The sequence below is a fragment of the Nocardia sp. NPDC049149 genome (assembly GCF_043197455.1).
GTDB lineage: Bacteria > Actinomycetota > Actinomycetes > Mycobacteriales > Mycobacteriaceae > Nocardia.
The window spans coordinates 700,049-755,364 of record NZ_JBICTD010000002.1 but is presented as its reverse complement, the minus strand read 5'-3'; the positions used below and the strand labels follow the sequence as shown (position 1 = coordinate 755,364).

Annotated in this window: 58 protein-coding genes (2 of these 58 running past the window's edge); 30 read left to right on the top strand and 28 right to left on the bottom strand. The window is 67.9% G+C overall.

The genetic code is table 11. From position 1 onward, the window contains the following. Window positions 1-1,344: the 3' portion of an L-glutamate gamma-semialdehyde dehydrogenase gene (pruA, locus tag ACGFNJ_RS09200; RefSeq protein WP_393445197.1), read on the top strand. 297 nt of this gene lie to the left of the window's left edge; the window shows 1,344 of its 1,641 coding nt (coding positions 298-1,641); its start codon lies beyond the left edge, outside the window; its stop codon occupies window positions 1,342-1,344. A gap of 13 nt (window positions 1,345-1,357) precedes the next feature. Beyond that, on the top strand, window positions 1,358-2,314 hold the full coding sequence (locus ACGFNJ_RS09195; protein ID WP_393445919.1) for a proline dehydrogenase family protein: 957 nt from the start codon (window positions 1,358-1,360) through the stop codon (window positions 2,312-2,314). A 7-nt stretch (window positions 2,315-2,321) separates the two neighbouring features. Here ACGFNJ_RS09195 and ACGFNJ_RS09190 read toward each other — a convergent pair whose 3' ends face one another. Beyond that, window positions 2,322-3,203, bottom strand: a complete 882-nt coding sequence (locus ACGFNJ_RS09190) for an oxygenase MpaB family protein (RefSeq protein ID WP_393445195.1) — start codon at window positions 3,201-3,203, stop codon at window positions 2,322-2,324. 179 nt (window positions 3,204-3,382) lie between these two features. Here ACGFNJ_RS09190 and ACGFNJ_RS09185 point away from each other — a divergent pair, with 179 nt between their 5' ends. Then, window positions 3,383-4,033, top strand: a complete 651-nt coding sequence (locus tag ACGFNJ_RS09185; RefSeq protein ID WP_393445193.1) for a TetR/AcrR family transcriptional regulator — start codon at window positions 3,383-3,385, stop codon at window positions 4,031-4,033. 2 nt (window positions 4,034-4,035) lie between these two features. Here ACGFNJ_RS09185 and ACGFNJ_RS09180 read toward each other — a convergent pair whose 3' ends face one another. Beyond that, the gene (locus tag ACGFNJ_RS09180; RefSeq protein WP_393445191.1) at window positions 4,036-4,749 is read right to left on the bottom strand and encodes a hypothetical protein; all 714 of its coding nucleotides are present in this window, start codon (window positions 4,747-4,749) and stop codon (window positions 4,036-4,038) included. A gap of 142 nt (window positions 4,750-4,891) precedes the next feature. Then, entirely contained in the window at window positions 4,892-5,767 is an 876-nt protein-coding gene (locus tag ACGFNJ_RS09175; protein WP_393445189.1) for an oxygenase MpaB family protein, read from the bottom strand. A 147-nt stretch (window positions 5,768-5,914) separates the two neighbouring features. On the opposite strand from ACGFNJ_RS09175, the gene ACGFNJ_RS09170 reads away from it, so the two are divergent. Further along, window positions 5,915-7,342 (top strand): acyl-CoA synthetase, encoded by a 1,428-nt coding sequence (locus ACGFNJ_RS09170; protein WP_393445186.1) that lies wholly within the window; start codon window positions 5,915-5,917, stop codon window positions 7,340-7,342. Window positions 7,343-7,438: 96 nt separating this feature from the next. Here the strand turns inward: ACGFNJ_RS09170 and dapD are convergent, their stop codons facing one another. Then, a complete protein-coding gene (dapD, locus tag ACGFNJ_RS09165) occupies window positions 7,439-8,383 on the bottom strand; it encodes a 2,3,4,5-tetrahydropyridine-2,6-dicarboxylate N-succinyltransferase (protein WP_393445183.1) in 945 nt (314 codons plus the stop codon). Window positions 8,384-8,510: 127 nt separating this feature from the next. Between dapD and dapE the strand changes: the two genes are divergently transcribed. From dapE to ACGFNJ_RS09120, 9 genes are all read left to right on the top strand, one after another. After that, window positions 8,511-9,614 carry a succinyl-diaminopimelate desuccinylase gene (gene dapE, locus ACGFNJ_RS09160; protein WP_393445180.1) on the top strand — a complete coding sequence of 368 codons (1,104 nt, stop codon included), beginning with the start codon at window positions 8,511-8,513 and terminating at the stop codon, window positions 9,612-9,614. A gap of 144 nt (window positions 9,615-9,758) precedes the next feature. Next, window positions 9,759-10,568, top strand: coding sequence for a TIGR00730 family Rossman fold protein (locus tag ACGFNJ_RS09155; protein WP_069164281.1), 810 nt, complete (start codon window positions 9,759-9,761; stop codon window positions 10,566-10,568). A gap of 69 nt (window positions 10,569-10,637) precedes the next feature. Continuing rightward, a complete protein-coding gene (locus ACGFNJ_RS09150) occupies window positions 10,638-11,183 on the top strand; it encodes a TIGR00730 family Rossman fold protein (RefSeq protein ID WP_069164227.1) in 546 nt (181 codons plus the stop codon). A gap of 30 nt (window positions 11,184-11,213) precedes the next feature. Beyond that, a complete protein-coding gene (locus tag ACGFNJ_RS09145) occupies window positions 11,214-12,983 on the top strand; it encodes a long-chain-acyl-CoA synthetase (protein ID WP_393445177.1) in 1,770 nt (589 codons plus the stop codon). 135 nt (window positions 12,984-13,118) lie between these two features. After that, on the top strand, window positions 13,119-14,003 hold the full coding sequence (folP, locus tag ACGFNJ_RS09140) for a dihydropteroate synthase (protein WP_393445174.1): 885 nt from the start codon (window positions 13,119-13,121) through the stop codon (window positions 14,001-14,003). Further along, entirely contained in the window at window positions 14,000-14,953 is a 954-nt protein-coding gene (locus ACGFNJ_RS09135) for a glucosyl-3-phosphoglycerate synthase (protein ID WP_393445172.1), read from the top strand. Before folP ends, ACGFNJ_RS09135 begins: the two co-directional genes overlap by 4 nt. A gap of 213 nt (window positions 14,954-15,166) precedes the next feature. Continuing rightward, window positions 15,167-15,700, top strand: a complete 534-nt coding sequence (locus ACGFNJ_RS09130) for a (2Fe-2S)-binding protein (RefSeq protein WP_393445169.1) — start codon at window positions 15,167-15,169, stop codon at window positions 15,698-15,700. Continuing rightward, window positions 15,697-16,707 (top strand): FAD binding domain-containing protein, encoded by a 1,011-nt coding sequence (locus ACGFNJ_RS09125; protein WP_393445167.1) that lies wholly within the window; start codon window positions 15,697-15,699, stop codon window positions 16,705-16,707. Before ACGFNJ_RS09130 ends, ACGFNJ_RS09125 begins: the two co-directional genes overlap by 4 nt. Further along, window positions 16,704-18,947 carry a xanthine dehydrogenase family protein molybdopterin-binding subunit gene (locus ACGFNJ_RS09120; RefSeq protein WP_393445165.1) on the top strand — a complete coding sequence of 748 codons (2,244 nt, stop codon included), beginning with the start codon at window positions 16,704-16,706 and terminating at the stop codon, window positions 18,945-18,947. The genes ACGFNJ_RS09125 and ACGFNJ_RS09120 overlap by 4 nt, the downstream gene beginning before the upstream one ends. 3 nt (window positions 18,948-18,950) lie before the next feature. Here the strand turns inward: ACGFNJ_RS09120 and ACGFNJ_RS09115 are convergent, their stop codons facing one another. From ACGFNJ_RS09115 to sigE, 9 genes are all read right to left on the bottom strand, one after another. Next, window positions 18,951-20,027 (bottom strand): XdhC family protein, encoded by a 1,077-nt coding sequence (locus ACGFNJ_RS09115; RefSeq protein ID WP_393445163.1) that lies wholly within the window; start codon window positions 20,025-20,027, stop codon window positions 18,951-18,953. 99 nt (window positions 20,028-20,126) lie between these two features. Then, window positions 20,127-20,354, bottom strand: a complete 228-nt coding sequence (locus ACGFNJ_RS09110) for a hypothetical protein (protein ID WP_393445161.1) — start codon at window positions 20,352-20,354, stop codon at window positions 20,127-20,129. Window positions 20,355-20,373: 19 nt separating this feature from the next. Beyond that, window positions 20,374-20,940 (bottom strand): hypothetical protein, encoded by a 567-nt coding sequence (locus tag ACGFNJ_RS09105; RefSeq protein WP_393445159.1) that lies wholly within the window; start codon window positions 20,938-20,940, stop codon window positions 20,374-20,376. A gap of 149 nt (window positions 20,941-21,089) precedes the next feature. Then, window positions 21,090-21,947, bottom strand: a complete 858-nt coding sequence (locus ACGFNJ_RS09100) for a hypothetical protein (RefSeq protein ID WP_393445157.1) — start codon at window positions 21,945-21,947, stop codon at window positions 21,090-21,092. 166 nt (window positions 21,948-22,113) lie between these two features. Continuing rightward, window positions 22,114-22,530 (bottom strand): Sec-independent protein translocase protein TatB, encoded by a 417-nt coding sequence (gene tatB, locus ACGFNJ_RS09095; RefSeq protein ID WP_069164235.1) that lies wholly within the window; start codon window positions 22,528-22,530, stop codon window positions 22,114-22,116. A gap of 162 nt (window positions 22,531-22,692) precedes the next feature. After that, entirely contained in the window at window positions 22,693-22,911 is a 219-nt protein-coding gene (locus tag ACGFNJ_RS09090; protein ID WP_393445155.1) for a hypothetical protein, read from the bottom strand. Between the two features lie 135 nt (window positions 22,912-23,046). Next, a complete protein-coding gene (locus ACGFNJ_RS09085; protein ID WP_393445152.1) occupies window positions 23,047-24,603 on the bottom strand; it encodes a trypsin-like peptidase domain-containing protein in 1,557 nt (518 codons plus the stop codon). A gap of 10 nt (window positions 24,604-24,613) precedes the next feature. Next, complete coding sequence (locus ACGFNJ_RS09080; RefSeq protein ID WP_069164238.1) at window positions 24,614-25,003, bottom strand: hypothetical protein; 390 nt, start codon at window positions 25,001-25,003, stop codon at window positions 24,614-24,616. Between the two features lie 62 nt (window positions 25,004-25,065). Further along, window positions 25,066-25,713, bottom strand: coding sequence for an RNA polymerase sigma factor SigE (sigE, locus tag ACGFNJ_RS09075; RefSeq protein WP_393445149.1), 648 nt, complete (start codon window positions 25,711-25,713; stop codon window positions 25,066-25,068). A 299-nt stretch (window positions 25,714-26,012) separates the two neighbouring features. Between sigE and ACGFNJ_RS09070 the strand changes: the two genes are divergently transcribed. From ACGFNJ_RS09070 to ACGFNJ_RS09060, 3 genes are all read left to right on the top strand, one after another. Further along, window positions 26,013-26,645: an O-methyltransferase gene (locus ACGFNJ_RS09070; protein WP_393445147.1), complete on the top strand. Its 633-nt coding sequence runs from the start codon at window positions 26,013-26,015 to the stop codon at window positions 26,643-26,645. A gap of 158 nt (window positions 26,646-26,803) precedes the next feature. Continuing rightward, a complete protein-coding gene (locus ACGFNJ_RS09065; protein WP_393445145.1) occupies window positions 26,804-27,043 on the top strand; it encodes a hypothetical protein in 240 nt (79 codons plus the stop codon). Between the two features lie 410 nt (window positions 27,044-27,453). Beyond that, window positions 27,454-27,666, top strand: coding sequence for a hypothetical protein (locus ACGFNJ_RS09060; RefSeq protein WP_393445143.1), 213 nt, complete (start codon window positions 27,454-27,456; stop codon window positions 27,664-27,666). Here the strand turns inward: ACGFNJ_RS09060 and ACGFNJ_RS09055 are convergent. From ACGFNJ_RS09055 to glgC, 3 genes are all read right to left on the bottom strand, one after another. Further along, the gene (locus ACGFNJ_RS09055; RefSeq protein WP_393445140.1) at window positions 27,656-28,825 is read right to left on the bottom strand and encodes a DUF6545 domain-containing protein; all 1,170 of its coding nucleotides are present in this window, start codon (window positions 28,823-28,825) and stop codon (window positions 27,656-27,658) included. The genes ACGFNJ_RS09060 and ACGFNJ_RS09055 overlap by 11 nt on opposite strands. A gap of 16 nt (window positions 28,826-28,841) precedes the next feature. Further along, window positions 28,842-29,342 (bottom strand): hypothetical protein, encoded by a 501-nt coding sequence (locus ACGFNJ_RS09050; protein ID WP_393445137.1) that lies wholly within the window; start codon window positions 29,340-29,342, stop codon window positions 28,842-28,844. A gap of 141 nt (window positions 29,343-29,483) precedes the next feature. Further along, entirely contained in the window at window positions 29,484-30,698 is a 1,215-nt protein-coding gene (glgC, locus tag ACGFNJ_RS09045; RefSeq protein ID WP_393445135.1) for a glucose-1-phosphate adenylyltransferase, read from the bottom strand. A 138-nt stretch (window positions 30,699-30,836) separates the two neighbouring features. Here glgC and glgA point away from each other — a divergent pair, with 138 nt between their 5' ends. Then, window positions 30,837-31,994, top strand: coding sequence for a glycogen synthase (gene glgA, locus ACGFNJ_RS09040; RefSeq protein WP_393445917.1), 1,158 nt, complete (start codon window positions 30,837-30,839; stop codon window positions 31,992-31,994). A gap of 125 nt (window positions 31,995-32,119) precedes the next feature. On the opposite strand, the gene ACGFNJ_RS09035 is transcribed toward glgA, so the two are convergent. From ACGFNJ_RS09035 to ACGFNJ_RS08995, 9 genes are all read right to left on the bottom strand, one after another. Next, window positions 32,120-32,989 (bottom strand): putative RNA methyltransferase, encoded by an 870-nt coding sequence (locus ACGFNJ_RS09035; RefSeq protein WP_393445133.1) that lies wholly within the window; start codon window positions 32,987-32,989, stop codon window positions 32,120-32,122. Beyond that, the gene (locus tag ACGFNJ_RS09030) at window positions 32,976-33,143 is read right to left on the bottom strand and encodes a DUF3117 domain-containing protein (protein WP_011211259.1); all 168 of its coding nucleotides are present in this window, start codon (window positions 33,141-33,143) and stop codon (window positions 32,976-32,978) included. The genes ACGFNJ_RS09035 and ACGFNJ_RS09030 overlap by 14 nt, the downstream gene beginning before the upstream one ends. Before the next feature lie 141 nt (window positions 33,144-33,284). Continuing rightward, window positions 33,285-33,875: a DNA-3-methyladenine glycosylase I gene (locus tag ACGFNJ_RS09025; protein ID WP_393445131.1), complete on the bottom strand. Its 591-nt coding sequence runs from the start codon at window positions 33,873-33,875 to the stop codon at window positions 33,285-33,287. A 176-nt stretch (window positions 33,876-34,051) separates the two neighbouring features. Next, on the bottom strand, window positions 34,052-34,426 hold the full coding sequence (locus ACGFNJ_RS09020) for a DivIVA domain-containing protein (RefSeq protein ID WP_393445129.1): 375 nt from the start codon (window positions 34,424-34,426) through the stop codon (window positions 34,052-34,054). Between the two features lie 62 nt (window positions 34,427-34,488). Then, entirely contained in the window at window positions 34,489-35,625 is a 1,137-nt protein-coding gene (locus ACGFNJ_RS09015) for an Mrp/NBP35 family ATP-binding protein (protein WP_393445127.1), read from the bottom strand. 19 nt (window positions 35,626-35,644) lie between these two features. Continuing rightward, the gene (locus ACGFNJ_RS09010; protein WP_393445125.1) at window positions 35,645-36,514 is read right to left on the bottom strand and encodes a lytic transglycosylase domain-containing protein; all 870 of its coding nucleotides are present in this window, start codon (window positions 36,512-36,514) and stop codon (window positions 35,645-35,647) included. Between the two features lie 114 nt (window positions 36,515-36,628). Beyond that, complete coding sequence (locus tag ACGFNJ_RS09005; RefSeq protein WP_393445123.1) at window positions 36,629-38,086, bottom strand: lytic transglycosylase domain-containing protein; 1,458 nt, start codon at window positions 38,084-38,086, stop codon at window positions 36,629-36,631. A 120-nt stretch (window positions 38,087-38,206) separates the two neighbouring features. Continuing rightward, window positions 38,207-38,767, bottom strand: a complete 561-nt coding sequence (locus tag ACGFNJ_RS09000; protein ID WP_393445915.1) for a DUF1003 domain-containing protein — start codon at window positions 38,765-38,767, stop codon at window positions 38,207-38,209. Between the two features lie 48 nt (window positions 38,768-38,815). Next, on the bottom strand, window positions 38,816-40,102 hold the full coding sequence (locus ACGFNJ_RS08995; protein WP_393445121.1) for a magnesium transporter MgtE N-terminal domain-containing protein: 1,287 nt from the start codon (window positions 40,100-40,102) through the stop codon (window positions 38,816-38,818). Between the two features lie 55 nt (window positions 40,103-40,157). Here ACGFNJ_RS08995 and ACGFNJ_RS08990 point away from each other — a divergent pair, with 55 nt between their 5' ends. The 3 genes from ACGFNJ_RS08990 to ACGFNJ_RS08980 are packed head-to-tail and all read left to right on the top strand — an operon-like array spanning window position 40,158 to window position 42,209. Then, the gene (locus ACGFNJ_RS08990; RefSeq protein ID WP_393445119.1) at window positions 40,158-41,120 is read left to right on the top strand and encodes an HpcH/HpaI aldolase/citrate lyase family protein; all 963 of its coding nucleotides are present in this window, start codon (window positions 40,158-40,160) and stop codon (window positions 41,118-41,120) included. 12 nt (window positions 41,121-41,132) lie between these two features. Beyond that, window positions 41,133-41,624 (top strand): general stress protein, encoded by a 492-nt coding sequence (locus ACGFNJ_RS08985; RefSeq protein ID WP_393445117.1) that lies wholly within the window; start codon window positions 41,133-41,135, stop codon window positions 41,622-41,624. A gap of 3 nt (window positions 41,625-41,627) precedes the next feature. Next, on the top strand, window positions 41,628-42,209 hold the full coding sequence (locus tag ACGFNJ_RS08980) for a suppressor of fused domain protein (RefSeq protein WP_069164252.1): 582 nt from the start codon (window positions 41,628-41,630) through the stop codon (window positions 42,207-42,209). 7 nt (window positions 42,210-42,216) lie between these two features. Here the strand turns inward: ACGFNJ_RS08980 and ACGFNJ_RS08975 are convergent, their stop codons facing one another. Then, window positions 42,217-43,293 (bottom strand): magnesium and cobalt transport protein CorA, encoded by a 1,077-nt coding sequence (locus ACGFNJ_RS08975; RefSeq protein ID WP_393445114.1) that lies wholly within the window; start codon window positions 43,291-43,293, stop codon window positions 42,217-42,219. A 63-nt stretch (window positions 43,294-43,356) separates the two neighbouring features. Here ACGFNJ_RS08975 and ACGFNJ_RS08970 point away from each other — a divergent pair, with 63 nt between their 5' ends. The 4 genes from ACGFNJ_RS08970 (at window position 43,357) to ACGFNJ_RS08955 (ending at window position 48,087) form a co-directional block, all read left to right on the top strand. Then, the gene (locus ACGFNJ_RS08970) at window positions 43,357-44,211 is read left to right on the top strand and encodes a PHP domain-containing protein (RefSeq protein ID WP_393445112.1); all 855 of its coding nucleotides are present in this window, start codon (window positions 43,357-43,359) and stop codon (window positions 44,209-44,211) included. Window positions 44,212-44,261: 50 nt separating this feature from the next. Next, entirely contained in the window at window positions 44,262-44,474 is a 213-nt protein-coding gene (locus ACGFNJ_RS08965) for a hypothetical protein (RefSeq protein WP_393445110.1), read from the top strand. A 118-nt stretch (window positions 44,475-44,592) separates the two neighbouring features. Continuing rightward, window positions 44,593-46,395: an FAD-binding protein gene (locus ACGFNJ_RS08960; protein ID WP_393445108.1), complete on the top strand. Its 1,803-nt coding sequence runs from the start codon at window positions 44,593-44,595 to the stop codon at window positions 46,393-46,395. Between the two features lie 480 nt (window positions 46,396-46,875). After that, entirely contained in the window at window positions 46,876-48,087 is a 1,212-nt protein-coding gene (locus ACGFNJ_RS08955; protein ID WP_174567721.1) for an NADP-dependent malic enzyme, read from the top strand. Window positions 48,088-48,090: 3 nt separating this feature from the next. On the opposite strand, the gene ACGFNJ_RS08950 is transcribed toward ACGFNJ_RS08955, so the two are convergent. Both ACGFNJ_RS08950 and ACGFNJ_RS08945 read right to left on the bottom strand, forming a co-directional pair. After that, window positions 48,091-48,312: a hypothetical protein gene (locus ACGFNJ_RS08950; protein WP_393445105.1), complete on the bottom strand. Its 222-nt coding sequence runs from the start codon at window positions 48,310-48,312 to the stop codon at window positions 48,091-48,093. A gap of 40 nt (window positions 48,313-48,352) precedes the next feature. Further along, on the bottom strand, window positions 48,353-49,246 hold the full coding sequence (locus tag ACGFNJ_RS08945) for a glycine betaine ABC transporter substrate-binding protein (RefSeq protein WP_393445102.1): 894 nt from the start codon (window positions 49,244-49,246) through the stop codon (window positions 48,353-48,355). A gap of 244 nt (window positions 49,247-49,490) precedes the next feature. On the opposite strand from ACGFNJ_RS08945, the gene ACGFNJ_RS08940 reads away from it, so the two are divergent. From ACGFNJ_RS08940 to ACGFNJ_RS08915, 6 genes are all read left to right on the top strand, one after another. Then, window positions 49,491-50,375 (top strand): ABC transporter substrate-binding protein, encoded by an 885-nt coding sequence (locus ACGFNJ_RS08940; RefSeq protein WP_393445913.1) that lies wholly within the window; start codon window positions 49,491-49,493, stop codon window positions 50,373-50,375. 9 nt (window positions 50,376-50,384) lie between these two features. Then, window positions 50,385-51,536, top strand: a complete 1,152-nt coding sequence (locus tag ACGFNJ_RS08935; protein ID WP_393445100.1) for an ABC transporter ATP-binding protein — start codon at window positions 50,385-50,387, stop codon at window positions 51,534-51,536. A gap of 49 nt (window positions 51,537-51,585) precedes the next feature. Then, window positions 51,586-52,254: an ABC transporter permease gene (locus ACGFNJ_RS08930; protein ID WP_393445098.1), complete on the top strand. Its 669-nt coding sequence runs from the start codon at window positions 51,586-51,588 to the stop codon at window positions 52,252-52,254. After that, window positions 52,251-52,967 (top strand): ABC transporter permease, encoded by a 717-nt coding sequence (locus ACGFNJ_RS08925; protein ID WP_393445096.1) that lies wholly within the window; start codon window positions 52,251-52,253, stop codon window positions 52,965-52,967. The genes ACGFNJ_RS08930 and ACGFNJ_RS08925 overlap by 4 nt, the downstream gene beginning before the upstream one ends. Before the next feature lie 222 nt (window positions 52,968-53,189). Next, on the top strand, window positions 53,190-53,849 hold the full coding sequence (locus tag ACGFNJ_RS08920) for a PadR family transcriptional regulator (protein WP_393445094.1): 660 nt from the start codon (window positions 53,190-53,192) through the stop codon (window positions 53,847-53,849). Window positions 53,850-53,927: 78 nt separating this feature from the next. After that, window positions 53,928-55,316: the 5' portion of a DHA2 family efflux MFS transporter permease subunit gene (locus ACGFNJ_RS08915; RefSeq protein WP_393445092.1), read on the top strand. The gene runs 93 nt beyond the window's last position; only the first 1,389 of its 1,482 coding nucleotides appear in the window; its start codon is at window positions 53,928-53,930; its stop codon lies beyond the right edge, outside the window.

Genomic DNA, 55,316 nt, shown 5'->3' with positions numbered 1-55,316 from the left:
TTCGACGAACGCGCGGCGATCCTGCTGCGCGCCGCCGACCTGCTGGCAGGTCCGTGGCGCGAGACCATCGCCGCCGCGACCATGCTCGGTCAGTCGAAATCGGCGCAGCAGGCCGAGATCGACGCGCCGTGCGAGCTGATCGACTTCTGGCGGTTCAACGTCGCCTTCGCACGTCAGATCATGGCGCTGCAACCGGAATCGAGCGCCGGGGTGTGGAACCGGCTCGACTATCGGCCGCTGGAAGGCTTTATCTACGCGATCACGCCGTTCAACTTCACCGCGATCGCCGGGAACCTGCCGACCGCGCCCGCGTTGATGGGCAACACCGTGGTGTGGAAGCCGTCGCCGACGCAGACGCTGTCCGCGTTCTACACGATGCGGCTGCTGGAGGCGGCCGGTCTGCCGCCCGGCGTGATCAACATGGTGACCGGCGACGGCATCGACCTGTCGAAGGTGGCGCTGGCCGATCCCCGGCTCGCCGGCATCCATTTCACCGGCTCCACCAAGACCTTTCAGTACCTGTGGCAGCAGGTCGGCGCGAATATCGGCCGGTACCACGGTTATCCGCGGCTGGTCGGGGAGACCGGCGGCAAGGACTTCATCGTCGCGCACCCGTCCGCCGATCCGGATGCCTTGCGGGCGGCGCTGATTCGTGGCGCCTTCGAATATCAGGGGCAGAAGTGCTCGGCCGCCTCCCGCGCCTACATCGCGCGGTCGGTGTGGCGCACGATGGGTGACGACTTCCTGCAGCACGCCGGCGAGCTGAGCTACGGCGACGTGGCCGATCTGTCGAATTTCGGTGGGGCGGTGATCGATCAGCGCGCATTCGACAAGAACGCCGCCGCCATCCGGCGGGCCAGGGACGCCGGGATCACCATCCCGGTCGGCGGCACGTACGACGACAGCGAGGGCTGGTTCGTCCGGCCGACGGTGCTGCTGGCCGACGATCCGCACGACGAGTCGTTCGCGACCGAGTATTTCGGGCCGGTCCTTTCGGTGTACGTGTACGACGACGCCGAACCCGGTGCGTATGCCGCGATCCTGGCCGAGGCCGAGTCGGCGACACCGTACGCGTTGACCGGCGCGGTGTTCGCACGAGACCGCGCGGCGATCGAACAGGCAGACGCCACACTGCGATTCGCGGCGGGCAACTTCTACATCAACGACAAGCCGACCGGCGCGGTGGTCGGCCAGCAGCCGTTCGGCGGCGCCCGAGCCTCCGGCACCGACGACAAGGCGGGCTCTCCGCTGAACCTGCTGCGCTGGGTCGCCGCGCGCACCATCAAGGAGACCTTCGTGCCGCCCACCGACTATCGCTACCCGCACATGGCGGGTGACGAATGAGCAGGGGGCGCTGGTGAATCCGTTGCGGCCCGTGATTCTCGCGGCGGCGGGGTCGCCGCGGTTGCAGCGGGCGCTCACCGGCATCCCGGTCACCGCCGATATCGTGCGCCGGTTCGTGGCAGGGGAGACCAGGGCGGACCTGATCACCGTCGCACAGCGGCTGTTGCGCAGCGGCCGGATGGTGAGCGTGGACTTTCTCGGGGAGAACACCACCGACCGTGCGCAGGCCGATGCGACAGTGGCCGAATACCTTTCGTTGATCAACGATTTGGCGGCGCTGGAGCGGCCGTCGCTGACCGGTATCGAGGCTGCGCCGGTCGAGGTTTCGGTGAAGCTGTCCGCGCTGGGGCAGGCGCTGCCCGACGATGGACCGGCGATCGCCACCGAGAACCTGCACATCCTGTGCACCAAGGCGGCGCAGGCCGGCGTGTGGGTGACGGTGGACGCCGAGGACCACACCACCACTGCGGCTACCTTGGCGACGGTCAACGAGTTGCGCGGCGAATTCCCTTCGCTGGGGGCGGTTTTGCAGGCGTATCTGCACCGCACCGAAGCGGACTGTCGTGATTTGTCCGGCGCGGGCTCGCGAATCCGGTTGTGCAAGGGGGCCTATCGGGAGCCGCACGAGGTCGCGTTCCAGCGGTCGGCCGAGGTCACCGACTCCTCTCTGCGCTGCCTGGAGATCCTGATGCGTGGCGATGGCTATCCGATGGTGGCATCGCACGATCCGGCCGTGATCGCCGCCGCCGAGCAGCTCGTCACCGAAACAGGCCGTGGCCCAGGTCGATTCGAGCACCAGATGCTGTACGGCATTCGGGACGGCGAGCAGGTCCGGCTCGCCGAGGCGGGCAAAGCGGTGCGCGTCTACGTGCCCTATGGCAGCCAGTGGTACGGCTATCTGACCAGGCGGTTGGCGGAGCGACCCGCCAACCTCACGTTCTTCCTGCGTGCGCTGGTCAGCAAGTCCTGACGGCGGCCTAGACCAGTGGCTTGCCGAGCCGCATCCGCCTGCGCAGGTCGAACAGGTAGGCGTTGAGCGGAAACATCCGTGCCTGCTTGGGCATTCGGTTGGTGACAGCGGCGATGCCGCGCATCATCCGGTCGAAGCGGCGCTGATCGTTGTCGGTCCAGGTCAGCCGCATCTCGTCGCGCAGGTGCTGCGGCAGCAGCCCGGTGACCGTGAAGCGCTGCAGCCTGGCGAAGGTGAATTGGATCGGCCTCGGCATCATCTTCAGGTCGATCAAGTCGTTGAAGTAGTCGCGCAGCGCCGGTTCGATACTCCGCAGTGCGAGGTTCTCGTCCCAATACTGTTGGAACGCCGCACGATCGGCGGGCCACATCTCCTGGCGCATTTGCAGGGTGGTGCCGAGTCGCGCGCAGTACTGGTAGTAGTCGTCGGCGAGGTCGGCGCTCATCGGCCCGTGCATGCGGGTGTACAGGTCGTCGATGCCCCAGTAGAGGCACGCGGCGACCCAGAGCTGCAGTGTCGGGTCGAAGGCGTTGTATTTGACCGGGCTGTCCGGCCGGGAGCGCACTGGGCGATGCGAGACGTTGACCGCCTCGCGGTAGGCCACCCGCTCGTCCTCGGTGCCGAGCATGGCGACCGCGATGTAGCTCAGCGTGGTGCGCAGCCGCTTGATCGGATGCAGCATCACTTTGCCGCTGTCGACGGTGCTCTCCAGCACGCCGCGTCCGACCGGGCGGAGGCTGAGCTGCACGATGACATTGGCGGTGCCGCCGAGAAAGGCCGTGACACCGTCCAGGTACTGACCGACGTCGTCCGGCGTGAGTGTCGTGGTTCCCTGGCGTGCGGACCGGCCCGAAGCCGGGTCGTTCGCGGCGTACAGCGGTGCGGTCATCGTCGACCCCGTCTTTCTGTGTCCGTCCGCTCTCCGATGAGCACACGGTGAGAAGATTATGCCCTCACCATCTCATTGCCTCGGAATCCCTGTCAATGGGCCTGATATCCGGCACGCGGCGTGAAGCTCTGCGAGGATGTTCGTGTCATCGTTTCGTCGACGCGAATAGGGTGGAAGGCATGTCGAGGCTGACCAAACTGTTGCCGCTGGTGCGGAACGCGGGTCCGGAGGACCGCAACCAGGCGCGCGTGCTCGACGCCGCGATGCTGGCCTTCCTCGACTTCGGCATCAAACGCACCAGCATGGTCGAGGTCGCCCGGCGCTGTGGGCTGTCGCTGGCCACCCTGTATCGGCGCTTCGCCAGCAAATCCGACCTGATCGAGGCGGTCGGGCTGCGGCAGACCCGCGAGTTCGTCGAGGGCGTCGACGCGGCACTGCAACGGCAGGTCGATCGGGACGCGAGCGCGGAAGCGCAGATCGTCGAACTGTTCGCCGCGTTCATCAAGGGCCTGCGCGACAACGAGCTCGTGCACCGGCTGCTCGCCACCGAGCCCGAGCTGGTGCTGCCCTACCTCACCGTCAAGGGCGCGCCGGTCCTCGAGCTCGGCAGGGACTATCTGGCCGAGTTCATCAGCAGGTTGCAGCAGGAGGGCAAGCTGCCCGACTACGACCCGGAACCGTTGGCGGAGATGATCGCCCGCACCGCGCTGTCACTCGCGCTGACGCCGCAAACGGTGATTCCGCTGCACGACGACGCGGCGATCCGGCAGTTCGCGCGTGATCATGTGGTGGTGTCGTTCCGGGTACCGAGCACGCCGCACCGGCCCTGAACTCAGTGCGCGGCAAGCAGTTCGCGCGTAGCTCGCGGTAGCGCGTCGAGCAGGTCGGCGGTCTGCTCGGCCGCCGAGCCGTGGGTATGCGCCGCCACCGTGAAGCCTGGACCGAACGAGGCCGACGCGACATCGGGTGCGCCGACATCGGACCACCCCCACTTGGTGCCGAGGACGAACGGCAAACGCGAAGTGCCCCAATCCTGTTCGGTGCCGTCGACCGCGATCTCGCCCGCGGCGGCCATCCATTCGAAGATCAGCGACGCGGGTTCGGTGCGCTTCTTCGTGTCGAGGAAGTCGGCCACGTCCGCGGTGCTCGTTGTCGCGGCGCCCCAGTCGTTCGCCGCGTGCGTGTCGGCCAAATGGTATTCCGCCGCAACGGCATTGATCGCCTGCGGGTATTTCGCCGCAATGGTGGTCGCCGCGCCGTCGTCGGAGTAGCGGATCATCCGCTCGGCGAGGTCGCGGTCCGCGCGCGAGCCGTCGCCGTGGTGCAAGGCGTAGTCGGCGAGGTAGAGCTTGATCAGCGACAGGCTGGCCCGTTGTTCGTGTTCGTTCGCGGTGCTCCATTGCGCGCCGAAGGGGGAGCGGACCGAGATCGCGGTCCGTGCGGGGACGCCGTCGAGCTCATAGCTCTCCGCGTGCGCGATCGCCGCGGTGAGTGCGCAACACGTCGCCGCGGCGGCTGCCGCGATCGCAACGGTCCGATCGCCCATCGTTTCCTCCTGGCTCGGCCCCCCATGCTTCGGGTGCTGTGCTCGTCGAGACAAACGGTGTTCTTCGTGCCCTTCGAGATAACACTGCGCGGCGGGGAAAACGCGATCGCGACACGCGCTTGTTGATCAACTGCCCAGGCGCTCAGACCAGGCGCAGGCCCAGACGGCGGCGGACGCGCAGATCAAGGAGATAGGCATTCACCGGAAGCAGCCGCACCGGCCGCGGCAGCCACGCCTGGGTGGTGCCGATGGCACGCATGATGCGGTCCAACGCGCGGTCGTCGCGCTCGCTCCAACTGCAGCCCATCTGGTCGCGGAGATGCGGCGGCAGCAGGCCGATGACGAAGAATCGGTGTGCGCGACCGAAGGCAAGTTGGGCGGGGCGCGGCAGCATCTTCAGGTCGATCAGGTCGTTGAAGTAGTCACGGATCGGCGGGTCGATGGTGGTGGCGGCGAGGTGCTTCGCCCAATACTCGGCGAAGGCCTGCCGATCGGCGGGCCACATCTCGGCAGGCATCTGCAGCGTGGTGCCGAAGCGGGCGCTGAACTGGTAGAAGGCGTCGGCGGTCGCCTCGTCCATCGGCCCGTGCATGCGTTCGTACATGTCCTGCGCGCCCCAGTACAGGCAGGCGGCCACCCAGAGTTGCAGTGCCGGGTCGAAGGCGTTGTACCGCACCGGACTCGACGCGGTCGACCGTACCTGTCGATGCGAAAGATTCACCGCCGCACGGTAATCCGAGCGCTCGTCGGCGGTGCCGAACATCGCGACGGCGAGATAGGTGATGGTGGTGCGCAATCGCTTGATCGGATGCAGCATGACCTTGCCACTGTCGACGGTGCTTTCCAGCACGCCGTAGCCGACCGGCGGAGTGCTCAGCTGCATGATGACGTTCGCGGTCCCGCCGAGGAAGGCGGCGAAGCCGTCGAGGAGCTCCGTGACGTCGAAATCGTCCGGCGGCTGCGCTCGTCCGCCGTCGTCCTGCGGTTCGTGCGTCGATGCGCGATATGGCCTGGTCATCGTTGACCCCTGTCTCACTGAGAAGGCTATGCATGAACCTTCTCACCGCCTCATCGGGTGTGTCAACCGTCACTTCTCGAGGGTGATCCACCTGTGATCGGCCGAGGTTGCCTGGGTGTGTCCGGCCGGGCGAAGTAGTTTGGGCGCATGTCATTCGGTACGCCGCTGCTGCTCAGTTCCCTGGATCCGCTCGCCGTCGCAGGCGGTGCGGATATCCCGAATGCCATCACCATCGACGGGGCGACGTTGTCGCGCAGCGATCTGCTCGGCGCCGCCACCTCGGTCGCCGAACGGGTCGCCAGGGCCGAGCGGGTCGCGGTGCTTGCCGAGCCGACCGTGACCACGGTGCTCGCGATCGTCGGCTGCCTCATCGCCGGGGTGACCGTTGTTCCGGTGCCGCCGGACTCGGGGACCGCCGAACTCGCCCATATCCTGGCCGATTCCGGCGCGCAGGCCTGGCTCGGGAAGGCGCCTGCGGACAGTGCGCTGCCTGCGATTCCGGTGCGGGTGCACGCCAGGTCGTGGCACACCTACCCCGAACCGGATGCGGCCACCACGGCTTTCGTCCTGTACACCTCCGGGACCACCGGCTTGCCCAAAGGTGTTGTGCTCAGCCGCGGCGCCATCGCGGCAGGCCTCGACGCGCTGGCCGACGCCTGGGCGTGGACCGCGAACGACACACTGGTGCACGGACTTCCGCTGTTCCACGTGCACGGCCTTGTGCTCGGCGTGCTCGGGCCGCTTCGGGTCGGCAGCCCGCTGGTGCACACCGGCAAACCGACGCCGCAGGCCTACGCCGCCGCGCGCGGCACGCTGTACTTCGGCGTGCCGACCGTCTGGTCACGCATCGTCGAAGACCAGGACGCGGCAAAGCAATTGGCCGATGCCAGGCTGCTCGTGTCCGGCAGTGCGCCGCTACCCGTCCCCGTCTTCGAGCGGCTGCGCGACCTCACCGGTCATGCGCCCGTCGAGCGCTACGGCATGAGCGAAACCATGATCACCCTGTCCACCCGCGCCGACGGCGAACGCCGTCCCGGCTGGGTCGGCACTCCGGTGCGCGGCGTGCAGACCCGGCTGCGCGACGAATCCGGCGCGGATGTCGCGCACGACGGCGAAAGCATCGGCGGCCTGCAGGTGCGCGGTCCAATGCTGTTCGACGGCTACCTCAACCGGCCCGAGGCCACCGCGGAAAGCTGGACCGACGACGGGTGGTTCAAGACCGGCGATGTCGCCGTGATCGATGCGGCAGGCTTTCACCGCATCGTCGGTCGGGAATCGGTCGACCTCATCAAGTCCGGCGGATACCGCATCGGCGCAGGCGAAGTGGAGACCGTCCTGCTCGGCCATCCGGACATCGCCGAGGTAGCCGTCGTCGGCCTGCCCGACCCCGATCTCGGCCAGCGCGTCGTCGCCTTCGTCGTCCTGCGTGGCGCTGCAGCCGATTCGATCGAGCAGGACCTGATCGCCTATGTGGCCGAACAACTCTCGGTCCACAAACGCCCGAGGGAGATCCGCGTGGTCGACTCGCTCCCACGCAATGCCATGGGCAAGGTCCAGAAGAAACGCCTCAGCTAGCCCGCAACCTCGCGGGCTACTCGGTACGCCCCACCGCATCTCGCTCTGCTGTGGGGCGTTTCCATGCCGCTGGCGTCGCGGCGCGTCGGATACCGGTCAGTCGTTGGCGTGCAGTGCGGCGTTCAGCTCGATGCCGGTTCCCTTGCGCGGCACCACTTCCACGCCGCCGGTCAGCGAGTTGCGGCGGAACAGCAGGTTGTTCTGGCCGCTGAGCGTCGCGGCCTTGACCACGGTGCCGTCCGGGCCGGTGACCTTGGTGCCCGCGGTCAGGTAGAGGCCTGCTTCGACGACGCAGTCGTCGCCGAGCGGGATGCCGAGGCCGGAGTTGGCGCCGAGCAGGGAGCGTTCGCCGATCGAGATGACGGTGGTGCCGCCGCCGGACAGCGTGCCCATGGTCGAGGCGCCGCCGCCGATGTCGGAGCCGTCGCCGACCAGCACACCCGCGGAGATCCGGCCCTCGACCATGGAGGCGCCCAGGGTGCCCGCGTTGAAGTTCACGAAGCCCTCGTGCATCACGGTGGTGCCGGAGGCGAGGTGCGCGCCGAGGCGGACCCGGTCGGCGTCGCCGATGCGCACACCGGACGGAACGACGTAGTCGACCATCCGCGGGAACTTGTCGATGCTGTACACGGTCACCGGGCCGCGGGCGCGCAGCTTGGCGCGGGTGGCCTCGAAGCCATCGACCGCCGCCGGTCCGTGGTTGGTCCACACCACGTTGCTGAGCAGCCCGAACTGCCCGTCCAGGCTCACCTCGTGCGGGCGGACCAACCGGTGCGAGAGCAGGTGCAGGCGCAGGTAGACGTCGTGCGCGTCGACGGGAGCCGCGGACAGGTCGGCGATCGTGGTGCGCACCGCGACCACGTCGACGCCGCGGGCCTCGTCGGGGCCGAGCAGCGCCGCGTACTCGGCGGGCGCGTCGATCCGCTTCGTCCCGGTCTCGGCGAAATCGCCGAGCTCCGGGCTCGGGTACCAGGTGTCGAGGACGGTCCCGTCCGCGGTCACGTTGGCGATACCGACTGCTGCTGCTCCCTGAGTACTCACGTTCACAGAGGTTACCGACCCGCGGCCGCCGACGGTGACCCTCCTCCTCCGCTGTGCGCCACGGCACCACAGCCCGCGGGTGTGCCTCTCGGCGGTGCGGCCGTGTGCACGGTCGTAGGGTGGGGACGTGACCATCGACCTGCGTGCTGATCCGATTACGTTGACCGCTGCCCTCGTCGATATCCCGAGCGTGTCCAGGGACGAGGCGCAGATCACCGACGTCGTCGAGCAGGCGCTGCGCGAGCAGACGACCGGGTTCGAGGTGCTGCGGCACGGAAATGTGGTGCTGGCGCGGACGAATCGCGGCTTGCCGACGCGGGTGGTGCTGGCAGGCCACCTCGACACCGTGCCGATCGCGGACAACGTGCCTGGCCATTTCGCGGTGAACCCGGCGGGGGAGCGGGTGTTCTACGGGTGCGGATCGGTCGACATGAAGTCCGGCGACGCGGTGTTCCTGCACCTGGCCGCGACGGTCGCCGATCCGGTGCACGACCTGACGCTCATCTTCTACGACTGCGAGGAAATCGCCTCGGAATTCAACGGTCTCGGCCACATCGAGCGCGACCTGCCGCAGTGGCTGGCCGGCGATCTCGCGGTGCTCGGCGAGCCGTCCGGCGGCTGGATCGAGGCGGGTTGCCAAGGGACGCTGCGTGTTCGGCTGTCCACCGCGGGGGTGCGCGCGCACTCGGCGCGAGCCTGGCTCGGCGACAACGCTATTCACGGCCTGGCCCCGATCTTGCAGCGGCTCGCCGACTATCGTGCCCGCGAGGTCGACATCGACGGCTGCGTCTATCGCGAGGGGTTGTCCGCGGTCCGTGTCTCGGGTGGGGTGGCAGGCAACGTGGTGCCCGATGCCGCCGAACTGGAGGTGAACTTCCGCTTCGCCCCTGACCGCACGGTCGAGCAGGCCATCGAGCACGTCCGCGAGGTCTTCGCAGGCCTGGCGCTCACCTTCGAGGTCACCGACTCCGCCCCCGGCGCGCTGCCCGGCCTGTCCGCACCGGCCGCCAAGGATCTGGTCGCCTCGGTGAACAGCCACGGCGGCGGTGGCGTGCGCGCCAAGTACGGCTGGACCGACGTGGCCCGCTTCGCCGCCCGTGGCATCCCCGCGGTGAACTTCGGCCCCGGCGACCCGAACCTCGCGCACAAGCGCGACGAGCACGTCCCGGTCGACCAGATCACCGCCGTCACCGCGATGCTGCGCGACTATCTGACCGGCAAGGCCGGATGATCTTCGGCACTCGGGCACCGGGACCACACGCGGCTGACCACCACGTTGCGGTCGCGTCTCGGCGCAGAATCGACCCGCTGAACGTCGGACGACTTCTCCTGTCCACCAGGTAGCCGGTGCCGATCTCCCGGTAGCGTGGTCGGCATGTCCACCGACGCCGCTGACCGTGAGGTCGCCAATACGACGAAGCCGAAAGCCAAGTTCCGTGGGCCGATCGTCTTCCGGCGCGAGCGGATGGACGGCGTCGGCACCGCCGACCGGAATTTGCTGGATCAGCGCGGCGACGCCAACTGGGTGCACAACGACCCGTGGCGGGTGCTGCGCATCCAGGCCGAATTCGTCGAAGGCTTCGGCGCGCTCGCCGACGTGCCGCGCGCGGTCACCGTCTTCGGTTCCGCGCGCACCGGTCCCGATCATCCGGAGTACGAGGCGGGCCGCGCCCTCGGCGCCGCGCTGGCCAAGGCGGGCTTCGCGGTGATCACCGGCGGTGGCCCCGGCGCGATGGAGGCCGCCAACCGCGGCGCCTGCGAGGCGGGCGGCTATTCGATCGGCCTCGGCATCGAGCTGCCGTTCGAGCAGAGCCTCAACGAGTGGGTCGACCTCGGCATCAACTTCCGCTACTTCTTCGTCCGCAAGACGATGTTCGTGAAGTACTCGCAGGCGTTCATCTGCCTGCCCGGCGGCTTCGGCACCCTCGACGAGCTGTTCGAGGCGCTCACGCTGGTGCAGACCCGCAAGATCACCCGCTTCCCGATCATCCTGTTCGGCAGCAGGTACTGGGCCGGGCTGGTGGACTGGCTGCGCGATTCGCTCGGCGGCTCCGGCAAGATCTCGCCAGGCGACCTCGGCCTGCTGCACGTCACCGACAGCATCGAGGAGGCGGTGCAGATCATCCTGGCCACCGCCGAGGCGGGCGCGGCCGAGGACGCGATCGGCACCGAAGACCTGTGGTGACGGGGGCGCCCCCGCAGCTGTCCGATTCCGTGGTTCCGCGACGTGTGCGTCGCCGATGGAGGTGAAGTGATGGGCGAGCAGCCCTATGCAGTGTGTGTCTACTGCTCCGCGAGTACCGTCGACCCGAACTATCTGGCGCTCGCCACCGAGGTGGGTGCCGAGATCGCCAGGCGCGGTTGGCAATTGGTATCCGGTGGCGGCAACGTCTCGATGATGGGCGCGGTGGCCGTCGCCGCGCGCACCGGCGGTGCGAACACCGTGGGGGTGATCCCGAAACACCTGGTGCACAGGGAAGTTGCCGACGTGGACGCCGATGAGCTGGTTGTCACAGACACCATGCGGCAGCGCAAGCAGATCATGGAGGACCGGGCCGACGCCTTCCTCACTTTGCCTGGCGGAATTGGCACCTTGGAAGAGTTTTTCGAAAGCTGGACCGGAGGCCATCTGGGACAGCACAATAAGCCCGTGGTGGTGCTGGACCCGGATGGCTTCTACCGCGGCCTGTTCCGGTGGATCGATGAACTCTACGACCGTAAGTTCGTGCCCCAGGCCGCCCTCGACCGCATCACCGTGGTCACCGATCTTTCTTCCGCCTTCGCGGCATTGGAGGCGTGAGCTACACCCCCTGATGAGGAGAGCCTGACTGTGAGTTCCGACGGCCGTTCGACGGTGCGATTATTCGACTTGGCCAAACACCTTCCCGCGATGGCGCTCGATGGTCCGGGAATGCTACGCAATGCGCCAGGTCTGCTGGTCAAGCCGGACGACAGGTCGTCGGTCGGGCGCTACTTCCAGCGGGCCGCGCACAAGTATCCGAACCGTCCGTTCCTGCGCTTCGAAGGCACCGTCTACAGCTACGGCGAGGCCAATGCGGAGGTGAACAAGTACGCGCGCGTGCTGGACCGGCGCGGTGTGCGCCGCGGCCACGTGGTCGGCGTGCTGATGACCAACCGGCCCGAAACCCTGTTCGTGGTACTGGCTTCGGTGAAACTCGGCGCGACCGTCGGCCTGCTCAACCATCATCAGCGCGACCAGGTGCTCGCGCACAGCATCGGCCTGTTGCAGAGCGTGCTCAACGTCGTCGGCGAGGAATGCAAGGAGGCGCTGGACTCACTGCCTGGGCCACTGCCGAATGTGTTGTCCAGCAGCGATCTCCACGTCGCGGCGCAAGGTGAGGAAGACACCGATCCGCCGATCTGTGCGGACATCAGGGCCAAGGAGCGGGCCTTCCTGATCTTCACCTCGGGCACCACCGGCCTGCCGAAGGCCAGCGTGATGTCGCACCTGCGCTGGACCAAGAGCATGGTCGGGCTCGGTGGGCTCGGTATTCGCCTGCGTGCCAACGACACTCTGTACTGCTGCCTGCCGCTCTATCACAACAACGCGCTGACGGTCGCGCTGTCCTCGGTGCTCTGCTCCGGTGCGACACTCGCGCTCGGCAGGCAGTTCTCGGTGTCCCGGTTCTGGGACGAGGTCATCCGCGAGGAAGCGACGGCGTTCATCTATATCGGTGAGCTGTGCCGCTATCTGCTCACCCAGGACCCGAAGCCGACCGACCGGCAGCACAAGGTCCGGCTCGCGGTCGGCAACGGCCTGCGCCCGGAACTGTGGGATGCGTTCAAGCAGCGCTTCGGCATTCGGCGGATCGTCGAGTTCTACGGCGCGAGCGAGGCCAACATCGCCTTCGTCAACGCGTTCAGTGTCGATCGCACCGCCGGGTTCGGCCCGCTGCCGTATGCGGTGGTCGAGTACGACGAAGAGACCGGAAAAGCCAAGCGGGACACCAACGGTCGATTGCGCCGAGTCGGTACCGGTGGTGTCGGATTGCTGCTGTCCAAGGTCACCGGTCGCTCACCGTTCGACGGTTACACCGATAAGGCCGCTTCCGAGGCCAAGTTGGTGCGCGACGGCTTCACCGCGGGCGATGTCTGGTTCGACACCGGCGACCTCGTCCGCAATCAAGGCTGGCATCACATCGCGTTCGTGGACCGGCTCGGCGACACTTTCCGCTGGAAGGGCGAGAACGTGGCGACCACCGAGGTCGAGGGCGCGCTGACCCAGTCCGACGCCATCGATCAGGCCGTCGTCTACGGCGTAGATATCCCCGGCGCCGACGGCAAGGCGGGCATGGCCGCGCTGACGCTGCATCACGATGCGGTGTTCGACGGCCGCGCACTCGCCGCGCTGGTCTACCAGCGGTTGCCCGCGTACGCCGTGCCGCTGTTCCTCCGGGTCGTCCCGGAACTGGAGCACACCTCGACCTTCAAGAGCCGCAAAGTCGACCTGCGCAAGCAGGGCTACAGTCCGGACCCGCACAGCACTCTCTACGTGCTCTCCGGCCGCGCCAACGGTTATGTCCCGGCCTACTCCACCTTCCCCGAGGACGTCGCCGCAGGCCGCGCGCCCAAGAACTGACGTCGCCGCACACCTTTCTCGGGGGCCGTGCCCTTTTCTGAGGTCCGCAACCAGTGCGGTTCTCGAGAACGGGTGCGAATCAGGCGACAAGGCTGCACCTGGGGACCCAGATACATGACTCGGTACAGTCAGGGGATGTTCAGCACTACCGGTTTGCCGCTTCCTACCTTGTGTGGCAAGCCGGTGGCGACGGATCGGGCGCTGGTCATGGCCATCGTCAATCGCACTCCCGACTCGTTCTACGACAAGGGAGCCACCTTCACCGATGCCGCGGCGATGGACGCCGTCGTGCGGGCGGTGGACGAAGGCGCCGATCTGGTCGATGTCGGCGGCGTGAAGGCGGGGCCCGGTGCGCTGGTCGATGCCGAGGAAGAGGCGCGCCGGGTGATCCCGTTCGTCGCGGCCATCCGTGCGAAGTATCCGGAGCTATTGATCAGCATCGACACCTGGCGGGCCGACGTCGCACTGGCCGCGGTCCGCGAGGGCGCCGATCTGATCAACGACACCTGGGCGGGCGCCGACCCCGACCTGGTTCGGGTGGCGGCCGAGCACGGCGTCGGCATCGTGTGCAGCCACACCGGCGGACTGGTGCCGCGCACCCGCCCGCACCGGGTTCGGTACGCCGATGTGGTGGCTGAAGTGACCGATACCTTGGTGAACGCTGCCGAAAACGCGGCGGCCGCCGGGGTGCGCGCGGATTCGATTCTGATCGATCCGACCCATGATTTCGGCAAGAACACTTATCACGGTCTCGAGTTGTTGCGTGGAGTGGACGTTCTTGTAAAAACCGGGTGGCCTGTCCTGATGGCACTGAGCAACAAGGACTTTATCGGGGAGACTCTAGGTGTCGATCTTTCCGAACGATTGGAGGGCACATTGGCAGCAACCGCATGGTCGGCCGCCGCTGGCGCGCGTGTCTTCCGGGTCCACGAGGTCGCCGAGACCCGGCGCGTCGTGGACATGATCGCCGCGATCCAGGGCATCCGGCCCCCAGTACGCACCCTGCGAGGTTTGGTATGAACTTCCACCACCCCCACAGCCGCGAATACCGCCCCGACTGGGCGACGACAAACACCTGGGACACCCCGAACTGGTCGGTCGACGAGCTCGTCGCCGCCAAGGACGGTCGCACCGTTTCCGTGGTGCTGCCCGCATTGAACGAAGAAGACACCGTCGCCGACGTGGTGGCCAGCATTCGGCCGCTGCTCGGCACCCTCGTCGACGAGCTGATCGTGCTCGATTCCGGCTCGACCGACGCCACCGCCGAACGGGCCACCGCGGCAGGCGCCGAGGTGATCAGCCGGGAGCAGGCGGTGCCCGAGCTGGATCCGGTGCCAGGCAAGGGCGAGGTGCTGTGGCGCTCGCTGGCCGTGGCGGGCGGCGACCTGATCGCGTTCGTCGATTCCGACCTCATCGACCCGGACCCGCAGTTCGTGCCGAGACTGCTCGGCCCGCTGCTCACCGTCGACGACATGCAGCTGGTCAAGGCCTACTACCGCAGGCCGCTGCGGCAGGGCGGCGCGGTGGACGCGCACGGCGGTGGCCGGGTCACCGAGTTGGTCGCCCGCCCGCTGCTCGCCGCGTTGCGTCCCGAGCTGTCCCAGGTGCTGCAGCCGCTGGGTGGCGAGTACGCGGGCACCAGGGAGTTGCTCACCTCGGTGCCGTTCGCGCCCGGCTATGGCGTGGAGATCGGGCTGCTGCTCGACACCTATGACCGGCTCGGCTTGTCCGCGATCGGGCAGGTCAACCTGGGCGTGCGCGCACACCGCAACCGCCCACTCGCCGATCTCGGCGTGATGAGCAGGCAGATCCTCGGCACGGCGCTCGGCCGCAGCGGCGTGCAAGACTCGGGGGCGGCGCTCACCCAGTTCCCGCTGATCGGCGACGCCTTCACCGCGCACAGCACCGAGGTGTCGCTGGCCGATCGGCCGCCGATGAAAACGCTGCGCCCGGCATGGGCGGCGGCCTGAGCCGTAGCTGATCCGCGAACCCGGGCGCCGCTGGCGCCCGGGTTCGTGGCATTCGGGGCGAATTCGTCGGCCCGCCAAAGGATGCGATCCGCACATCATTAGTTGTCCTGCGAGTTTGCTGGCTGGACGCTAATGTGGAGTCGAGTCTTAGTTTCGAATTCTGTACGTCGAGATGTCGCCACCGCTGCGCACTCATGAGCAGGAGATACGTCTATGACTATTGGTGAGCTTCCCAAACAGGACACGCGGCAACCGGAGTTTGCCGGTCCGGATTACACGCTGGCGACATTGCGCGTGAACGGTCACGTATTTCCGGTGGCATTGGCACCTCGAGTCAGTTTGCTCGATGCCCTTCGCGAATACCTGCGCCTCACCGGCACCAAGAAGGGCTGCGACCAGGGTGCGTGCGGCGCGTGCACCGTGTGGGTCGACGGCAAGCGTGAATTGTCCTGTCTCACCTTGGCATTGAGCGCCGAAGGGCGCGAGATCACCACGATCGAGGGCGTGGCCAACGGCGAGGAACTGCATCCGGTGCAGCGCGCCTTCATCAGCTGCGACGGCTTCCAATGCGGGTATTGCACACCGGGACAGATCATGTCGGCGATCAAATGCATCGAAGAGGGCCACACCGGCAGTGACGCGGAGATCGCCGAATGGATGAGTGGCAATATCTGCCGCTGCGCCGCCTACCAGAACATCAGGGACGCGATAAAGGCCGCCAGCACGGAGATGGGGGAAACCCGATGAAGCCCATCGCCTTTGCCCGCGCGGAGACGGTGGACGAGGCGCTTGCTGCGGTGACCGCGCGCCCGAACACCGTATTCCTGGCCGGCGGCACCACATTGGTGGACATGTTGCGCATCGGCGCGATGGAGCCGGACAACGTCGTCGACATCAACCGGCTCCCGCTCACCGATCTGGAACACCTGCCGGACGGCGGACTGCGGATCGGCGCACTGGTCAGGATGAGCGAGGTGGCCGCCGATCCCGGTGTCGTCGAACGGTTTCCGTTTCTGTCCATGGCGCTGTGGAAGGGCGCGTCCGCGCAGATCCGCAACATGGCGTCGATGGGCGGCAACCTGATGCAGCGCGTGCGCTGCCCGCAGTTCCGCGATATCGCGTTCGCGTGCAACAAGCGTGATCCTGGCAGCGGGTGTGGTGCGCAGGAGGGACTGCATCGCGGCAACGCCGTGCTCGGCACCAGCGAGCATTGCTTCGCCATGCACCCCTCCGACGTGGCGATTCCGCTCACCGCGCTCGACGCCGTTGTCCATGTGCAGGGTCCGCGCGGCACCAGGGCCATCGCCTTCGACGACTTCTTCCTGCTGCCCGGCGACACGCCGCAGCGCGAACATCCGATCACCGCCGACGAGCTCATCGTCCGAATCGACGTGCCGCCCTTGCCGTTCGGGGTGCACTCGCACTATCTGAAGGTGCGCGACCGCGAATCCTATGAGTTCGCCGCCGCGTCCGCCGCGGTGGCGCTCGACGTGGTGGACGGTGCGGTGCGTGACGTCCGCATCGGTCTCGGCGGGGTAGCCACCAAGCCGTGGCGCGCCAAAATGGCCGAGGCGGTGCTGCTCGGCAAGCCCGCGACGAAGGAGAACTTCGCGGCGGCCGCCGCCACTGAGCTCGCGGCCGCCGACGGCAGCCACCTGATGAACACCTTCAAAATCGAACTGGCACAACGAACCATGGTGCGCACCCTGGAGACGGTGACCGCGAAGATCGCGCGGCAGGCTGGCCGGAAATGAGCGCGCCCACTGCACCCAAGTTGATCGGACAGGGCCTCGACCGTATCGACGGGCACGCCAAGGTGACCGGCGCGGCCAGGTACACCGCGGAGATTCCGATGCCCAACGCGGCATACGGCGTCCTCGTTGGCGCCGAGATCGGCAGCGGCACACTGACATCCCTCGACGTCGGGGCGGCCATGCGGTCCGGCGCGGTTGCCGTGTTCACCCACGAGAACCTGCCGAGGGTCGCGTCGGTGCCGCTGTTGCCGTCCATGTTCGGGCAGGCGGCGCCGGGCCAGACTTTCTTTCCCATGCAGGACACCACGATCCACTACTTCGGGCAGCCGATCGCCGTCGTTGTCGCGGACACCTTCGAGGTGGCTCAGGAGGCGGCTCGGCGGATCGAGGCCACCTACGAGGCGAAGCAGCCGCTGGTGCGACTTGACGACGGACGCGATCGGCAATACCCGCCCGACCGCATCTTCGCGGGCATGATCCCGGCGTCCCAGTCACGCGGCGACTTCCCGCGTGCGGCGGCCGCCGCCGCACATACCGTCGACGCCACCTTCCGATTCGCCGCCAATCACCACAATCCGATCGAATGCTCGGTCACCGCCGCGATGTGGAACGGGGACTCGGTCACCGTCTACGACGCCACCCAGGGCATCGTGGCCAGCCAGCTGACCATCGCCGCGTACCTCGGCATCTCGCCGAGCAAGGTGCGGGTGGTCACCGACTATGTCGGCGGCGGGTTCGGCGCCAAGGCCATGATGTGGCCGCATGTCACGCTGGCCCCGTTGATCGCACGGGAGCTCGGCAGGCCGCTGCGGGTGATCCTGAACCGTGAGCAGATGTTCTACGGCACCGGGTTACGCGAAGAGCAGGAGCAGCGAGTCACCCTGGTCAGCGACGCCGACGGGCGCTTCACCGGGCTGCGGCACCACAAGCTCTCCGTCACTTCGCCTTTCGACGATTGGGCGGAGCCGTCGCTGGAGGTGGCGAGCAAGGCGTACGGAATTCCGCACTGGGAGGGCCGGTATCGGCTCATCCAAGGCAACACGATGACGCCGACGTTCATGCGCGGGCCCGGCGAGGCCTCCGGCATGATCGCGCTGGAATGCGCGATCGACGAGCTCGCCGCCCAGCTCGGTGCGGACCCGGTGCAGCTGCGGTTGCGCAACCACGCCGCCGTCGACCCGGAGAGCGGAAATCCGTGGAGCTCAGACGGTTACCCCGAATGCCTGCGGCTCGCGGCCGAGCGCTTCGGCTGGGACGGCTACGACCGGACACCTGGTTCGCGCGTCGACGGGGACTGGCTGATCGGCTGGGGTGTCGGCACCGCGGGCTACCCGGTGTACGAACCGGGGCAGCCGCAGCGCGCACACGCCAGGCTGCGTTCGGACGGCTCGCTGGTCGTCCAGGCGGGCACCCAGGAGTTCGGCACCGGGGTGGCGACCGCGATGTCGCAGGTCGCCTGCGACGCCATGGGCATGCCGTTCGACCGCATCCGCTTCGAGATCGGCAACACCGACTACCCGAACATCGCGGCCACCGTCGGCTCCATCGGCGCAAGCGCGGTCAGCTCCGCGGTGCACACCACCTGCACCAAACTGCTCGCCAAGCTGATCGACATCGCGGTCGCCGACATCGACTCGCCGTTGCGCGGTCGCACGCCCGACGAGATCGAAGGAGTGGACAGCCACCTGCGGTTGACCACGGATCCCTCGGTCGCCGACGCCTACGCGGATATCCTTGCGCGCAACCATCTCTCGGACATCGAGACCACCGGCAGCTGGCGCCCCGCCGCCGAACCCGCGCCTTACGGCAAGATGAGCTTCGGTGCCCAATTCGCCGAGGTCGCGGTGGATCCCGAGCTCGGTTCGATCCGGGTGCGCCGGATGGTCGGCGCCTTCGCTCCCGGCCGGGTGCTCAACGTCAAGCTGGCGCGCAGCCAAGTGCTCGGCGGCATGAATTGGGGCCTGTCGCAAGCGCTCATGGAGGGCAGCGTCCCGGACGCCAGGGACGGCCGCTGGGCCAACGCCTCGCTGCTGGAGTACCTCCTCCCGGTCAACGCCGACGCCCCCGAGGTGGACATCTCCTTCGTCGAAGTCGCGGACTCGGTCGTGAACCCGTTGGGCGTCAAGGGCATCGGCGAACTCGGCATGGTCGGTGCCGCCGCGGCCATCGTCAACGCCGTCCACCACGCCACCGGCCTGCGCCTCCGCGACATCCCGCTTCGCCTGGAACACCTGCTCTGAGAACTAGCGGTGGATAGGGCCGTTCAGGCGTTCTAGCGGCCGCGCGGAACCACCACCACGCTCGGCGAGGATCTGCGCGGCGATCGAGATCGCGGTCTCGTCCGGCGTGTGCGCGTTGAGATCAAGCCCCAGTGGGCTTTTCAGCCGCGCCAGCCTGCTCTCGGTGACGCCGGCCGCGCGTAGTCGTTCGGTGCGCTCGGCGTGGGTGCGGCGGGACCCGAGCGCGCCGACGAACGCGATGTCGTCGATGCTCAACGCGGCCGCGATCATCGGCACGTCGAATTTGGTGTCGTGGGTGAGCACACAGACCACCGTGCGTCCATCGATCCGGCCCGCCTCGTGCTCGGTGCGCAGATACCGGTGCGGCCAGTCCACCACCACCTCGTGGGCGGACGGGAATCGTGCTGCGGTGGCGAAGGTTTCGCGAGCATCGACCACGGTCACCCGATAGCCGAGCTGGCGGCCGGTGCGGCTGAGCGCACGGACGAAATCGTTCGCGCCCGCCAGGATCATCCGCGCAGGCGTCGCGAAGACATGCACGAAGACTCGGGGCCGCGGGGAGCTGTCCGCCTCGCATTCGTCGGCCCCGACGATGCCGCTGCGGCCCGCGTCGAGCAGGGCCCGCGCATCGCGGTCGACGCCGTGCCAGGCGTCGGCGGTGCCTGGCCGGATCAGCTGCCATTCCGCGGAGGTGTCCAGCCGGGTGGCCAGCGCGACGGGGTCGCCTGCCGCGATCCGCGCCTGCAGCGCCGTCAGCACGGCGAGTCGCTCCTTCGGCACCGGTTCGACGAAGACTTCGATCTCGCCGCCGCAGGTCAACCCCACCGCGAGGCCGTCGCCGTCGGAATAGCCGAACCGGTCGGTCACCGCGTTGCCGGTGGCAAGCACCTGCCTGGCCGACTCCACCACCGCGGCCTCGACACAGCCACCGGACAGCGATCCGAAGACTTCGCCGTCGGCGGTGACGATCATGGCCGCGCCGGTTTCGCGCGGGCCGGGACCTGTCGTATCGACGACCCGGGCCATCGCCACCGGCCCTCGACCAACGAGCGCGATGAGTTGCTCGAGCATTGCGCGCATCAGCACGGTTCCTCTCCCGAGCGGGGCTGGCCGAGAAACCTCGGCTACTGCCAGCCTAGCTATTCGGAAGCTATTCGGCCGTGCGGCGAACCGGAGCGCTCAGGAGTCGCCGGACTGCGCCCCGGCCGTTTCCCGCTCCGGGGCGACCAGGCGTTCCTGCGCCTCCTCGGCCAGCGGGGTCCGCTGCTCTTCGGCGAGTCGCGCTCGCACCGCGGCAACGGTGAGCTGGTTGTCCATCGCGTTCGGCCGCCGCCGGACGGCGCTGATCACGCCGAGCAGGCCGATGACCAGAACGGTGACGCCGATGATGATGAACGGGTCCATCATTGCCTCCTCGGGGAACTCATCAGTCGGCCGTTTCGCGGAGCTCGAGGCCGGGTGGGACCGTGCCGAAGTGGAAGTAGGCGGCGAAGATGCCGGCCGCTTCCTCGGCCGTGAACACCTCGTCCGGATAGATCCACGGCGCGATCATGTTGTCGGGGACTTGCACGCAGATGCCGGGCTCGCCGTCTCGATGGCCGGCACGACCGACGGTGCATCGGCGTGTCACGCTGTCGACGGTGGTGCGGAGCTCGAGCACGAGCGCTTCCGCCGATCCGGTGCAACGCAGGTAGTTCTGTCCGGGGGCGGAGCTGACTTCTGGGGTGATGTCTGCGGGGCTGAGCGGTGCGGGCAGGCGGGTCAGCTGCACCGAGTAGCGGTGGTAGCCGTCGAGCCTGCGTAGCGGGCGGAGAAAGTTGTCGATGGTCTCGCCTGCGCCGACGAAGACCTTCAACCGATCGCTGTAGGTGACCCGATGCGTGCTGACGATCGGCGCTGCCGCGTCGATCGTGGTGGCAGGTGTCTGCTCCCGGGTACGCGTGGTGCGGACGGTGGTTGCCGAACGTGCCGACATCGAAATTGGAACACTCATGAGGTCACCTATCAACGCTTAGTTATCTTTCAGCTATTCAAGCATTGCACCGAGATTTCCCTAATGGAAGAGGTGAGTGACCTGCGACACACTGCCCTGCTGGCGGTAATCACTGCCACCGGCGTGCGGTGGCCGTTTGTCGACCTGGTTCAGCGCCGCAAACCCGGTGCGGGCACACGGGTTTCGGGGTCGTGGCGGTAGACCGGCGTGAGCAGTTCGGCCTCCAGTGGCTCACCGGTCGCGCGGTCGAACCGGCAGGCGACGAGCACTGAGAACAGGTGGGTGCCCGCGCGCTCGTGCAAGGTGGCCAGTCGGGTCGCGAGCAAACGGATGGCGCCCAGCGAGCCCGGCGGGTGCATGCCGTCGATCATCAACACCGTGCCGCGCCCATCTGGACGCGGCAGTCGCGCGAGATAGGCGATGTCGTGCGGATCGGGTCCGCCCGGCCGGTACACCCGGCGCGCCGCCCGGTCCTCGATGCCGCGGCGCGCGTCGCCTGCCCGCGCCACCGCCCGCCGCAGCCGCGGATCGGCGGAGATCAGCTGACGCAGGCTGGGGGAGAGCTCGGGCCCACCGACGACGATCAGGCCGTCGCGGTTCAGGTCGACCGGGCGGCCCGGCAGGAAGTGCTCGATCGAGGCGGTGAAGCCGAGCTCGCGGAGCAACTCGACCAGACGATGCGAGGCCGCCGGATCCGGTGCGCCGATCACCCGCCCCGCCCTGACCTCCGGCACCAGCACGGTGAGCGTCCCGTGCCCGAAGAACAAACCTTCCGGTGCTGGGCCCTGCGTACTCACCTGATGGATACGCGCGCGGGAAAGTCCGGCTGCCGCACCGATTCTGGCAAACGTCCAGCCTTCGGCGTGTAGCTCGCGAATCACCGCGCGACGGATCCTGGTGAGCTCGTTGATCGTCTGCTGGGCCGCCGCCACTCCATCGGTGGCCGCCTTCAGTCGCTCGACCTTGTCTTCGATCGCGAAAACTCGCGCCACGTCATCGGCCGACATGGACGAAGTTTAGACAGCTGGACAGGTCCTGGTGTCTAGACTTCTTGACACTGACCCCTTCTCGTGACTCGAGTGCGCCAGTTCAGCCGGCTGAGTCGGCGGGGTGGTCGTCGAGTGGCCAGGTCTGCCGACGCGGGTGAACTCCGCAGGTAGAGGTCGCGCGGACTCAGGTCGCGTCGGTGTCGATCGGCGGACGTTCGTTGTGCTCCAACGGCTTTTCCGGCTTGGGCATCGGATAATCCGGCATGCCGCTGTTGGTGCCGTAGATATCTTTCTTGTCCGGCAGCGCGTCCTCCAGGTTGCGGAAGATCGAATCGTCACCGTTGAGAAGATGTTTGGTCACCATCGAGCGCGGCGTCATGCCGCGCAGCTCGTTCAGATCGGCCAGCGGCTTGCGGAGATCTTCGAACTCCGGGCCGAGCTCGTCCTTCAGCTGTGCGGTGGCGCCGCTGGCGTAATCGCGCACCTGACGCAGGCTGCGCGTGGTCCAGCGAACCGCGCCGGGCAGTCGCTCCGGTCCGAGGATCACGAGGGCGGCGACGAGCAAGATCATCATCTCGCTCCAGCCGATGTTGCTGAACACGACCTCAGGCTACCTGGCCAGCGGACCCGTGGCTGCGTGGGATTCCGGCGTCACCAGCAGTCCACGTGTTGTTCGCCGACCCTTGGGATCCGGCCGCGTGCGGGTGGCCACCGGATCGGTGACCACCCGCACGCGCAGGCTCGGTGGGCGAAGCCATTCCGGCTACACCCAGTCCAGCACTTCCTCGCCGTTGTGCGGTCCGCCAGAGCACACGTCGATCGTGACCCAGATGCTGTCCGGGTGGCGCACCTGAATGACGCGCCCGCCGCTCTCGCGGCATTGGACGCTGGTGACCGCTGCGGAAGCCGGTGCGGCGAAGCACATCAGCAGGCCTGCGCTGACGACGGCAGCGACCAGGACAGCTCGAATGGCACGAATCATGTCGAATTCCCTCCCATGGACGTGAGATTTTCCTCACTGGGAGCGACACTATCGCGCAGCGCGGGCCGCGCGACTGCCAATGTTTGTGGCACTGCCGATGTTGTGCCAGTGCCTGATTCGCGGTGCGGGACGGCCTCAGTCGGAGCCGAGCGTCGCCGAGACGTCGACGCGGCGACCGTCCCGGATGAGTTGCACGGTCACGGTTTTGCCGATCTCGTTCAACTGCTCGGCGACCGTCAGTTCCTCGGCGCTGGTGACCTCCCGATCACCGACCTTGATGATCACGTCGTTCTCGACGATCCCGGCCCGATCCGCGGCGCCACCGGTCACCACATCCGCGACCTGAGCGCCCGAGAACACCTCGTTGCTCACGGTCTTGTTCCGCGTGGAGACACCGAGCGTCGCATGGTGCACCTGGCCGTCCCGGATCAGCGTCTGCACCACCTGGGTGACACGATCCACCGGGATCGCGAAGCCGAGGCCGACGGAACCGCCTGTCTCACTGCGGATCGCGGTGTTGATGCCGATCACGCGGCCGTCCATGTCGACAAGCGCGCCACCGGAGTTACCCGGGTTGATCGAAGCGTCGGTCTGCACCGCGTCGATCACCGCGTTGGTGTCGCTGCCCTCGCCCTGCAGCTTCACCGGCCGGTGCAGCGCGCTGACGATGCCGGAGGTGACGGTCTTGCTGAGCCCGAGCGGCGAGCCGATGGCAAGCACCTCGTCGCCGACCTGCACATCGCCGGACTTGCCGAGCTTGGCGACCGTCAAGTTCTTCACGTCGACCTTGAGCACCGCGAGATCGGACTTCGGGTCGCGGCCGACGATGTTGGCAGGCACCTTGGTGCCGTCGGAGAAGAGCACCTGGATGGCGGCCCGGTTGGTCTTGTCCTGGGCAGCCATCGACACCACGTGGTTGTTCGTCGCGATGAAGCCCGCGCCGTCCATCACCACGCCGGAACCGGTCGCGCCGTTGTCGCCGACGGTGACTCGGATGGACACCACCGACGGCAGCACCGCGTTGGCGACCTTGGCGATCTGGTTGTGCGCCTGCCCCGGGTCCGCGGCGTCCTGCGCCAGCGTGACCTTGCGTGAGGTGAGCGTCGAGGCCTGTTCGGCGGTCAGCCTGCCGACCAGGCCGCCGATCAGGCCGATGGCGAGGGCGACCACCGCGAGCAAGGCCAGTGCCTTGGGGGCGACCCGGGAACCGAAGAGCACCTCGCGGGCGCTGAGTCGCTCTGCCTTCGGCAGCGGGGCGGGTTCCGGGGTCGGCACCGCGGGAGCGCCCAAACGGGCCGCAGCGGCCGGATCACGCCACGGATCGGCGGGGCCTGCGACGGTGGTCGGCCCGTCGGCCGCGTCCGGGTCGCGCTGCAACAGGTCGGTGGAGCCGGCAGGCCTGCCGAACGCCTCGGCGAGCACCGCGTCCGGCGGGCGGTTCTGCACATCCTGGCCCGCCACCGGGGCGGCGCCGCGGGGCAACGGCTCGGCGAACGAACCCGACTGTCCGGACGGCCTGCGGAAGGCGCGGGCGGTATGCGTGTCGACGTGCGGTCGATATACCGGGCGCGGACCCAAAACGGGCGCGTCCGACGGCCGCAGGTTTCCCCTGGCGGTCGCCGAATCCGAGAGGCTGCCCTGGACTCGATCCGGGGCGTCGGCCGATCCGGTATTCGTCGATTCCGAAGTCACTCGAGGAACTCTACTTGCGCCACCATGTAGTCCACCGGGTCGCGGCGAACGAATCGGTCAGAAAGCCGAAAACCGCCTCGTTGCGCGGAGTCCCCGAGGTGTTCGGTGTTTGGCTCGACGCGCCGCCGGGAAGATCGGCGAGCGGAATTCGGGTCAGGCTGTCGTGCAGTCCGGTGGGAATCGAGATCGGGCCCGACTGGCGCAGCGCGATACGCGCCTGCTGCTGTGCGTCGACCTCGGCCGCGCATTCCGGGCACAGAGAAAGATGTTGGGCGGCACGCAGATAGGCGTTCATCCGCAGCTCGCCGTCCACATAGGCCGCGATCGCCTCGCTCGCCAGATGCTCGGTGGGACGGAATCGAGGCGGACGACGACCGGACGTGCTGGAGTCGCCACTCATTCGGTGCTCACCCTTCCAACCGACATCATCCGATCCGTAGGGCGATGCCGGCGTTGTCCGGCTCACCCGATGTTCGCATCAGCGGCTAGCCGCTGCTCACTTCCATTATGCGCAAGGTAGTCGCGCAGTGCCTGCCGCCCACGATGAATTCGGCTGCGCACCGTACCCAGTTTCACGCCGAGCGTAGCGCCGATCTCCTCGTAGGAGAGACCTTCGATGTCACACAGGACGACCGCGGCACGGAATTCCGGGGCCAGCGAATCCAGCGCGGATTGCAGATCGGGGTCGAGGCGGGCGTCGTGATAGGCCTGCTCCGGGTCCGGCCCCTCGGACGGGACGCGGTCGTAGTCCTCGGGCAGCGCCTCCATGCGGATGCGATTGCGCCTGCGGACCATGTCGAGGAACAGGTTCGTGGTGATGCGGTGCAGCCAGCCCTCGAAGGTGCCTGGCTGGTAGTTGGACAGCGAACGGAACACTCGGATGAAGGTCTCCTGAGTGAGATCCTCGGCGTCCTGTGCATCGCCGGAAAGACGGTAGGCCAGCCGGTAGACGCGGTCGGCGTGTTCACGGACCAGGTCGTCCCACGACGGCATCGCCGCCCGGTCGCCGGTGGCATCGAAGGCAGCGGTGCCGGAAAGCTCGACGGCCTCGTCGGCTTCGCTCGGCAGCTGCTCTGGCAAGGTTGCGTGCTCACGCGCCGCATCGACCATGTGGATGGGGCTACCTCCTACTAGGGACCGCAAACTCGGAACTCGGCTTCTGATCCGAAATCTCATTCGGACCTGGAACCGTTACGTTGGGATACAACCGACAACCTGTATGTCGTTGTTCCCGCGTCCCTCGTCAATCCGGTCGGCTGGTCTTGCGTTGCCCCTACTCTTTCCTGTCCTGATATGGCCTGGATATGGAGATGCTGAGGGATGCCTGAGAAAACTGGCCCCGCAGATTGCGGGGCGGCGCGTGTTGTTCGGAACGCCGATACAACGTGCCCAGCACTAACCTCATAGGCGTGGCATCGAATTTGGAGCGAAATCTCGCCTACGTGGAGGAATCCGTCGTGGAAGACGAGATCCTCGTCAGTGCGCGCGAACGGGCCACCGAACTCGGTGCGGTGCCCGTTCCACCGTCGGTCGGTGCGTTGTTGAGCATGTACGCCCAGCTCTTGGGCGCCAAGGCGGTCGTCGAGGTGGGCACGGGAGCAGGCATCAGCGGCCTGTGGCTGCTCGACGGCATGCGCGAGGACGGCACGCTGACCACCATCGATTCCGAGCCCGAGCATCAGCGCGCCGCCAAGGAGGCTTTCCGGGCGGCCGAGATTCCGCCCGCCCGCACCAGGCTGATCAACGGCAGGGCGCTCGACGTGCTGCCACGGCTCGCGGACGGCGCCTACGACCTGGTGTTCGTCGACGCGGCGCCGCTGGAACATCCGCAGTACGTCACCCAGGCGGTGCGGCTGTTACGCGAGGGCGGCGCCATTCTGCTGCACAACGCGTTGCTCGGCGGGCGGGTACCCGATGCGGCACAACGCGATCCGGCGACCCAGGCGGTGCGCGCCGCGACCAGGGCGATCGCCGAGGATCCCGAGCTCACCAGCGTGCTGATTCCGGTCGGCGACGGCTTGCTCTGCGCGTCACGCGGCTGAACGCCGACTCGGTTGTAAGCAGCCGTGAACGGGCTCAGTCCGTGCGGTGTTTCGCCGTACGGTGGAGTTGTGCCCATCGTTGCGGACATCCAGGGCTGACTCCGTGATTCCTACGTCCTGCGCCGGGTACCCAATCCGCAGCCAGGAGGTACTAGGTAATGCGCGGGTACGAATTGTTCGAAATCGGCCACATCGGCCACATCGTCGTAGAGCATCGGTCGAGTTGGCTGCGGCCCGCGCTGTTCCTTTTCGGCCTCGTCATTGTCGCTGCGGTGCTCGTGATGGTGGTCGTGAGCAACGCCGATTTCGATACCGGTCCCGCGAAAGTCACACCGACACAAGGGTCTTGCGAACCGTTCTGCACTGCGCCCGCCGCGCCGCCCGCCCAGGGCCGGTAGTCGAGCACCCCTGATTCACGCGCGCCTGCGGGTGCGCGTGAATTCGTGTCGGCGCACGGTTTCCGAATTCGGTTGGCGCACCGCGCCTTGCGGCGTCCGGTGTGGGATGAATCACGGAATGCTCACGCCCCCAAGGGATGTACGCTGTTCGGTTCGCCTCCAGCGGTTGGTTCGAGTCGCGGTCGACCGAGATCGCGCGCAGGGGGTCGGACCGGACCGCTGGCGACCGACCCCGGAGGGGTGGGCCGGTCCCAGCGCCGTCTCGCTGCCGAGGGGTTGCTGTTGCGGATTCGTCTGCCGAATACCGCACCATCGTGGCGCGGGGAAGCGCATGCTGCTCAGAGCACATCCGAACCGGTACCAGAGCGGTGCGCCCTCCGGCAGGGGCGCGCGGAAGAGGTGCAACCCGAGTGATCATGTTCTTGCTGAACAACAACAACGACGACAACAACGGGCGTCGCCCGATCCACTGGGGTGGGACGATGATCGCGTTCGGCCTCGTCCTGCTCTTCGGGATCCTCATGGTGTACCTGGTCAGCACCGCCGACTTCGGCCAAGCCCCGACGACAACGGTGCCGCGCACACCGGGTCCCTGCGCGCCCTTCTGTCCGACTACACCGTGACCGCCGCGCCACCCGCCAGTGCGCGGGCGCGCGGCAACTGTGCGGCGATAGCGCTGAGCTGGGTCGCCTCGGTCAGCAGGCTGTCGCCGGTGCACAACGGGCCTGCGCCGACCACCGAGGGCGAGGCACCGCCTTTCTTGGCGGCACACGCGCGTACCAGCCGGACGGCGGCGCAGAGTGCGTCGCGCTCGGGGCCTCGGCTCGTGGTCGCGATGATCTCGTCCTGCAGCCGCTGCGGCGCAGGCGTGGCGTAGCCGGCGAGGATGCGCGCACTGTCGAGTATCTCGATGACCATGCGGTGCAACAGGTATCGGCCCTGATCCGCGGCGACCGGCGTGGCAGTGCGGTGCACGATCTCGGGGCAGGCCGTAGTGAGCTCGAACCACAACGGCAGCAGCCGCTTTCGGTGCCGAGACAAGGCGTCGAATCCGGTCAGGTCGAGTAGCCAGGACAGCACGGGGACGGCGCCGATCACCAGGACGCCGAAGACCTGGCCCCAGATGGCCTCGCGATCGAGGACGAGTTGTGCGTGTGTCAGCCAATTCTCGCATCCGCTGGCCCGCAGCGCCGAGGCCGCGAGCGCCGCGCTGAGTACCGGGAAAGCAATGCAGGCCACCGCAAGGACCAGGGTGTGCAACAGCCGGTCGCGACGATCGGGCTGCCTGCGGATCTCGGTGAGGCACGTACGGGCGAGGAACCAGGCCACCCAGTAGGACAGCGGCGCCAGCGCCAACCAGAAGCCGAACTGGCCCCAGCCTGCCTGGTGATAGATCGCCTCAGGATTCGGCCCCTTGGCAACGCCACCGACGAGCAACGCGATCGCACAGCAGGCACAGGCGATCCCGTACACGAGAACGGGCGAATACGGACTCTTCACCACAGCGGCGACGAGTAGCAGAGTCGCCGCGGTGGTGAACATGAACCCGACCACGCCGAGTTGGTAGATGAGGCCGCCCTCGAGGTAGCCGGCGGTGAGCACGGTGATCAGCCGGCGCAGTGTCGTTTCGTGGGTGGTGGCGATCCCGGTCAACAAGGCGAGCACCACGTTGAATCGGCGGTCGACCAGTGTGATGCGCAAGCGCGCCAGCCGAATCGCGAGCAACAGCCAGGCAGTCACCACGAGCGGGAGCGTCACGGCGGTCGGCAGCATGAACGACATCGGCGCGGCGCGCCTGCTAACGGCGGAAGATCGCGCGGCCGAGGACCGAACCCGAGTGGGACGCATCGGCTTCCGACATCACCAGGGAGGCGAACAGTTCCGCCTGGCTCTCCACGATGTCGTCGTAATCGGTGCGCGCCAGCACCCGCAGTGCCGTGTCCGCGTCCACGCCGGGGAACAAGGTCCGCATCGTGCGCCGTTGCGCGACCGGGGCGACGAAGCCCGCGTGATCGAGCAGTAGATGCGCGATCTCGTGCAGCACAATGTGATTGGCGTGATACCCAGAGCTCGCCGCGTCATAGGCGACGACGATCCGGTCCGGGCATTCGATGACGATCCCGCACGGAAACCCGCTGGACGTCAACGCCGTGTGCGGGTGCAAGGCGATCGGCTTGCCCAGCGACGCGGACACTCGTTCGACGAACGTGCCCAAATGCCAAGGCCGCGGCACCTCCAGCGCCGCCGTCAGCACCCGGACCTGCTCCAGCGCGGGATCGGACTGCGCGCGCCACGTCATGTTCCCCACCCTCGATGCCGGCGGCCGCGCGGCCGAGCAAGTCGGCGGCACACCACCTACGCTGCGGATTCCTCTGTGCCGTACATGATATCGAGCATCGACGGCCGACTCACCGACCACAAGATACCGGTATGGCGACGCTCAGACCCAGACGCCTTTGCCGACGGTGACAACGCCGCCGTTGCTGACCGCGAAGCGTTCGCGGTCGCGCTCCAGATCGACGCCGATGATCTCGCCCTCGGCCACGACGACGTTCTTGTCGAGAATGGCGCGGCGGACCACCGCACCGCGACCGATCCGGACGCCGGGCATGAGCACACTGCCCTCGACGGTCGCGCCGTCGTCGACGACGACATTGGAGCTGAGCACCGAATTGCGCACGGTGGCCGCGGACAGGATGCTGCCCGCGCCGACGATGCATTCCTGGGCCAAACCGCCCTGGGCGAATTTGGCGGGCGGCAAATTCTCCGCGGCGCCGCGGATCGGCCAATGCCGGTTGTAGAGATTGAAGACCGGATGCACCGACACCAGATCCATATGTGCGTCGTAGAACGCATCGATGGTCCCGACATCGCGCCAATAGCCGCGGTCGCGTTCGGTCGCGCCGGGCACCTCGTTGTCGGCGAAGTCGTAGACCCCGGCCTGGCCTGCGGCGACCAGCGACGGAATGATGTCGCCACCCATGTCGTGGTCGGAGTCGGAGTTGTCCGCGTCGGCCTTGATCGAATCCACCAGCACCTTGGTGGTGAAGACATAGTTGCCCATTGACGCAAAAGTGACATTGGGATCGTCGGGCGTACCAGGTGGATGCGCGGGCTTCTCCAGGAACTGGGTGATCCGGCCGGACTCGTCGGAGTCGATGCAGCCGAACGCGCTTGCCTCGCTGCGCGGCACCCGGATGCCTGCCACCGTGACACCGGCGCCGGAGTCGATGTGGTGGGCGACCATCTGCTCCGGATCCATCCGGTACACGTGGTCGGCGCCGAATACCACGATGTAGTCGGGATCTTCGTCGAAGATGAGGTTGAGCGACTGCATGATCGCGTCGGCACTGCCGGTGTACCAGCGCGGACCCAACCGCTGCTGCGCGGGCACCGGGGTGATGTATTCACCGGCGAAGCCGGACAACCGCCAGGTCTGCGAAATATGCCGGTCCAGCGAATGCGACTTGTATTGGGTGAGCACGCACAGCCGCAGGAAACCGGCGTTGACCAGGTTGCTCAGCACGAAATCGATGAGCCGATACGCACCGCCGAAAGGCACCGCCGGTTTGGCACGGTCCGCGGTGAGTGGAAAGAGTCGCTTGCCCTCGCCACCGGCGAGCACGATCCCGAGTACGTGCGGCTGGCTCCTCACCCTTGCCAAACTACCGGGTAACGCGCGGGCGAGTGGCCCCAGTGGAGGTGAACGTCTACTTTGAACCGGGTGAGTTTCGGCACGGACACCGGGCGCTCGACCGTGGAATCCGGCGCGCACGACCGGCTTCGGGTCGCCATGCTGACCCGCGAGTACCCACCCGAGGTCTACGGCGGGGCCGGGGTACATGTGACGCAGTTGACCGCGCAGTTGCGGCAGCTGTGCGAGGTCACCGTGCACTGCATGGGTGTCGCGCGCTCCGACGCCGTCGTGCACCAGCCCGATCCGCAGCTCTACGCCGCCAACGCGGCGCTGCAGATGATGTCGGCACAGTTGCGCATGGCCGACGCCGCCGGACAGGTCGACGTCGTGCACTCGCACACCTGGTACACCGGCCTGGCCGGGCACCTCGCGGCCACGCTCTACGGCATCCCGCACGTGCTGACCGCGCATTCCCTGGAGCCACGACGGCCGTGGAAGGCCGAACAGCTCGGCGGTGGCTATCGGTTGTCCTCCTGGTCGGAACGCAACGCTGTCGAGCACGCCGACGCGATCATCGCGGTGAGCGAGGGCATGCGCCACGACGTCCTCGACGCCTACCCCGCGGTGGACCCGGACCGGGTGCACGTCGTGCACAACGGGATCGACGCGGGCATGTGGCATCCCGGCCCGGTCGGCGCGGGCGCGCGGCCGGTGCTTGCCGTGCTCGGCGTGCGCACCGACCAGCCGATCGTCGCGTTCGTCGGCCGGATCACCAGGCAGAAGGGCGTCGGGCATCTGCTCGCGGCCGCCCGCGACTTCGATCCCGATATCCAGCTGGTGCTGTGCGCGGGCGCGCCGGACACCAAGGAACTGGCCGCGGAGACCGCCGCCGCGGTCGAGGAGCTGCAGCGCACCAGGGGCAATGTGTTCTGGGTTCGCGAGATGCTGCCCACCGAGCAGATCCGCCAGATTCTGGCCGCCGCCACGGTTTTCGTGTGCCCGTCGGTGTACGAGCCGCTCGGCATCGTGAACCTGGAGGCGATGGCGTGCGCGACCGCGGTGGTCGCCTCCGACGTCGGTGGCATTCCCGAGGTGGTCGAGAACGGCCGCAACGGTCGCCTGGTGCACTACGACCCGGCCGAGACGCGGGAGTACGAGCGGGCGCTCGCCGTCGCCATCAACGAGATCGCCGGTGATCCGGCGCTGGCCGCCGAGTACGGCGCGGCCGGGCGGGCCAGAGCGATCGCCGATTTCGATTGGTCGACGATCGCGGCCCAGACCGTCGAGGTGTACGACCGAGTCCGCAAACACTGACAGCAGCCCGCTGGTGCGACAGAGCAAGTTCACCGGAGACGCATGCTGCTGTGCGGCCTACGAGCGGGCCTAGGTGTTGCGCGTGGACGGAAGGTCCGCAGTGGCCGCGTGGTCTGTGACGGGTCTCAGTTCGGCCGATAGGTCGAGATCAGGACCGAGGCGGTGACTTCGGTGACTTCCGGCAGCGCGGCGAGGCCGGGATGTGCCGCCGCGGCATGATGTGCCGACGGGCCCATGCCGACGACGTTCGCCACGTCGACCGTGCCGAGCTTCATCGAATACTCGACGAGCACCCGGTCGACGGCGTCGAAGTGACCCGACATCGCGGTGTCGAGCCTGCGGTCCTTGTCTGGATCGACGGTCACCATGCCGAGCGGGCCGACCAGCTCGGCGAGGTGTCGGTCGGTCGGCGTGGCGACGACGAACTGGCCGTCCTCGGTGAGCACCCGAGCAACCTCGGCCGGATTGCGCGGCGCGAACACCGAAAGCACCGCGCGCACGCTGTGTTCGCGCAGCGGTAGCCCGCGCCAGGCGTCCGCGAGGACCGAGGCGGCCCGTTCGTGCGCGCGGGCGCAGCGCCGGGCGGCGGGCTTGGCGACGTCGAGTGCGATGCCTCGGGTTGCCGGGGCAGCATCGAGCGCACCGGCCAGGTAGTAGCCGGTGCCTGCGCCCACCTCCAGCACGGTGTCCGAGGCGCGCTCGGTGCCCGGCGATTGCCCGCCCGGCCCGACCGCGTCGGTGATCGCCGCAGCGATCGGCGCGAAATGTCCCCCACCTTGAAAGGCGGCACGCGCGTCCAGCATGGCCGCCGTGTCGCCGGTCATTTTGGTCGACGCACCGGTGAGCAGGCTGACATAGCCCTGCTTGGCGATGTCGAAACTGTGCCCGTGCCCACAACGCAATACCCGGTCGTGCGCTTCTAGTCCGAGCGCGCATTCCGGGCAGGCCAGCAGACCGGCCACCGCATCGAGTGCCTGCTGGTTAGCTGGTGACACTCTTCAGTTCGTCGCCGAGTGCCGCGGCCTCGTCCGGCGTGAGTTCGACGACCAGACGCCCGCCACCCTCGAGTGGAACCCGCATCACGATTCCACGCCCTTCCTTGGTTGCCTCGAGGGGACCGTCCCCGGTACGGGGCTTCATGGCCGCCATCCTCTGCTCCCTCCAGATCTGCGCGGTTAGCTGCGCACTTTCTTGGAACTCCAGTTGTCACCAACCAGCGAGCTCGCCGGCATTTGGCGAGCTACACCTGTCCCATTCTTCCCTATCGCGGATGTGGACGGATACCTGAGTTCAAAAAGTGACCGGTCGGCCTGTGTCGGCATGCTCACTACCGACCCAGCAATCGGCCAGGTGATCGTCTACCATCCCGGTCGCCTGCATCAAGGCGTAGGCCGTGGTCGGCCCGACGAACCGGAACCCGCGTCGCTTCAATTCTTTTGCCAGAGCTATGGATTCGGGTGTGGTGGCGGGCACGTCCGCGCCGGTTTTCGGGCGTGGCCGCGGCGGCGGAGCGAACGACCAGAGCAATGTGTCCAGTCCGATATCGAGATCGCGAGCAACCCGGGCGTTGCTGATCGCGGCTTCGACCTTCAACCTGTTTCGGACGATGCCGGGGTCGGCGAGCAGTCGCGCCACGTCGGCGTCGTCGAACTCGGCCACCTTCTCGATCGAGAATCCGGCGAACGCGGTCCGGAAGGTCGGCCGCTTGCGCAGGATCGTGATCCAGGCCAGACCCGACTGGAAGGCCTCGAGACACATCCGCTCGAACAGCGCGTCGTCGCCGTGGAGCTCCTTGCCCCATTCGAAGTCGTGATAGTCGCGATAGAGCTGGGTTTCCAGCGGCCACGGGCAGCGGATCTTGCCGTCGTCCGGCGCGGTCATGCCGGCGCGCCGATGCGGTGGGGGTGCGCCACCTGTGTGCACAGCAGCGCGGCGGCGGGACCGATGATCAGCGCAGACAGCAACAACGTGAGCATGCCGTGAGCTTAGGGTGCGGCACCGACATTCTTTCGGCTGCCGCTCGCGGAAATCGGACCGCGAGCTGGGCGTGGGTCGTGCTAGTCGGTGCTCGGCTGCGGCTGCGGCTGCGGCTGCGGCTGCGGCTGCGGCTGCGGCGTCGCTTCCGGCGCGACCGGTGGCTGCCACTGTGCGGCGCGCGCCTCGGCCAGCTGATGCTGCAACTCGTCGATGCGGGTGGCGAGCCGGGCCAGCGCCCAATCCACCTCGCCTGCCTTGTATCCCCGCACCACCTGCTGGAAACGCAGCGCCCGCACATCGGCCCCGGAAATTCCCTCCGCGGGCAGTACGGTCGCCGTCGTCCCCTCGGGCAGCGGCCCGAGCTCCTCCGACCGCCCGAAGACCGCGCTCGCGAGGAGGAACAGCACCGCGGCCACCAGACCGACGATCAGCACGTACAACAACAACGTGAGCATGCGACCGAGCTTATTGGCTCGTCCGCCGCCGTGAAGCACCGGTTGGTGCGGCGGTAGGCCAGCTACAGATGCCGGGTGGTGTCGATGCCGAGGGACATCCCCGCCAGCCCGCGCTTGCGGACGGCGAGCTTGTCGGCCACCCCGCGCAGTGCCGTCGCGGCGGGGGAGTCGGGATCGCGCAGCACGATCGGCGTCCCCTCGTCGCCCGCTTCGCGCACCGCCTGCTCGATCGGAATCTGGCCGAGCAGCGGCACCGGGGCGCCGACCGCGCGGGTCAGGCGATCGGCGACGGCTTGGCCACCGCCCGAACCGTAGAGATCCATCCTGGTGCCGTCGGGCAGATCGAGCCAGGACATGTTCTCCACCACGCCTGCGATCCGCTGCCTGGTCTGCAGCGCGATGGCGCCCGCGCGTTCGGCGACCTCGGCGGCGGCGGGCTGCGGGGTGGTGACGACCAGGATTTCGGCGCCGGGGATCAGCTGGGCGATCGAGATGGCGACGTCGCCGGTGCCGGGCGGCAGGTCGAGCAGCAGCACGTCGAGGTCGCCCCAGAAGACGTCGGCGAGGAACTGTTGCAGCGCGCGGTGCAGCATCGGGCCGCGCCACACCACCGGGGTGTTGCCCTTGGTGAATTGCGCGATGGAGATCATCTTCACGCCGTGCGCCTGCGGCGGCATGATCATGCGCTCGACCTGGGTCGGGCGGGCGTCGGTGCCGAGCATCCGGGGCACCGAGTGACCGTAGATGTCGGCGTCGAGCACGCCGACGGAGAGCCCGCGCGCGGCCATGGCGGCGGCGAGATTGACGGTGACGCTGGACTTTCCGACGCCACCCTTGCCGGAGGCGACGGCGTACACCCTGGTCAACGAGCCGGGCTGGGCAAAGGGGATCACCGGCTCCGCCGAGTCGCCGCGCAGCTGCTTGCGCAGGGTGGTGCGCTGCTCGTCGTTCATCACGTCGAGCTCGACGGTGACCGCGCCGACGCCTGCCACGTCGGCGACGGCCTTGGTGACCCGCTGGGTGATCTCGGTGCGCAGCGGGCAGCCCGCCGTCGTCAAGTAGACCTCGATGTGGACATTGCTGTCGGCACCGATCGCGATGCTTTTCACCATGCCCAGTTCGGTGATCGGCTTGCGGATCTCCGGATCGTCGACCTTTGCGAGGGCACCCCGCACATCCGATTCCGTAACTACTGGCATGGCAGGAATTTTAGGCGTGTCAAATTCTGGGCAGGTCTCCGGGCCGGGGTGTGGTGCCGGTGGCGTAGGAGGTTTCGTAGGCCATCACGTTGGCAACGTAGGCCATCGAGTTGTTGTAGCGCAGGATCGCCCGGGACTGCTGGGCGAGATCGCGCATGTTCAGGCCGCCGTCGCACAGGTACTTTCCGGCGGTCAGCGCCGCGTCGAAAAGGTTCTGCGGGTCGGCGATGCCATCGCCGTTGCCGTCGGCCGCGTAGTGCGTCCAGGTCTGCGGCAGGAACTGCATCGGGCCGATCGCGCGGTCGTAACCGGCCAGGCCGTCCAGCGCGCCGCCGTCGGTATCGCGAATCACGTTGTTGCCGTACAGGGATCCGTCGAGCACCGGGCCGTAGACCGGCGACAGCGGGTTGCCGTCGTTGTCGGCCTTGCCGCCGTAGTCGTGCGTGGATTCGACGCGACCGATGCCTGCCAGCAGGGTCCACGGCATATTGCAGGTCGGATTCTCTTCCGCGAGAATGCGTTCGGCGTTCTGGTACGCCGAGACCGCGATTCCCGGTACGCCGCCGGGACCGACGGGCAGGTCGGCGCGCTGCCGACCTTCCATCAGCGCAACGGATTTCACCTGCGGCTTCGGCTTGGTCTGCTGCTTTGCCATCGCGTGCTCGACGTATTCGGTCTTGGCGACGGTTTCGGAGATGGCCTGCGGCCTGGCCCCTACTTGTTCGTCCCGATCATCCCCGGGAAGGTGCTGTTCGACTGCCGCGGCGGCCTGGCTGCCCACGTCGGACGCGGCGGTGACGGCCGCGAGTCCGGCGGGAACCAACCCGGTCAGGGCGAGGACGGAGCTGCGCCGGATGGTGATGGCCGGCTGTTTTCGATGACGCCCCACTGTGCGGTGACCCTCCAACTGGCTCGGTGTGAGCCCTTCGTGATGGACGAAGAGAAGGCTACCGCATTCGAGATGTTTTTGTTATCTCTTTGTGATGTGGCCTGAAGTTTCGGATCAGGCAGGCGGGGCAGGCAACGGGATCACGACGCCGAACGGCAGCGTGATGCCCGGCGGCTGCGTCGGCACCGGCGCCGCGCTCGGCGTCGGTTCGGTCGAGACCGTCGGACCCGTCTCCACCGACACGGTCGGCGGCGCTTCAACCGCCACAGTAGGCGGTGCCTCCGGCGTCGGCGCCTGGGCCTGCTGGGCGGCATCGGGGGCGGGTGCAGGCGCCGTGCACACCGGCGCTACGGGCTGTTCCGGGTGCGCGGGATCGGCAGGAGCGGCGGCCGGTCCTGCGGGGTCCGCGGGATTGGGCGGCGCGGCCGGTCCGATGCCGAACGCCTGCGCGGGCGCCGCCGGCCTGATGGCCGCAGGCGCCTGCTCGCCGGGCTGCGGCATCGGGGCCGGAACCGTGACCGGGTCACAGGGATTCAGTGGCTTCGGCAGCACCGGGCAGAGCACGCCACACGGGATCGGCGGCAGCCCGGGGATTGTGATGAACACCTCAGTCGGCGTGGGTGTCGTCGCGCTGGCGGGCGGCGGTGCAGCGGCCGTTGTCGATGGCGTCGAGGTGTTGACCGCCGTCATATCCGACACCTGCACCGGCGTGCTGCCCGGCGGGATCAGATCGGGCGAGATGGTCACCTGCGTCGGAGCGCCGCCGGTGCGGTAGGCCGCCGCCCAGCTGAGCACGTTGGCCGCGTAGGCCGTCGAGTTGTTGTAGCGCAGCACCGAGCGCAGCTCCTGTGCCGGATCACGCAGGTCGAGCCCGCCCGAACACAGGTACTTGCCCGCGGCGAGCGCGGCGTCGAAGACGTTGTTCGGGTCGGCGACCCCGTCGCCGTTGCCGTCCGCGGCGTACAGGCTCCAGGTGCCGGGCAGGAACTGCATGGGCCCGATCGCGCGGACATAGCCGCCGCTGGCCGCCTTGATGATCTCGTTGCCGGGCAGCGTGCCGTCGAGTGCGGGCCCGTAGATGGGGGTGACCGTGGTGCCTGCGGCGTCGGTGCGCCCGCCGCCCGCGTGCCCCGACTCGATGCGGCCGATGCCTGCGAGCAGGCTCCAGGACAACCCGCAGCCCGGCGCGGAGGACTCCATCGCGAGTTCGGCGTTGCGATACGCGGCGAGCACGACTTCCGGGATGCCGAGTGCGCCGCCGACCATGGGCAGCGAGATTTCCTGCAGCGGCACTCGCCCAGCAAACGGCGCGGAACCGTCCGACGGGGTCATTGCCCGCAGTTTGCGGGGTGCCTCCTGGGTCACCGGAAGGAGTCCGACTGTCCGGGACAGTCCGGTCGCGCTGGCCGTCGCGGTGTCGTCTTTGCCGCCGGTCGCGCTGGTCGACGCGGCTAGCAGGGCCTCGGGCGCGGTGGGCGCGCCGGGCGAGGTAGCAGGGTCAGCGGCCGAACCAGAGGCGACAAGACCAGCTACGACCAGGGCCGAGACGGTTATCGGAGCAGATATACGCATTCGGCCACACCAATCCTCTACGTCGTGAGAGCGGCTGTCTGGACCATCCCCTGTCCGGCGCCGCTCGGGACAACGCAGTCCAGGTTACCCACCAGTCAGGTAGTTGTTTGGCATTTCCGGTCAATCGTCAGCTACAGGCGGCGAAACCGGGGCCGGTCCCTGCTTTCGGCCGGAGCTTTTCTTGCGCCGCGGCTCGCGATTGCCCGCCCCCTCGATCCGATCCAGTATCTCCTTCATCTCTTCCAATTCCCTGCGCAAATAGTCGCGCGTCGCCACTTCGCCGACCGCGATTCGCAATGCTGCGAGTTCGCGGGCGAGGAACTCGGTGTCCGCCTTCGTCTGGGCGGCCCGCATCCGGTCCTCCTCCAGCGCAACCCGGTCGCGGTTGTCCTGCCGGTTCTGCGCGAGCAGGATCAGCGGCGCGGCATAGGCGGCCTGAGTGGAGAACGCCAGATTCAACAGAATGAAGGGGTACGGATCCCAGCGCAATGCCACGACGAAGATGTTTAACGCAATCCAAACGATCACGATGATCGTCTGAATGGCCAGGTAGCGGCCGGTTCCGAGGAACCGCGCGACCTGTTCGCTGCTCCGCGCGAGCGCCTCGGCGTCCCAATCGATGCGGAACCGTGATTCGACCGGTGTCTCCAGCCTGCCGCGCGTGCCGACCTTCTCACTCATGCTCGCGCCTCGCCGGCGCTCGGCAACACCCGCAGCCATCCGGTTCGTTCACTCATGCCCGTGAATCCCTTCGTGCAGCTCTTCCTGATCACGCCAGTCGTCGGGCAGCAGATGATCGAGCACGTCGTCGACGCTGACCGCGCCGAGTAGATGGTTCTCCTCGTCCACCACCGGCCCGCAGACCAGGTTGTAAGTGGCGAAATAGCGCGTCACCGCGGCGAGCGGCACATCGGGACGCAGCGGGGCCAGATCGGCGTCGAGAATCCCGCCGACCATATGCGCCGGTGGTTCCCGCAGCAGCTGCTGGATGTGCACCGAGCCCAGATAGCGACCGGTCGGGGTCGCGGTCGGCGGCCTGACCACGAACACCATCGAGGCGAGCGCGGGCGTCAGATCCGGATTGCGCACCCTGGCCAGCGCCTCGGCGACCGTGGTCGAGGGCGTCAGGATGACCGGCTTCGGCGTCATCAGGCCGCCCGCGCTGTACGGCGAATGCTCGAGCAGCCTGCGGACCGGTTCGGATTCCTCCGGGTCCATCAGCGCGAGCAGGGATTCGGCCTCGCCGACCGGAAGTTCGCCGAGCAGGTCGGCAGCGTCGTCGGGATCCATCGCCTCCAGCACGTCGGCCGCGCGGCGCCGCTCCAGGTGGCCGAGAAGTTCGACCTGCTCGTCGTCGGGCAGCTCCTGCACCACATCGGCGAGCCGTTCGTCGTCGAGCGCGACGGCCACCTCGAGCCGCCGCTTCTCCGGCAGCTCGCGCAGCAGGTGCGCGACGTCGGCGGGCCGCATGCCCTCGAACTGTTCCAGCAGCTGGGTGACGTCCTGGCCGGGTCTGTCGATTTCGTGCGGCGTGAGTCCGGAGACATGGATCCAATCCACCACGTGCACGGTGCGCCGCCGCCCGAGCCTGCGGTGTCCGCGCACGGCGACCCTGGTCACCCGGTAGTCCCTGGTGCGGGTCTGCTCGATGCCGAGATCGACGACGAGGACATCGATGTCGGCGAGATCGGGCAGGTCCGGATCTTCCACCCGGACCGAGGAGTCCACGATCTGCGCGAGCGCGAGCATTTCGCCGGGGCGCTGGGTGAACCGGCGCAGGCTCACCGTCCCGGTGTTCAGCGTCACCACGCCGGGTTCGATCGCGGTCACCCGCAGGATCGGCACGAAAATGCGCCGCCTGGTTGGCAATTCGACGACGAGGCCGTGCACCCTCGGCTGCTGGCGGTCGTACCGGATGGCCACGACCACGTCCCTGACCCGGCCGATAGACTCGCCGTCCGGCCCCAACACCACCAGGCCGGCCAGCCTGGCGACGTACACCCTGGTAGCTGCCATGCTTGCCAGGCTAGAGGTTCGGGGGCGGTGACGTACCACGCCACGATCGACGGGAGTGATCTTGAAGCCGCGCCGCTCGGTGCTCGCCTGTCCAGGCAGCAACACCAAGATGATCGAAAAGGCCAAGGGGCTGCCCGTCGACGAGGTGTTTCTCGATCTGGAGGACGCGGTCGCGCCCGCCGCGAAGGCCGAGGCGCGGGCGAATATCGTGGCGGCGCTCAACGACTCGGCGTGGGCAGCGCCACTGCGGGTGGTCCGGGTGAACGACTGGACCACCGAATGGACCTACGCGGACGTGATCACCGTCGTCGAGGGCGCGGGCGCGGCACTGGACGCGATCCTGCTGCCGAAGGTGACCGACGCCGGTCAGGTGCGTGCGCTGGATCTGCTGCTCACTCAGCTGGAGAAGGCCAGCGGGCTCGAGGTCGGCGGGATCGGCATCGAGCCGCAGATCGAAAACGCCCTCGGCTTGCGCAATATCGACGCCATTGCCACCGCGAGCCCGCGGGTGGAAGCGCTCGTCTTCGGCCCTGCCGATTTCATGGCGAGCATCAACATGCGCACCCTGGTGGTCGGCGAACAGCCGGAGGGCTACGACACCGGCGACGCCTACCACCACATCCTGATGACCATCCTGCTCACCGCCCGCGCGCACGGCCTGCAGGCGATCGACGGTCCCTACCTGCAGATTCGGGATGTCGACGGTTTCCGGCGGGCCGCGGCCCGCACCGCTGCGCTCGGCTTCGACGGCAAATGGGTGCTGCACCCAGGCCAGATCGACGCGGCGAACGAGATCTTCAGCCCGCGCCAATCGGATTACGATCGGGCCGAACTGATTCTGGACGCATACGCCTTCCACACCTCGGTCGACGGCGGTGCCCGCGGGGCGGTCATGCTCGGCGACGAAATGATCGATGAGGCCAGCGCGAAAATGGCTCAGGTGATCGCGGAAAAGGGCAGGGCCGCGGCAATGACGCGCACCACGCGTTTCACGCCCCCAGGAAACCGGTCGGAATAGCAGAATAGAGACATGACGAATCCCTTGGGGAACTCGAATCGCGCACGGCAGGGCCTGCCGACGCCGCCGTCCGGCTGGCCTGTCGGCTCCTATCCCACCTATGCCGAGGCGCAGAAGGCTGTTGACTACCTCGCCGACGGGCAGTTCCCGGTGCAGGACGTGACCATCGTCGGCGTCGACCTCATGCAGGTCGAGCGGGTCCTGTACCGGCTGACCTGGGGCAAGGTCATCGGCGGCGGCGTGGTGAGCGGAGCGTGGCTCGGCCTGTTCCTCGGCCTGTTGCTGAGCCTGTTCACCACGAGCGGCACCTGGGGACCGCTGGCGGTCGGCTTGGTCGGCGGCGTCATCTTCGGCGTCATCTCGACCTCGATCCCGTACGCGGCGACCAAGGGGCAGCGCGACTTCGCCTCGACCATGCAGTTGGTGGCCGGACGCTACGACGTGCTGTGCGACCCGAAGTCGGCGGAGCAGGCGCGGGACATGCTTGCGCGGCTGGCCATCTGACGCATGGAGGTGGTGTCGACGGTCCGCACCGGTGTGCTCGACCATTTCGGTGTGCTGGCGACCGGCGTCGATTCGGCGTCGGTGACGTTTCTCGGGTTGGAGCCGATCGAGATCCTGCGGATCGTCGACGGCGATCTGGTGCATTACGCAACGGTGGGCGGTTCCCGGCATCCGATGGGCGATCCCACTGCGCTGCTTGCCGATCCGCTGCGCGGCCCGAGGGCCGAGCTGGTGCTGACGCTGCGCGGCTCGGCGGGCGCGAGCTCGGGTCTGGCCAAGACGCTCGGCGTGCTCGCCGCCGCGCCCGCGGTGGAAGGTGTTGTGCTGCAAGCCGATGCGCTGATGGATCTGGGCGAGCCGATGTGGCACAACGCGCCGTTCACCGCGGTGTTGTTGGGGGACAGCGGCATTCCCGAGGTGGTGCTGCCCGAACCGGCCGAGCCGGTGCGCTATTTGGCGGTGACCCCGTTGACCGCCACCGAGGCGGCGTGGGTCCGGGTGCGCGGGGCGCAGGCACTGCGCGAGGCGTGGGCCGAGGCGGGCATCGACGTGCGCGACCCCGAGCGGGGCGCGGCCAGAATGTGATTCGCCGCTACAGCCAGTTGTTGCGGTGGAAGTTGACGTACAACGCCACGCAGATGGCAAGGGTGAACGCGATGATGATCCAGAACCCCCACGTCGCCTCCAGTCCCGGCATGTGCGTGAAGTTCATCCCGTAGACGCCCGCGATCATCGTCGGCACCGCGGCGATCGCGACCCACGCCGAGATCTTGCGCATGTCGGTGTTCTGCTGCACGCCGACCTTGGCGAGCGCCGCGCTGATCAACGCGCTCAGTGCCTCGTCGAAGTCGGTGATCCGCTCGGAGACGCCGGCGTGATGGTCGGCCACATCGCGCATATAGCGGCGAATCTCCTTGGGCAGCGGCACATCCGGCTTGTGCCCGAGGATCTGTAGCGGCACCGCGAGCGGGGTCACCGCGCGGCGCAGCTCGACCACCTCGCGCTTGAGCTGGTAGATCGACTCGATGGTGACCTGGCTGCGCGGGGTGAAGACCTCTTCCTCCATCGCGTCGATGTCGAGCTCGACCGACTGCGCCACCTCGATATACGAGTCGACCACATGATCGGCGATGCCGTGCAGCACCGCACCGGTGCCGAGCATCAGCCTGGCCGGATCGGACTCCAGCTCCTTGCGCAGCGTAGCCAATTCGGAGTGCTCGCCGTGCCGGACCGCGACCACGAAGTCCGGTGCGGCGAACACCATGATCTCGCCGGTCTCCACGATCTCACTGACAGTGTGCAATTCGTGCTCGACGTAGGCGACCGTCCGCATCACCAGGATCAGCGTGTCGTCGTAGCGTTCCAGCTTCGGGCGCTGATGCGCCTTGACCGCGTCCTCGGCGGCGAGCGCGTGCAGGCCGAAAGTCTCTGCAATATCGGCCATCTGGGTCTCGTCCGGATCGTGCAGGCCGACCCAGACGAAGCCGGCGCCTCGGTTGCGCACCTCGGCGAGCGCGTCCCGGTGCGTGAATCTGCCGGGCAGTCGGCGCCCTTCGACGTACACGCCGCAGTCGACGATGGCCCGTGCGGTCGGCACCGGGATGCGCGGCAGCGGCCGCGCCGCGCGGCCGGAACCGCGAAACGACGGGAGCGGCGGAATAGATGGCACGTCCGTGATGCTACGTCGCCTGGATGTGCGGGTGCTGGGCTGAACACTGTAAGACTGGAGGGCGTGCGCATCGACCTGCATACCCACTCGACCGCGTCCGACGGCACCGATACTCCGGCCGAGCTGGTACGGAACGCCGCGGCCGCCGGCTTGGACGTCATCGCGATCACCGACCACGACACGACGTCGGGCTGGACCGAGGCGGTCGAGGCGTTACCCAAGGGGCTCACGCTGGTCCGCGGGATGGAGATGTCGTGCATCGGCCTCGGCGAGGACGGCTGGCCGGTCCCCGTCCATCTGCTTGCCTATCTGTTCGATCCGGCCGATCGGTGTTTCGCCGAGGAGCGGGAACGGCTACGCGGCGAGCGGGTCGAGCGGGTGCGTGCGATGGCCGAGCGCATGGTCGCCGACGGGTTACCGATCGATCCGGACGAAGTGCTCGCGTCGGCAGGCCCGTCCGCGGGGCGCCCGCACCTGGCCAGGGCACTGGTTGCCGCGGGCGTGGTGCCGAGCGTGGACGCCGCGTTCGAGGAGCTGCTCGCGCCGCACGGCCCGTACTACGCCGAGAAGGCCGATACGCCGTTGCGCCGCGCGGTCGAGATGATCGCCACCGCGGGCGGGGTCAGCGTGCTCGCCCACACCAGGGCTCGCAAGCGGGGCAGGCTGCTTGCCCTCGACGACATCCGCGAGCTCGCCACCTTCGGGCTCGGCGGACTGGAGATCGATCACCCGGATCATTCGGCGCACGATCGCCAGGTGCTGGCCGAACTCGCCGCCGAGCTCGGCCTGCTCACCACCGGCTCGTCGGATTACCACGGCGCCAACAAGACGATCCGGCTCGGCGACTGCACCACCGATCCTGCGCAATTCGAGGTGCTCGTCGGCAAGGCGACCGGGGTGCCGGTGGTCGTCTCGTGAGAGTGCTGCGTGGTCTCAGTGGCGTCGTTGCCGCGGGAACCTTCGCCCTCATGCTGGTCATCGTCGGCGCGGCGGTGATCGCGGCGCGCCGGGATTTTCCGGGTCCCGGCGTCGAATCGGTGTCGTGGCACATCGTGTCAGCGGTGATAACGGTTGCGGCACAGATTTATTCGGATAGACATCGGGGTTTGGCGGCTTTTTCTGGATCTGTGGTTGTTTTTATCGTCGCTGGACTATTGCTGTGGACGCAGTGGTGGAGTTGATATCCGGCTGCTGAGACTTTGCCGTCTCGGCCACGGACTGATCACGAATCAGACCGACAACGCCGATATTCGCGGTAATGGTTGCGGCTACGTGAATTGTGGCCGAATATTTCTCTTTGTGACGGAACTCGAGACGGACGTACTGGTTTTGGGTGGAGGCCCCGCCGGAACCTGGGCCGCCGTCTCCGCCGCCGCCGCAGGCGCCCGCGTCGTGCTCGCCGACAAGGCTCGCTGCGGCACCAGCGGTCCGACGGCATACGGCACCACCTCGCTCTGGAACATCCCCCCTGGACCTGCCAGAGACGAGGCCGTACACCGAGGTTACGCGCACGGTGGTGGACTGGGCGACCAGGACTGGATGCATCGGGTCCTCGAGGAAACCCATCAGCGTGTGGAGCAGCTGGCCCGCTGGGGTTACCGGTTTCCCGGCGCGGGACCCGGTGGGCGCCGGTCGTCGCTGCGGGTGTACCTCGACGGCGCGAGCTATTTGCGCCGCATGCGCCGTAGCGCGATCGACGCGGGCGTGCGCATCCTCGACCATCACCCCGCCCTGCAATTGCTTGTCGATCGCGACGGCATGGTTGCGGGCGCGACCGGCGTGCAGCAGCACAACCAATGCAGGCAGTGGACCATCCGGGCCGGCGCCGTCGTGGTGGCGACCGGCGGGTGCGCGTTCCTGTCCGGCGGCGCAGGCACCGACGTGGACACCGGCGACGGCCTGCTGTTCGCCGCGGAGGCGGGCGCCCAGCTGTCCGGGATGGAATTCTCCAGCGCATACGGGCTGACGCCGATGCTGAATGTGGCGAACCCGGTGAACCATGCGAACTCGGCACCCGGCCTCGCCCTGCACTTCGCGACGCTCTACGACGAGTCGGGCCAGGCGTTGGACGGCCATCGCGCCGCCGCCTTCGCCGAGATCGCCGACGGCCGCCGGGTATTCGCGGCACTCGATGACGTGCCCGAGACGGTGCGCGGCTGGCTGGCCAGGCACGGCCTGGTCGACCACACCAGGAGGGTGCCGCTGCGCGCCGTCCTCGAGGGCACGGTGCGCGGCACCGGCGGTCTGCGGATCGCGGGCCGCGACTGTGCCACCACGGTCGGCGGCCTGTTCGGCGCGGGCGACGTGACCACCAGGGAACCGATCACCGGCGCGGTGAGCGGGTTCGGCGGACAGGGCGGCGCATGGGCGATCGCCTCCGGCGTGTGGGCAGGCGCGGGCGCGGCCAGGTATGCGCGCACGGCCGACCGACGCGCTCCGGTCCGCGAAGTGCCCGGCGCCGGGCTCAATCCCGTGTCACGGATCGACCCGCGCGCGGTGGTCGGGCTCGTGCAGGAGCACACGCTGCCGTTGCGCCGCAGCTACTGGCGCAGCGCGGGCAGTCTGCACGACAGCATCGGCGAACTCGACACGATGTGGCCAGGCGCCGAATTCGACCTCGGCGGTAGCGGTCTGGACCGGCTACGAGCCAGGCAGGCGGCGGCATTGCTTGCGGTGGCGCGGTGGACCAAGTACAGCGCGTTGGCGCGCACCGAGACCCGTGGCATGCACCGGCGCACGGATCATCCTGGGGCCGAAGACGATTGGCAGGTGCGGCTGATGTCGGGCGGGCTCGACACCGTGTGGGTGCGCCCGGATGCCCGCGAGAAGGCGGCACTCGACGCGGGCGAGATCGGCGCACTCGACGGCGATACCACACCCGTGGCGGCCAGGCCGATCGCGGTGGTGGCAGGCCGTGAGCGTGGCATCGTGTCGAGGCGGGACGTGGCAACGATCGAGACGTTCGGGAAAGGGGCGCCGCACCTGCGTGAGCCCATCCGGTTGGCTGCGCGCTCGGCCGCGGTGCCGGACGCGCCGGAGATCCTGCCCGAAGACGACGAGGGCACCGCACATCTCACACCGGCCGACCCGATCGCGATGTGACAACTCACCGCGCGAGCACGGCTGCCTGCGAGTTTTCGCTTACCGCCGGGTAATTCCCGCGCCTTAACCTTGGTACGTGCGTGCGACACGGCGTAAACCCGACCGGTTTGGCAAGTCGCTGACCGTGCTGGCAGAATGTGTCGGATTCCGTACCCAAGCCACCGCCGGGTACTGGAGTTACGGAGATCTCCGCCTCGCGACGCACCGTCGTGACCCGAGGATCACGCCGCATGTTCTGTCTGGACCCACCCGTCCGGCTCTCGCTCCGCGGATCAGTGCCGCGCCACGTCACCGACATCGGCAACGGGTTTTCGCGACCCGCCGTCCGATTCGAAACGTACCGGTCAGCGCACTCGATGAGCGTTATGAATCCCCAGGCGAGCAGCCTGCGGAGCGATCAAAAGACCTTAATACCCAAATACCCGGCGGTAACCGTCCCCCGGTTTGTCCGACCCGAGCAGGAGTGAAATCGTGTCACCTGTGACTGACGCACCGAATGCCACCACGGCCCCGCACGCCGACACCGCAGCAAGCCTTTCCGCAATTACGCACGACGAGATTTTCGCGGGGCATCTTGGCGGCAAACTCTCGGTCGAACTCAGCTCGCCGTTGGAAACGCAACGCGACTTGTCGATCGCCTACACCCCCGGTGTCGCTCAGGTCAGCCGGGCGATCGCGCAGGACGCGGAACTGTGCAAGCGCTACACCTGGACCGACCGCCTCGTCGTCGTGGTCAGCGACGGCACCGCGGTGCTCGGCCTCGGTGACATCGGCCCGCGCGCCTCGCTGCCGGTGATGGAGGGCAAGGCGGCGCTGTTCAAGAAGTTCGCAGGCCTCAACTCGATCCCGATCGTGTTGGACACCAAGGACGTCGACGAAATCGTCGAGACGCTGATCCGGCTGCGCCCCAGCTTCGGCGCGGTGAACCTGGAGGACATCTCGGCGCCGCGCTGCTTCGAGATCGAGCGGCGGGTCATCGAGGCGCTCGACTGCCCGGTCATGCACGACGACCAGCACGGCACCGCCATCGTGGTGCTCGCCGCCCTCAACGGCGCGGCGAGGGTGCAGGGTCGCGGCATCGCGGACCTGAAGGTCGTGGTGTCCGGTGCGGGCGCGGCAGGCGTCGCGTGCACGAATATCCTGCTGGCCGCGGGTGTTCGGGACGTCACCGTGCTCGACTCGAAGGGCATCGTCAGCCGCGAGCGCACCGACCTCAACGAGGTGAAGGCCGAGCTGGCCACCAGGACCAACCCGCGCGGGCTCAATGGTGGTGCGGCCGAGGCATTGCAGGGCGCCGACGTGTTCCTCGGCCTGTCCGCAGGCCTGATCGCCGAGGAGCTCATCGCCTCGATGGCGCCGGAGTCGATCGTGTTCGCGATGTCCAACCCGGACCCGGAGATTCACCCCGAGGTCGCGCGCAAGTACGCGTCGATCGTCGCGACCGGTCGCAGTGACTTCCCGAACCAGATCAACAACGTGCTCGCGTTCCCCGGTGTGTTCAAGGGTGCGCTCGATGCGGGTGCGCGCCGGATCACCGAGGGCATGAAGATCGCCGCCGCCGATGCCATTCTCAGCGTCGTCGCCGACGAGCTCGGCCCGGACAAGATCGTGCCGAGCCCGCTCGACCCGCGGGTCGCCCCTGCCGTCGCCGAGGCCGTCGCGGCCGCAGCGCGCGCCGAAGGCGTTGCCTAGCAGTTACCTTCGCTGGCCGGAAGGCGCCTCGTCCCGATTCGGGCGGGGCGCTTTCTGTTTGGCGGCGCGGGCCGACATCCTGACCCACAGATTCAGGGCGATCATCGCGCCGAGCGCGGCGAGCAGCGAGACGGCGACCACCGGACTCCGGTCCGTGGACGACGCCCAGACGAACAGCAGGATCGCCACGAGCGCCACATAGCCGCCGATGAACCTGATACTCATCGGCCAGACGTTAGCCGGTTCGCCGTGCCGCGCGTGCGGTTTACAGCAGGTGCTCGTCGAGCCAGGCGCGCGCCACCTCGGCAGGCTTGGCCTGCTCGTCCCGGATGCGGCGGAGCATGGTGCCGAGATCGTCGGTGGTGAGTTCGCCCGCAACGTAATTGAGCTTCTTGATCTGTCGAGCGTCGAGCGCGCCCTTGCGGAACAGCGGCAGCACGTTCTCGGCGCGTACCGCGTAGGTGGTGTCCGACAGCACGGTCAGCCCGTCCGTCGCTCCCGGCGCCGCGGTCGGCGGGCCGGTCAGCAGCCCGGCTTGAACCTGCCCGTCCAGCAATGCCTTTCGGAGCGCGGCCGGGTCGGCGAACGGCACCACGTCGGCGAACACGCAGCCTGCGGGTTGTGCGACGCTCGGCGGCGCGGGCAGCAATCCTGGCGCCGAGGCCACGCCTGCGACGAGCCCGCCGCATTTCGGCCCGAGATCGGCGACCGACTGCACGCTGTCCTGTGCGGCCGCCGCCGCGGTGAGCAGCACCCGCGCTCGCAGGTCGGTGCCGTCGGAGGGATCGGACACCACCAGTCCTTCCGGCAGCGACTTGCTCAGTGCGAGAGCAACCTTGTCGGGCAGCCGGTCGGTCGCCTTCGCGTCGAGGAACGCGAGCAGCGCACCGGTGTGCTCGCCGACCACTGTTGCTCGACCGGCGTCGAGGGCGGCCAGATAGTCCGCGCGGCCGCCGAGATCGGTAGCCAGCGAGGTGCGCGCGCCGGTCCGAGCCAATGCGCCCGCATAAATTTCGGCGAGCAGCCTCGACTCGATCGAATCACCGGCACCGACCGTGATCGGTGCGCCGTGCTCACCGTTTCCGCAGGCTACGGCCGTTGCGGCGGTCGCAACGACGAGAATTCGCGCGAGCCTGCGCAGCGACGCGGCCACCACCATCCGGCGACACCAACTCTCCGAGAGATCGACAGAGCTAACAGGAACACCCTGAAGCGGGCAGTATGGACTCCCAGAATGTACCGGTGGCTGTCGCGCCCCGGACCTTCGCACTGCCCGTCATGCCGGAAGGACTCCAGTGAAAACCTCGATCACCCCCGATGCCGCGCGGCACGGTCGGTCGGCGCTGCGGTTAGCGCTGCGCGCCACGCGTTTCCTCGTTGCCGCCGCCGCGTTGGCCGTCGCCATGATCCTGTCCGCGTGTGGCAATTCCGACCCGCTAGCCAGCAAGGGCGACTGTGCGGGGGAGGGGCTCATCGTCGGCTCTGCGAACTTCCCCGAGTCCGAGACCGTCGCGAACATCTACGCGGAGGTCTTGCGCGTCAACGGTTTCAAGGTCGACACCAAGCTGAACATCGGCAGCCGTGAGGCCTATGTTCCTGCGGTGCGCGAGTGCGCGATCTCGGTGATCCCGGAGTACACCGGCAACCTGCTGCAGTACCTGGACAAGAACGCCACCGCGACCAGCGCCGCCGAGGTGGACAGCGCGCTGGCCACGGCGCTCGGCGCCGATCTCACCATCGGCACCCCGGCGCCAGGCGAAGACTCCGACGCGGTCGTGGTCACCCGCGCCACCGCCGACCGCTGGAACCTGAAGAGCATCGCCGACCTGGCCGCGCACGCCGCCGAGGTGAAATTCGGTGCGCCTGCGGAGTTTCAGGAACGCGCGGGCGGCCTGCCGGGGCTGAAGAAGAACTACAACCTCGACATCGCCGCGAGCAACTTCGTGCCGATCGCCGACGGCGGCGGCCCGGCGACGGTGCGTGCGCTGGTCGACGGCCAGGTGACCGCGGCCGACATCTTCACCACCTCGCCTGCCATCACCCAGAACAACCTGGTGGTGCTCGAGGATCCGAAGCACAACTTCCCCGCGCAGAACGTGGTGCCGCTGCTCAACGCGGCCAAGAAGTCGGACAAGGTGCTCGCCGCCCTCAACGTCGCCTCGGCGAAGCTGACCACCGCCGAGCTGATCAAGCTGAACGAGGCCGTCTCGGGTGCCGGCAAGACCGAGCCCAAGGCCGCTGCCGTGGCGTGGGTGAACGCCCAAGGGCTGAATACGCCGATCGGGTAGGGGAAAGCGTTGTCCGATATCGAGTTCCGCGGTATCAGCAAGATCTATCCGGACGGCACGCACGCCGTCACCGAGCTCGATCTGCGCATCGAATCGGGGTCGTTCACCGTGTTCGTCGGCCCGTCCGGCTGCGGGAAGACCACCTCGATGCGCATGATCAACCGGATGATCACCCCCAGTGCGGGCACGATCACCATTGCCGGGCAGGACATCTCAGCCGTCGATCCGGTCAAGCTGCGCCTCGGTATCGGCTACGTGATCCAGAGCGGCGGGTTGCTGCCGCACCGCACGGTCGTCGACAATGTCGCGACCGTGCCGGTGCTGCGCGGTGATTCGCGCAAGGCAGCCAGGGCAGCGGCGCTCGAGGTGCTCGACCGGGTCGGCCTGGATCGGTCGCTGGCCGGGCGCTATCCCGCGCAGCTGTCCGGCGGCCAGCAGCAGCGGGTCGGCGTGGCACGGGCGCTGGCCGCCGACCCGCCGGTGTTGCTGATGGACGAGCCGTTCAGCGCCGTCGACCCGGTGGTGCGGGCCGAGCTGCAGCTCGAAATGCGAAGGCTGCAAGCCGAACTATGCAAGACGATCGTGTTCGTGACGCACGACATCGACGAGGCGATCACCCTCGGCGACCGGCTCGCGGTGTTCGGGCGGGGTGGCGTGCTACAGCAGTACGACGCACCCGAACGCGTGCTCGCCCAGCCCGCCACCGATTTCGTCGCCGATTTCGTCGGACGCGACCGCGGCTACCGTGGCCTGTCCTTCCGGACGGCGAAAGAGGTTCCGCTGCACGACATCCGGACTGTCACCGCGGCCGAGGTTGCGGCGCTCCGGTTGGATCGCGGCGACTGGGTGCTGATCGTCGACGCCGACGGCAAGCCGTCCGGGTGGGTGGATGTGACCGGCGTCGAGGCGGTGCGCGCCGGGCACTCGCTGGCGGAGAGCACCTCCGCGGGCGGTTCGCTGTTCACGCCGACCGGCGATTTGCGCCAAGCGCTGGACGCGGCGATCTCCTCGCCCTCCGGAGTCGGTGTCGCCGTGGATGATTCGGGTGCGGTCCGGGGCGTGGTGCTCGCCACCGAGGTGCTGCAGCAGTTGGCGGGGCAGCGGGCGACCGAGGACGCCGAACGCAATCGGCACTTCTTCGAGCAGGAACAAGCGCAATGAGCATCGGAGAACGGTGGTCGGCGTGGCGGAGCGAAACCGGTAGGGCGACGTGAACTACCTGATCGACAACTTCGCCGAGATCATGGGGATCACCAAAACCCATCTGTACCTTGCGCTTGTGCCGTTGGCGCTCGGGCTGGTGATCGCGGTGCCCGTCGGCGCGTTGATCCGCCGGGTGCCCTGGTTGCGCCGGATCACGGTCACCGTGGCGAGCCTGGCGTACACGATCCCGTCGCTGGCGCTCTTCGTGATCATCCCGCCGATAGTCGGGATTTCCGCCATCGACCCGCTGAACGTCATCATCGCGCTGACCGTGTATTCGACGGCGCTGTTGGTCATCGCGGTGCCCGCCGCGCTGGATTCGGTGCCTGCCCAGGTGGTCGATGCCGCCGACGCGGTCGGGTTCAGCTCGGTGCGGCGCACGCTCACCGTCGACATGCCTTTGGCCATCCCGGTTTTCGTGTCCAGCCTGCGGGTGGTGGTGGTCACCAATATCGCCATGGTCTCGGTCGGCGCGTTGATCGGTGTCGGCGGGCTCGGCAAGCTGTTCACTCAGGGCTACCAGCGTGATTATCCGGACGAGATCGTCGCGGGCATCATCGTGATTTTGGCGCTGGCCTTGATCTTCGACCGTCTGGTCTACGGTCTCGGTCGCTGGGCCACACCGTGGGTGCGCGCCGACGCCGAGGCCGGGCAAGCGAAAGGCGCAGGCGCATGAACCTTTTCCTCGACGCCTGGCACTACTTCACCGACGGTGCGCACTGGACCGGGCCTGCCGGCATCGAACACCGTCTGCTGGAACATCTTTGGTACAGCTTCCTCACCATCCTCAGCTCTGCGGTGATCGCCGTGCCGCTCGGCTTGGTGATCGGCCACACGCGGCGCGGTGCCGCGCTGCTCGTCGGGTTCGCCAATGCCATGCGGGCGTTGCCCACCCTGGGTTTGCTCACCTTCCTGGTGCTGCTGCTCGGCCTCGGGTTGATCCCGCCGCTGCTCGCCCTCATCACGGTCGGCATCCCGCCGCTGCTGGCCGGCGCGTACGCCGGAATCGCCAATGTGCCAGTGGATGTCGTCGATGCGTCGCGGGCGATGGGGATGACCGAACGGCAGATCCTGTTCCGGGTCGAGGTGCCCAACGCCATGCCGATTCTGCTGACCGGGCTGCGCGGGGCCACCTTGCAGGTCGTCGCCACCGCGACCATCGCGGCGTTCGTCAACCTCGGCGGTCTCGGCCGCTACATCTTCGACGGACTCAGCCTCCATCGCTACGACCGGGTGCTCGTCGGCGCTGTGCTTGTCGCGGTGCTGGCGGTGGTTCTCGACGGTCTGCTCGCCATCACCGTGTGGGCGAGCACGCCGGGCACCGGCAGGCTGCGCCGCGCCGCTGTGCTGCCCACCACCGCCGACCTCAGCGCGCAGTCCGCAGGCTGACCTGCGCCGGTCCGCCCGCCCACCCTCGGTGGGCGGGCATTTTTATGTCGCCGATCACGTTTCTTACCGGAAGAACCGTCTTGCGGGTGTCTATTCCGCGTCGTATATTCCACATGGAGTATTTGGGGTGGAGCATGTCGGAGGGCGGGGCTAGCGTTCCCCTCGCAACCGACGCTCCGGTTCGCGCACCGGGCGCGAGCGATCGGCAGGAGGTGACGAACAATGGGGCAGCAGGCTCGCCAGGCGGTGACGCCACTGGCGATCGCCGTGCTCGCGCTGCTCGAAGAGCGGCCGATGCATCCGTACGAGATGTATCAGCTGCTGATCGCGCGGCGCGAAGACCTCCTGGTCAAAGTGCGGCCCGGCTCGCTGTACCACACGGTGGCGCGCCTGGCCGAACAGGAACTGGTGCGGTCCGAAGGGGTCGACCGAGAAGGCAATCGGCCCGAACGCACCACCTATCGGATCACGGCGGCGGGCCGCGAGGCCTTGCGCGCCAGGATCGCCGAGATCATGCGGTACCCGATGCCGGAGTACCCGATGTTCCCGATTGCACTGGCCGAGGCGCACAACCTGCCCAAGGACGATGTGCTCGGACTGCTCGGGGAGCGGATCGGGCACCTCGAAGCCGAACTCGTCGATGTCGAGACGATGCTCGACTGGGCGGCCGAGCAGCAAGTGCCGCGCCGCTACTACGTCACCCTGCCGTACCTGCGCGCCATGCTCAGCGCGGAGATCGCCTGGGTGCACAGCTTCATGGCCGAATTGGACAGCGGCGCACTGGAATGGGAGGACTTCGACGCGACCACCGGTGTGCGAGCAGGCAACGGACAGCACCCGTCGCCTGCCGAGCAGCGTCCAGGAACCGCGCCTCCGCCCTGACGGCGATGTCGCAACGACGTCGCCCCACAAACTTCTTTGCTCGCCACCGAGCACCGCCGAGATAGGAAATCCGAAGCAATGACCACACAACGCAATCCGTGGCTGGCGCTGGTCGCGCTAGTTGTCGGCTTCTTCATGATCCTGCTGGATATGACGATCGTCGCGGTCGCGAACCCGGCGATCATGCAGGACCTGCGCACCGACATCAACAGCGTGATCTGGGTGACCAGCGCCTACCTGCTCGCCTACGCGGTGCCGCTGCTGGTGACCGGCAGGCTCGGTGATCGGTTCGGGCCCAAGAACATCTACCTGATCGGCCTGTTCATTTTCACCGCCGCCTCACTGTGGTGCGGCCTGTCCGGCACCATCGGCATGCTGATCGCCGCCCGGGCGCTGCAGGGCATCGGCGCGGCGTTGATGACGCCGCAGACCATGGCCGTCATCACCAGGACCTTCCCGCCGGACAAGCGCGGCGCGGCCATGGGTCTGTGGGGTGGTGTCGCAGGCCTGGCCACGCTGGTCGGCCCGATCCTCGGCGGTGTGCTCGTCGACGGGCTCAGCTGGGAATGGATCTTCTACGTCAACGTGCCGATCGGCATCGTCGCCTTCGCGCTCGCGGTCTGGTTGGTGCCTTCGCTGCCGACCAACGAGCACAAGTTCGACATCCCCGGCGTCGTGCTCAGCGGTGCAGGCATGTTCCTGCTGGTGTTCGGCCTGCAAGAGGGCAACACCCGTGATTGGGACTGGGTGATCTGGGCACTCATCGTGGCCGGACTCGCGGTGCTGGTGGCGTTCGTGGTCAACCAGGCCCGCAACACCGGTGAGCCGCTGGTGCCGCTGAGCCTGTTCAAGGATCGCAACTTCGCTCTCTCGGCCGTCGCCATCGCCGCGATGGGCGCGACCGTGGCCTCACTGATGGTGCCGACGTACTTCTATCTACAAGCCGTGCGCGATCTTTCGCCGACCAAGTCGGCGCTGGTCTTCGCGCCGATGGCCATCGTGACCGGCGTGTTCGCGCCGTTCATCGGCAAGTTCGCCGACCGCTGGCACCCGAGGATCGCCCCGACCGTCGGCTTCGCGCTGTTCGCCGTTTCCATCTTCTGGTTCTCGGCACTGATGACTCCGGGCTCCTCGATCGTGTGGTTCCTGGTCTCGGCCGGGCTGGCCGGTTTCGCCAACGCCTGCATCTGGGCCCCGTTGGCCTCCACCGCCACCCACAACCTGCCGGTCCAGCAGGCGGGCGCGGGCGCAGGCGTCTACAACACCACCCGCCAGGTCGGTTCGGTGCTCGGCAGCGCCGCGATCAGTGCCCTGGTCGCCGCCCGGATGAGCGCCAACGGCCTCGGCGGCGGCAAGGTGTCCGAAGGTGGTGCGGGCCAAGGTGCTATCCCCGAGTTCGTCAAAGACGCCTTCAGCACCGCCCTCAGCCAGTCCACCCTCCTCCCCGCGGGTGTCCTCCTCATCGGA

Excerpts from the sequence above, each read along its gene's own strand:
- ACGFNJ_RS09190 (WP_393445195.1), bottom strand. The coding sequence starts at position 3,203 with ATGACCGCACCGCTGTACGCCGCGAACGACCCGGCTTCGGGCCGGTCC.
- ACGFNJ_RS09185 (WP_393445193.1), top strand. The coding sequence starts at position 3,383 with ATGTCGAGGCTGACCAAACTGTTGCCGCTGGTGCGGAACGCGGGTCCG.
- ACGFNJ_RS09180 (WP_393445191.1), bottom strand. The coding sequence starts at position 4,749 with ATGGGCGATCGGACCGTTGCGATCGCGGCAGCCGCCGCGGCGACGTGT.
- ACGFNJ_RS09175 (WP_393445189.1), bottom strand. The coding sequence starts at position 5,767 with ATGACCAGGCCATATCGCGCATCGACGCACGAACCGCAGGACGACGGC.
- ACGFNJ_RS09170 (WP_393445186.1), top strand. The coding sequence starts at position 5,915 with ATGTCATTCGGTACGCCGCTGCTGCTCAGTTCCCTGGATCCGCTCGCC.
- ACGFNJ_RS09155 (WP_069164281.1), top strand. The coding sequence starts at position 9,759 with ATGTCCACCGACGCCGCTGACCGTGAGGTCGCCAATACGACGAAGCCG.
- ACGFNJ_RS09150 (WP_069164227.1), top strand. The coding sequence starts at position 10,638 with ATGGGCGAGCAGCCCTATGCAGTGTGTGTCTACTGCTCCGCGAGTACC.
- folP (WP_393445174.1), top strand. The coding sequence starts at position 13,119 with ATGTTCAGCACTACCGGTTTGCCGCTTCCTACCTTGTGTGGCAAGCCG.
- ACGFNJ_RS09135 (WP_393445172.1), top strand. The coding sequence starts at position 14,000 with ATGAACTTCCACCACCCCCACAGCCGCGAATACCGCCCCGACTGGGCG.
- ACGFNJ_RS09130 (WP_393445169.1), top strand. The coding sequence starts at position 15,167 with ATGACTATTGGTGAGCTTCCCAAACAGGACACGCGGCAACCGGAGTTT.
- ACGFNJ_RS09125 (WP_393445167.1), top strand. The coding sequence starts at position 15,697 with ATGAAGCCCATCGCCTTTGCCCGCGCGGAGACGGTGGACGAGGCGCTT.
- ACGFNJ_RS09120 (WP_393445165.1), top strand. The coding sequence starts at position 16,704 with ATGAGCGCGCCCACTGCACCCAAGTTGATCGGACAGGGCCTCGACCGT.
- ACGFNJ_RS09115 (WP_393445163.1), bottom strand. The coding sequence starts at position 20,027 with ATGCGCGCAATGCTCGAGCAACTCATCGCGCTCGTTGGTCGAGGGCCG.
- ACGFNJ_RS09110 (WP_393445161.1), bottom strand. The coding sequence starts at position 20,354 with ATGATGGACCCGTTCATCATCATCGGCGTCACCGTTCTGGTCATCGGC.
- ACGFNJ_RS09105 (WP_393445159.1), bottom strand. The coding sequence starts at position 20,940 with ATGAGTGTTCCAATTTCGATGTCGGCACGTTCGGCAACCACCGTCCGC.
- ACGFNJ_RS09100 (WP_393445157.1), bottom strand. The coding sequence starts at position 21,947 with ATGTCGGCCGATGACGTGGCGCGAGTTTTCGCGATCGAAGACAAGGTC.
- ACGFNJ_RS09090 (WP_393445155.1), bottom strand. The coding sequence starts at position 22,911 with ATGATTCGTGCCATTCGAGCTGTCCTGGTCGCTGCCGTCGTCAGCGCA.
- ACGFNJ_RS09080 (WP_069164238.1), bottom strand. The coding sequence starts at position 25,003 with ATGAGTGGCGACTCCAGCACGTCCGGTCGTCGTCCGCCTCGATTCCGT.
- sigE (WP_393445149.1), bottom strand. The coding sequence starts at position 25,713 with ATGGTCGATGCGGCGCGTGAGCACGCAACCTTGCCAGAGCAGCTGCCG.
- ACGFNJ_RS09065 (WP_393445145.1), top strand. The coding sequence starts at position 26,804 with ATGCGCGGGTACGAATTGTTCGAAATCGGCCACATCGGCCACATCGTC.
- ACGFNJ_RS09055 (WP_393445140.1), bottom strand. The coding sequence starts at position 28,825 with ATGTCGTTCATGCTGCCGACCGCCGTGACGCTCCCGCTCGTGGTGACT.
- ACGFNJ_RS09050 (WP_393445137.1), bottom strand. The coding sequence starts at position 29,342 with ATGACGTGGCGCGCGCAGTCCGATCCCGCGCTGGAGCAGGTCCGGGTG.
- glgA (WP_393445917.1), top strand. The coding sequence starts at position 30,837 with ATGCTGACCCGCGAGTACCCACCCGAGGTCTACGGCGGGGCCGGGGTA.
- ACGFNJ_RS09030 (WP_011211259.1), bottom strand. The coding sequence starts at position 33,143 with ATGGCGGCCATGAAGCCCCGTACCGGGGACGGTCCCCTCGAGGCAACC.
- ACGFNJ_RS09025 (WP_393445131.1), bottom strand. The coding sequence starts at position 33,875 with ATGACCGCGCCGGACGACGGCAAGATCCGCTGCCCGTGGCCGCTGGAA.
- ACGFNJ_RS09020 (WP_393445129.1), bottom strand. The coding sequence starts at position 34,426 with ATGCTCACGTTGTTGTTGTACGTGCTGATCGTCGGTCTGGTGGCCGCG.
- ACGFNJ_RS09015 (WP_393445127.1), bottom strand. The coding sequence starts at position 35,625 with ATGCCAGTAGTTACGGAATCGGATGTGCGGGGTGCCCTCGCAAAGGTC.
- ACGFNJ_RS09005 (WP_393445123.1), bottom strand. The coding sequence starts at position 38,086 with ATGCGTATATCTGCTCCGATAACCGTCTCGGCCCTGGTCGTAGCTGGT.
- ACGFNJ_RS09000 (WP_393445915.1), bottom strand. The coding sequence starts at position 38,767 with ATGAGTGAGAAGGTCGGCACGCGCGGCAGGCTGGAGACACCGGTCGAA.
- ACGFNJ_RS08995 (WP_393445121.1), bottom strand. The coding sequence starts at position 40,102 with ATGGCAGCTACCAGGGTGTACGTCGCCAGGCTGGCCGGCCTGGTGGTG.
- ACGFNJ_RS08985 (WP_393445117.1), top strand. The coding sequence starts at position 41,133 with ATGACGAATCCCTTGGGGAACTCGAATCGCGCACGGCAGGGCCTGCCG.
- ACGFNJ_RS08980 (WP_069164252.1), top strand. The coding sequence starts at position 41,628 with ATGGAGGTGGTGTCGACGGTCCGCACCGGTGTGCTCGACCATTTCGGT.
- ACGFNJ_RS08965 (WP_393445110.1), top strand. The coding sequence starts at position 44,262 with ATGCTGGTCATCGTCGGCGCGGCGGTGATCGCGGCGCGCCGGGATTTT.
- ACGFNJ_RS08950 (WP_393445105.1), bottom strand. The coding sequence starts at position 48,312 with ATGAGTATCAGGTTCATCGGCGGCTATGTGGCGCTCGTGGCGATCCTG.
- ACGFNJ_RS08945 (WP_393445102.1), bottom strand. The coding sequence starts at position 49,246 with ATGGTGGTGGCCGCGTCGCTGCGCAGGCTCGCGCGAATTCTCGTCGTT.
- ACGFNJ_RS08940 (WP_393445913.1), top strand. The coding sequence starts at position 49,491 with ATGATCCTGTCCGCGTGTGGCAATTCCGACCCGCTAGCCAGCAAGGGC.
- ACGFNJ_RS08925 (WP_393445096.1), top strand. The coding sequence starts at position 52,251 with ATGAACCTTTTCCTCGACGCCTGGCACTACTTCACCGACGGTGCGCAC.
- ACGFNJ_RS08920 (WP_393445094.1), top strand. The coding sequence starts at position 53,190 with ATGGGGCAGCAGGCTCGCCAGGCGGTGACGCCACTGGCGATCGCCGTG.